Genomic DNA, 43,740 nt, shown 5'->3' on the forward strand with positions numbered 1-43,740 from the left:
ATGGAAGCAAATCTATCCCTGTCAAAACGGTTGAATATTATTTTGCAAAAATGGAGGAGACCATATATGGGGGGTGTACTAAATATCCTAACAATCAGCTATTTGAGATTAGATAATCCAATGCGCCTTCGACCGCTGCAATCTGAGCATGAATACAGTTTTCATCATTAACTTTTGGGCTATCAGGATACACTTCTGTGGTTGATGAGTATTTAGTGCCGCTAAAACCCGCACATAATCCAAGCTTGCGGGTTGCATAATTAATTACGCCGTGTTGCTCAACCTTATCTCCAATCATTTCACCTTTATCATCAGCAGGTGCAATATGGGTGACTTTTTCTACGTTCTGAATGATCGCTTTTTGAAATTCAGGAACAGGGTTTTGTGTATCGCCAACCAAATAAAAGCCATCAGGTATATCCCAATGATCGAGTTCAATCGCATCTCTTGCAGCTAGCGCAGGGCGGAAAACGGAGTTATCGGTGTCTGTTGTTTCATGTAAATCTAGGTGTGCTAAAAAGCTAGCATCCAAAGATTTGATATAAGCCATGATGGTGGCTGCTTCCTGTGCAGGACTAGGGGTGCTAAAAGATCTGTTAGGGTCAACGGCTTCAGGGTTCCAGCGATTGATGGTTTCATAGCCCCATGGGCTGATGCAAGGCGCTACGACAAAGTTAAACTTATCTGAGTAATCTAACGCTTTAGTTTCAAGAAAGCGTAATGCACCCTGGACGCCACTGGTTTCATAACCATGTACACCGCCAGTGATGAGTATATTGGGTTTATTTTCATCCCATGATTTGGAATGAATAGCGAATAGGGGGTAACTTAATGGGGCGTTATCAACCGAATAATCTAAGCTACCGTATTGATGAATAGTGAAATGTTTACTGAGCTGATCAACTTTTGTCAGAACTTCGTCTTTGTATGAGCGTTTAATAGTTTGTTGCGAGAGCCACTGTGCCTTTTCTTTATTTCCCCATTTTTTTAACGTACTACTATTGCTGCTCATTGAATTACCTTTGAAATGTTTCTTAATTTCTTATGAATTTTTATGATTCAATTTATGATTTTTCTTATAAATCTATCAAAGGGTTATATTACTCAATGTAAAAAGTGCTGTCTCTATCTATAATGTTTATGAACTTAGTAATTCTTAAGGTTTTTATACTTGTGTTAAATTGGGAAAGAAGTTTTTCTCTTTAAGATAGGGATTAAACTTGAGCGCATGAATAATATTCTGCATTGCTAACGCAGGTTTGTTTTGGCGCAATCTGATCACTGCACGACCGGCTAAGGAACCAAAATGACGAGGTTCAAGTTCTAGCGTTTTAGCGATATCAATTAATGACTTATCGTACTTTTCTTGATGAAAGTAGACAGTAGCACGTTGATTCCAGCCTTCGGCATAATCAGGTTTCTTTTTGATGACTTTGTTGAGCACTTCTATTGCGCCATTAAAATCATAGGAACGACGTTTTTGCATCGCTTCTTGCATTAGCTCATCGATAGCATCATCACCTGACTGCATCCATTGCTTCCAGATCACTTGTTCGAGTTTACGAGCCTGCTGTTCGCTGGAAGCATGCTTTAAATCCATAAATAGTGAATCTAAAATCTTGCTACCCGCATATGTAGGTGAGTAAGCCATAACACTGAGTAGTATGATGAAGAAGGTCTGTTTAATCATTGAATTAGGGCTCATATCAATTCTCTTGGTTTGCAGTGGCTGTAATTCAAGCATAGACCAAAAACAATGATATTCAACTTTGATAGTTCATAAAGTTTATGATTTACGCAATTTTAGTTGGCACCTTATAGAGGTGTAAAACCTAACAAACTTTAAAAGTGATAGCTTACTTCTCTTTTTTCTCATTATTCGGCTCATCTATAAGCAATGGTCTGATAACGACTCTTCGATTAGTTATATGAACAAAATTGCTAGCACCTTTTAATAAAGGCTTGGTTTCACCAAATGCTTGCGTTGTGAAGCGAGACTGATGAATACCTTTCTTATAGAGGTAATTTTTCAGGGTATCAGCACGCTCAAGAGATAGCTTTTTGTTGTATTCAATTTCCGAACGCGAATCTGAATGAGTCTCGACTATAAAATTATAGCGAGTACAGTTTTTCATCACGTCGATAACTTTATCCAAGCTTCCAACCTTTTCGACATTTATTGCGGATTCATCAGAATCAAACAATTCCAAAAACTCCGGCGATAATATTTCACAGGAAGAATCATTCTTGGTTAGCTTGGAGCTGGTGTTAATTTTTGTGGCGCTATTTTTTTGATCAGTTTTTTTACTCGTATCATCTTTAGCTTTCGTGTCTTTTTTCTCATTTGTTTTTTTATTCTCTAGTTTAACTTTATCTGCAGAGTTCTTAGCTTGGCTCTTATCAGGATTTGCACTTTTTGGTAACAATGCTTTGTTTTGTTCTTTCTCGTATTCTTTGTCTGCTTTTACTTTCGTTTCGATAAAGTTTTCAATGGTTTTTAGAACGGTATCCTGATACCACTCCGTTAAATTTGAACAATCCGATGTACTGTGTCCCTCGCCCCAGGTAGATAGTCTAAAACTGGTTTTCGAGTCTCGTAATACCTTTGCGCCTTGTTGGAAAGATGTCCAGGTACTTGCTAAACAACAAGCACTATTAAACTGGATTGCTGGTTCCCCTTCTTTCGGTTTACTCAGGTGTTTCGGGTAAGAGGCAAACACAGATAATTCAGGTTGACCCTGAATAAGTTTGATATCTTCTTTGTTCAATAAAGTCATGCCAGCGACTTTTAATTTATCTATGACAGTCTGTTTTAAATTTTCAGGCAAGATAATGTCTCTTGTCTTAGCCCCTTTTATAATATCGTCAATATTGACATAGATACCTGTTAGACCGCGTAAAGACATAAAGTTCTTTTTATAATCTTCTTTTTCAACAGCTAAGGGTTCTTTTCCACATTGTTGGTATAAATTATTCTTTCTTGCATCGGCTAAAAGCTTGCTAATCTCTTTGTTTACTTGAGTTTTTGGCTCTGCTGTTTTTGCTTCTGGCTTTGCTATATCTGCAATGGAACTCGTTGACATAGCAGCATTAAAGATCAGTGCCGAAGTGACTGAGAATAATAAATTTACATTTTTTGATAATTTCATGAAGTGCTATTAATTATATTTTTGTCTGATTATATAACATGCAAGATAAGCCTAGGCTTAATTTCTTGATAAATGGTGTTTCTACCTCGCCTTTTTAAACTCACTGAATAAGCGTATTCTTATTATTTCTGAGGTTGAAGTTGATGCTAAATTAAAGACAACTTAAAGTATATTACTTTATAGGAAGGTAAATATCGTAGCGAGTAGATTTTCCAGTGATTTGAAAAGAAGGTTCTAGTGATTCCGTGAGTTTTTCCGCCAATCTTGGGCGCTTAACAACTATGCGTTTTTCAGCCTTGGTGAGTGCAAATTGCAGTACAGATTCACTGTCTTGATCATCACCCACTATATCGTGAAAGAATTGCATTTCCTTTTTTACTTGAGCTGTTTTATTCCGGCTAGGGAACATCGGGTCAAAGTAAATAACGTCTGGATATGATGTTTCATTGAGTGATTCTAAATAATCCATGGCACTTTGATTGACCAAAGAAAGACGACTCAGTATCTCTTCTAATTCGCTGTCAAAAACAAGTGAAGCTCTTTCTAATGCATCTTTTAGCAAGGCATGCACCACAGGATTTCTCTCGAGAATAGTGACATCGGCACCAAGAGAAGCTAAAACAAAAGCATCGCCTCCCATACCAGCTGTCAAATCTAATACCGTAGGATTTTGAATTTTTTGTAAGCCGACCGCTTTCGCAATATCCTGACCTTTTCCGCCTCCGTGCAAACGTCTGTGCTGTGTTTTGCCAGCCGCGAAGTCGATGGAGATTGAAAGTGCTTTATCTGGCTTTTTTTTCGCTACTTCGGGTACTTTTCTGAGTTCTAACTGGTCAGTACTAATATGCAGTAGATAATCTGGCGTAATTTTCTTTGTTAGAATTGGTATCGAAGTCTGTTGAGAGAGTCTGTCCAGTTTGATCTTTGGTACGCCACGATCGGCGGTAATAGCGATAACAGTTTTATTCATAATTTAGTTTGTTGAAGAGTATAAACGTCAATGAATAGTACTGTATTAATAATGCGGAGGAGGGTTTTCGTCTTCTTCTGAAACGAGCAAGTCTTCTTTATTGATAGACTGAATTTGTGTTTTTAGCAGTTCAATATGCTGAATTAAGATATTAATTTGTAACTGCTGTCGATGGACTTCACGATTGAGTGTTTCAATCGTGTTGTCTTGCTCCATCGACAGCATTTCCAAATTTTCTAGACGTTTTTCCATGATGAATTTAGTTAATACCTTTGCAGTATATTAACTTGTCTTTATAGGACGTCCTTTTTGAGCAGCTATTCGTAAACGCAATGCATTCAACTTAATGAAACCACCAGCATCAGCCTGATTGTAAGAACCTTGATCATCTTCGAATGTAGCCATACCTTCGTCAAACAAAGTGTCCTTTGATTTTCTGCCGACACATGAAACACTGCCTTTGTAGAGCTTTAATCTCACTGTGCCATTCACATACTCTTGTGACTCATCAATCATGCTCTGCATCATTTTGCGTTCAGGACTCCACCAGAAGCCATTGTAGATAAGATCAGCATACTTTGGCATTAATGCATCTTTAAGATGAGCAACTTCGCGATCTAGAGTAAGCGATTCGATTGCACGATGTCCTTTCAACATGATTGTGCCGCCCGGTGTTTCATAACAACCGCGTGATTTCATTCCAACATAACGGTTTTCTACGATATCTAAACGACCGACGCCATTGTCACCACCTAATTTATTGAGTGTCTCAAGCATTGTTGCTGGGCTTAATTCCTCACCATTTAATGCAACCGGGTCACCTTTTACATATTCGATTTCAATGTATGTTGGCTCATCAGGCGCTTGCTCAGGTGATACCGACCAACGCCACATATCATCTTCTGCTTCGGTCCAGGGGTTTTCCAGAATATCGCCTTCATATGAAATATGAAGTAGATTCGCATCCATAGAGTAAGGAGATTTCTTACCTTGTTTCTGGTAATCAATTTCGATGCCGTGTTCTTCAGCGTACTTCATTAATGATTCACGTGAGTTTAGATCCCATTCACGCCAAGGTGCGATAATTGCTACGCCTGGCTTAAGTGCATATGCACCAAGCTCGAAACGAATTTGGTCATTACCTTTACCGGTTGCACCGTGAGAGATCGCATCAGCACCTGTCTCATTTGCGATTTCAATTAAACGCTTAGAGATCAAAGGACGTGCAATCGATGTACCTAGAAGGTACTCACCTTCGTAGATAGTATTCGCGCGGAACATCGGGAAGACAAAGTCGCGAACAAATTCTTCGCGTAAATCTTCAATATAAATCTCTTTAACACCTGCTGCTTTAGCTTTCTCGCGAGCTGGCTCTACTTCTTCACCCTGACCGATGTCAGCGGTAAATGTTACGATTTCACAGCCGTAGTTTTCTTCTAACCATTTAATGATGATTGAAGTATCTAATCCACCTGAATAGGCAAGTACGACCTTTTTGATGTTCTGTTTGTTTGTGGCAGTAGTATTTGAAGACATAATTAATCCAATATTGGGCGCTATAAAGACGCGAGATTATACATCTAATACTGGAAATAAAGTAGAATCTACATCATGAAAATTAATGAAAATGTGTCTTTAAAAGACTTAAATACCTTTGGCGTCGAAGCTAAGACAAAATATTATAGTGAAATTTCAAATTTGCTGGATATTGAAGCGCTATTTGAATGGAAATCTAAGAATAACTTACCCGCATTATTATTGGGTGGTGGCAGCAATTTACTCTTTAAAAATGACTTTGACGGGATGATCGCAAAAGTCTGTTTAATGGGTAAAGATATCGCAAAAGAAGACGATGAAGCTGTTTATGTTTCTGCCGCAGCTGGGGAGAACTGGCATGACTTTGTGCGTTGGACGATTGATCAGGGATTCGCTGGATTAGAAAATCTATCATTAATACCAGGCTCTGTCGGTGCAGCACCGATTCAAAATATTGGCGCTTATGGCGTAGAGTTATCAAATACCCTTCATTCACTGCAAGCAGTGAATCTGGAAACTGCTGATATCCTCGAATTCGACAAAGAACTTTGTCAGTTTGGCTATCGTGAAAGCTTCTTTAAATCACAGGCTTTAGACAAGTTATTGATTACATCGGTTACGTTCCGTTTGCCAAAAAAGCCAGAGTGGCATATTAATTACGCAGGCTTACGCGAAGCCTTGGCAGGCGAGGTACTTACTGCAGATGTTATCAGCCAGGCTGTCATCTCAGAAAGGCAACGAAAACTACCTAATCCAAGCCAAATCGGAAATGCAGGAAGCTTCTTTAAAAACCCTGTAATGAAAGTCACAGATTTTGAAACCTTAAAAAGTGACCATGAAGGATTGCCAGGATTTCCTCAAACCCATAATGATGAAGTAAAAACCTCAGCAGGTTGGTTGATTGATCAATGTGGCTGGAAAGGTCATCGTGTCGGTGATGCGGGTGTTTCTGATAAACATGCTTTGGTTTTGGTAAATCATGGTAATGCAACGGGGTCAGAACTTTGGCAAGTAGCAGAAGATATTATCGCTTCTGTTGAAGGTAAGTTTGGGGTTACCTTAGAGCCTGAACCACGGGTAATCAAATAAAAAAGAGACATTAAAAATGTGCCCATATGTAGGGGGGTGACTCAAGATTAATTGAAGAGATATAAAGATATGAATACATACCGAATCTATCAAGTTGACGCTTTCACCAGAACAAAGTTTGAAGGCAACCCTGCCGGTGTAGTCGCCAATGCCGATGGTTTGAGTGATAAACAAATGCAATCAATCGCGCGTGAATTAAATAATTCGGAAACAGCATTTATTTTATCTCCGGATGAAAACAGTGATTTTGAAGAGCATGACATCTGGGTGCGATTCTTTTCCCCGACGACTGAAGTCCCTATCTGTGGGCATGCGACTGTTTCAGCGCATTATGTTTATGCGATGGAAAACAACTTACCTTCGTGTGTGCTAAAACAGAAAGTGGCTATAGGTATTCTGCCTGTAGAAATCATCCAGAATTATTCTGTTGCTGAAAGCCACGATAATTACAGCCACGGTGATTACAGCATTATGATGACACAGGGTAAGGTTGAAATCTCACCCACGGTTAGTCAGAAAATTAATGATGATATTCTTCTCGCTTTGGGCATATCAGAAGCAGATCGTGATCAACGTTGCCCGATACAGGTGTCATCAACAGGCCATTCGAAAGTGATGATCGGCATCAATAGCGAAGATACATTACATGCACTAACACCCAATATGTCGGCGTTAGCTTCCATCAGTGAGTCAGTGAATTCAAATGGTTTTTTTGTGTTTGCGCTGAATGATGCTGCTATGAATGATAAAACAGATGATTCTATTATTAGTCATGGGCGAATGTTTGCTCCTGCAATAGGTATCAATGAAGATCCGGTAACGGGTAATGCAAATGGCCCTTTAGGTGCTTATCTGGTCAAACACAAAATACTGGAAGTCGATCAGAATGGAAAAGATCAAGTCAGTTTCAGAGCCATTCAGGGTGAAGCGATGGGAAGACCGGGTATTGTCAATGTCATTGTAGATTCTGAAAATGGTTTACCTGTAACAGTACGCATCGGTGGTGATGCGGTAATTGCGTTTAAGACAGAGATATCTGTTTAACTTGTAATATTAACGAGTAATAAAAAAAGTGCCTTAAAGTAGGGGGGTGACTTTCAATCTATTAGTCATCCTGATTAGAGACTATATTGCCTTTCTCTATACGTACAATTTGATCCATCGCATCAAGTCCAGAAAGATGATGCGTGATTAAGATCAAGGTGCGTTGTTTGTTGTTTTCAATGATTGATTGCAGCATGTTTTTTTCGGTAATACTATCAAGCCCTTCACCTGGCTCATCCAAAATCAGAATAGGTGCAGCTTTTAATAAGGTACGGGCAATACTGATGCGTCGCATTTGACCGCCAGAAAGTTTATGGCCTGCTTCACCAATCCAGGTGTCATAGCCTTCAGGCAGTTCCATAATAAAATCATGAATCTGGGCCACTTTACAGACAGCCTCTAATTCACTGTCCGTAGCTTTGCGGTTTGCTAATAACAAATTGCGTTTAATGGTGCTGTTAAACAGTGTGCTGTGTTGCGATGCAACGGCAAATTGTGAGCGCAGTTCTTCACCATCAAGTTGCTCGATAGGAACACCGCCAAAACTGATTTCGCCAGAGCTTACTGGCCAAAACTTCATTAGTGCATTGATTAAACTACTCTTGCCCGAACCACTTGGCCCGACGATCGCAATATTTGTACCTGTAGGGATGTTTACGCTTATGTTTTGTAAGGCATCAGTTTCCTGTGATGGGTAACGTAAGCTCATATTGTTAAACACTAAATCTGCAGAGTCAGGTAGTGGGTGTGGAATTTCTGGTTCGATAATGGCAGGTTTACTGTCCACAATATCAAATAATCGACGCGCAGCTGCGAGTGTTGTGGGTAAGGTTTGAAACGCCAAAGACAAGGGCATGATCGCTTCAAAGCTTGCCATGGTGAACAGGGCGAGCATTGGTAAACTCGCAGGCCCGATGGCTTCACTGTTAACCATTGGGATAGCGATAATCAACATTAACAGCACGCATAGATTTGCCAATAACCCAGACATAGCCTGTGAGCCACCATTGAGTGTGGCCAGCGATTTTTGATCTTTTAACAGACCTTCACTGAGTTGTTCAACATAATCAGAATGTCGCTTGGCTGCGTCATTAATCAATAACTCACTCATGCCCTGAGTGCTATCCATGACTGCTGAGCGTAATTCTGAGGTGATTTTTGATTGTCTGCTAGAGGCTGAATATCCCCAGCGATTTATCAGCAAAGGTAATAAAACACCCGCGGCAACTAAAAAGAATAGTTCGATAAATGCCAGTGTCTGACTATATTGCCAGAGAAATATAACGATAATAATACTGCTGATAAAAGCTACCGTTACCGGTGCGATGATACGTAGATAGAAGTTGTCTAAAGTGTCTATATCAGCACGAATTCTACTGAGTAAATCACCACTGCGATAATTTTGTATAACCGCTGGCGCAAGAGGTTCTAAGTGATCATAAAACCAACTGCGTAAACTGGCGATTAATCGAAACGTTGCTTCGTGGGTAACAAGACGCTCTGCATAACGACTGCTGGTGCGAATAATGGCAAAAGCGCGTATTAACGCGGCGGGTGTAAAATAATTAATCGCCGCGCCTGTTATTCCTGCGATTGCCATACTCGCGATGAACCAGCCAGATAAGGCCATAAGCCCGATATTAGCCAGAATAGTGAGCAGGGATAACACCACCCCAAGCAACATCCAGCCCCACCAGGGTTTGATCAGGGTAAACAACCTGCGCATGACTTGAAAATCACTAAGCATGGTGTTGATCTCCCTGTTCGAAAAGATCGACCATTTTTTGATATAAGGGGTTTTCTGCCATTAAAGTTTGATGGTTAGCGATTGCAACGACGCGGCCTTTTTCGAGTAATACCACGCGATCAGCTTGTTGTACAGTATTCAGTCTATGGGCGATACTGATGACGCAACGGTCTTTTGAGAGCAGTTGCAGACTTTGTTGAATCAGTGCCTCACTTTCCTGATCCAAATAAGCTGTGGGTTCATCGAGCAATAGTAGTGGCGCATCTTTTAAGAATGCTCGCGCCAAAGCGATTCTCTGGATTTGTCCGCCCGATAATCCTGCACCGCGTTCTCCTATGTGAGTGTCATAGCTGTCAGGCAGTGACTCGATATATTCATTAATCAACGCTGATTTTGCGGCATTTTTCATTGCTGAATCATTGGCGGATGGGTTTGCCAAACATATATTTTCTCTGATGGTTCCCTGGAATAAATGAGCGCGTTGTGGCATCCAGGCAATATTGTGTCTCCATTCATTGAGATGGTCCTGTCTCAACGGCTTTTGATTGATAACAATCTCACCTTGTTGCGGACTGATAAAACCAAGCAATAAGTTCATTAGCGTGCTTTTACCCGCGCCACTTGAACCAACAATGGCAATATTTTCATTGGCTTTAATGCTTAGTGAAAGATGCTCAAGTGCAGGGCGGCCAGGTTCGTACTCAAAACTGACGTCCTTAAATTCAATTTTTATGGAATTAGTTATTCCAAGGGTTTTGTTCTCAACAATACTGCTATGAGACAATTCACTAGATGAACTAGAAGCTAAATCATTATTAACCGGAACATCTTTAAGCAGAGTACTCTTAACCAAAGCACTCTTAATCAAAGTACTCTTAACCAAAGCACTCTTAATCAAAGTACTCTTAATCAAAGTATCTTCACTTTTAACGTCATCAGGATGCAATATTTCAATCATTTTTTCAGCGGCACCAATAGCTTCCATACGCGCGTGATAATGGGTTCCCATATTGCGCAATGGTTGATAAAACTCAGGGGCTAGCAGTAACGCAAAAAAACCATAGAAAAAATCTAATTCGCCATACATCAAGCGAAAACCAATCAGTACTGCGACCATCGCAATACTCACGGTTGATAAGAATTCTAGTAATAACGATGATAAGAAAGCCACACGCAAAACCGACATGGTGCTTTTGCGGTAATCATCTGAAATTCTGGCGATGAGTTGGGATTCTCGACGACTGGCATTGAACAATTTGAGTGTCGTGAGGCCTTGAATCATATCCAGAAAATGAGCACTCATTCGTGCCAGTTTGCGCCATTGTTTTTTATTCAGGCGTTCTGTTCCTTTGCCAATCATGATCATGAAAAACGGAATCAGAGGGGCCGTTACCAGCATAATGACACCCGAAATCCAGTCGATGGGGAAGATGAAAACCAGAATGGAAAGTGGGATAAGTGCCACCAATGACATGGTTGGCAGATACCTTGCGTAGTAATTTTCCAGTGCATCGACACCATCGACAACGGTGTTGATGAGTTCGCCACTTCGTTCGTTATTCAAAGATAAGGGACCGACTTCGAACAAGCGATCGTGTAGTTTTTTTCTTAGGTCGCGTTTAACGCGAAGAGCCGCTTCTACCGCTGTGTACTCCGAAGCCCAATTGAGCCCGGCACGAAACAGATAGACAAAAAATAAAGCAACAAAGTAGCTACTTAGATTAGCTACTGTTGCCTTTTCAAAGATGACATTGTTGATAATGTTTGCCAGACACCAGGCCTGAGCGATCAGCAGTAGGCCTGATAATAATCCCAGACCTACTGAAAAGCGTAAGTATGCGCCCGTTGTTTTCTTTTGAGCTTTAAGAAATTCTGGACTAGCAGAATCTTTAGCGTCAGACATAGCCACATATCTTACTTAGTTTTTTAGACATCTTATTAGTTAACGTTTACTCATCTTCATCAAGGCCATTTAACTCAAGCCACATGACGTTAATGATGCCAAAAGCACAAGCCAGTAAAACACCAAGAATCCAGGCAAAATACCACATAATTTTCTCCTATTTGTACTTTAATTAATAAAGGCTGTGCTGTTTTGCACGAATGTCTTCAACACTGTATTTACCCCAAAGTTTCACATAACACCAAACGGTGTAAATTAAAATAATGGGTACGAATAATAATGTCGCAATTAACATGATTGATAAGGTCAACTCACTAGAAGCCGCATCCCAAATAGTTAAGCTATGATTTGGGTTAACGCTTGATGGAAGAATGAAAGGAAATAGTGAAAATGCACCCGTCAAGATTATTCCAAACATACTTAACGTAGTCATGGCAAAAGCCACTCCCGCTTTACGCGCTCGGACAAATATAAATGCTCCAAAGGCTGCCGCAAAACCAACAATTGGTGCGAAGATGGTAAATGGATAGTCTTTATAATTGGTTAACCATGCGCCTTCAAAAATCTCAACAGTCTTACCTAAAGGATTTGCCGGTGCAGCAGTATTAATTTTGCTAGTTATGGCGTAGCCATCAATACTTGTCCACAACCATAAACCTTCTATGGCAAATATCGCAATCACAGCAATCGCTGCAAATTGTGTGTAAGTGCGGGTACGTTTATAGACTTCGTCACCACAACGCATCATGAGATAAGCACCACCATGCATAACAAACATTGAGATGGCTAATAAACCAGAAAGCACAGCAAATGGATGTAATAGACGGAAAAAGTTACCGTCATAGAATGAGCGTAAATAATCGTCATAGTGAAAAGGCACGCCTAAAAACAGATTACCAAATGCCACGCCCAAAATTAATGGTGGAACGATACCCGAAATGAATAATCCCCAATCCCAGGTACTACGCCATTTTTTATTTTCCAGTTTAGAGCGGTAATCAAATCCTACCGGTCTAAAGAACAAAGAAAATAGCATCAACATTAACGCCAGATAAAAACCGGAAAAGGTGGTTGCGTAAACAATCGGCCATGCTGCAAAAATTGCGCCTGCAGCTAAAATTAACCATACCTGATTTCCATCCCAATGCGGGGCAACCGCATTGATGGCAACACGGCGTTCTTCATCGGTTTTACCCACAAACGGTAATAACATACCGACGCCCATATCAAATCCTTCTGTCATCGCAAACCCTAGCCATAGTATTCCTACTAATAACCACCAGACCATTTTAAGCGTTGTGTAATCTATAAATTCCATAATAGTTCTCCTTATAGCAACTCGGCTTCTGGGGTTGATGAATGAGGGTGATACATTTTTCCACCTTCTTTTTCGTGGTAGTAACGACCCGTATGTAAGCTACTTGGACCTAGGCGGGCAAACTTTTGCATAAGATAAACTTCGATCACCAAAAGTATGGTGTAGAAAATAACGAAGCCAATTAAGCTGTAAAAAATATCATTGTAAGTCAGAGAAGAAACAGCCATAGAAGTAGGTAAAATCTCACCCACAGCCCATGGTTGGCGACCATACTCAGCGACAAACCAGCCAGTCTCGATGGCTACCCATGGCAGCGGTAAACTGAGGAAGGAAATCCATAAGAACCAACGTTTTTTGAATACTGTGCGTCTTGCCGTAAATAAGAAAGCCAGAGCAAATACAAAAAGCATGGTGAAACCAGCTGCAACCATAATTCTGAAAGCCCAGAAAATTGGAGCAACATGTGGGATGGTGTCTTTGGCAGCCGCCTTGACTTGCTCTTCTGTAGCATCCACCACATTAGGTGCAAACTGCTTTAAGTGCAGGGCATAACCAAGCTCACTTTTAGTTTCATTAAAGCTTTGTTTCTCAACTTCGGATGCTTCACCTTTGCGCACTTTTTCGAAAAGAGCATAGGTCAGCTTACTATTACGAATACGTTGTTCATTTTCGGCAATAATATCTTTTAAGCCTTTCACTTCTTCATCAAGTGAGCGCGTTGCGATAATGCCTAAAGCATAAGGAATTTTCACCGCATTGTGCGTTTCCTGTGCGTCCTGATCAGGAAATCCGAATAAGGTAAACGCAGCAGGTGCAGGTTCTGTTTCCCACTCTGCTTCAATGGCAGCGAGTTTTGCTTTTTGTAACTCGCCAGTCTCATAACCACTTTCATCACCAAGTAAAATAACGGATAAAATAGAAGCTAAACCAAAGCCAGCCGCAATGGCAAAAGAACGTTTGGCAAAACCTATGTCGCGTCCCTTCAATAAGTACCAGGCACTGATACTCAAGACAAACATAGAACCAGCCACATAACCTGCTGAAACCGTATGAATAAACTTCACCTGCGCCACAGGGTTGAATAAAACCTCAGAAAAGCTGGTCATTTCCATGCGCATGGTTTCGATATTGAATTCTGCACCAATCGGGTTTTGCATCCAGCCATTGGCGATTAAAATCCAAAGCGCTGAAAAGTTAGTTCCGAGAGCCATTAACCAGGTTACGGTGAGATGCGATACTTTGCTTAAACGATCCCAGCCAAAGAAGAATATGCCGACAAAGGTTGATTCCAGAAAGAATGCCATCAATCCTTCAATCGCCAGCGGGGCACCAAATATGTCACCCACATAATGTGAATAGTACGACCAGTTGGTACCAAACTGGAACTCCATGGTCAAACCCGTGGCAACACCCAAGGCAAAGTTAATGCCGAATAATTTACCCCAGAACATAACCATGTCCTTGTAAATCTGTTTACCCGTCATAACGTAAACTGACTCCATAATGGCCAGTATGAACGTCATTCCTAAGGTTAATGGTACAAATATAAAATGATATAAAGCGACAGTGGCAAACTGCAAGCGCGATATATCGACGACTTCTTCTGGAATCATGATAGCGATGCTCTCTTGTAGGTTGTATTAGTAAATTAGTAAGTTCTTATTTATATTCGGTAACGCTTAGTGTGTCTTTGATAATTAACAAAGTGCCAGATTTTTTTTATTAAAAACATTGCAAATATCAAGTGGCAGACTATTTCTGTATTTTTTTAGGCACATTCGGGTGTATTGGAGGCAAAGCTAAAACAAAGCTGGGGGCATGTATATTGGAACAAAACTTAAATTTCTTTAATAGCGGAATGCTATATAAGTTCAATAATAACGACGATGAAAAGGTTGATAAAAAGACCTATAAAAAAGTGCCTAAAAGTAGGGGGGTGACTTAGTTATTAATTAAATCTCAAATTTCCCTGTTTTTATCCCATTGGTGGTTTACGCTTTAGTGAATCCATGAATAAGATAAATAATTGAGAAAAAATGAAATCAGAAAATCAAACAACTCTGGGAATTCTAGGAACAGGTCACTTAGCCACTTACACGGTTACAGGACTCAGACATTCAGGCGATCAGCGACGCATAATTCTCAGCCCAAGAAATGCAGAGAGAGCTAAATATCTTGCTGATAATAAGAATTGTGAAGTCGCTGAGAATAATCAAACGGTTATCGATCAATCAGATTTGATTCTGTTAGCCGTAAGACCTTGGCAATTGACAGCGTTACTGGAAGGTCTGGTATTCCCTAAAGATAAGATCGTGGTTTCTGCAGTTGCGGGGCTAACCATTGAGCAGGTCAGGAATAAGGCAGATTTGCCCGAGAAACTGGCTTTGATCTTGCCCGGTGTTGCCGCTGAAAATGCACTAGGTTTTGTCCCCATTTATCCTGAGATACCTGAAGTAAAGGCTTTAGCTGATTCACTGGGTAAAACAATTGCTTTCAAACAAGAATCTCAATTTGAAGAAGCATCAGCAATGGCTTGCTTGAATGGTTGGATGTATCGCTTTTTTGATGAGCAATTTAACTGGTTAACCAATAACGGTGTCGATGCCGAGGATGCTCGTAATATGGTTTTGCATAATACTATCGGAGCGGCGAATTATGCCTTGGGTAGACCGCAAGAGGGTTTAGATGAATTGGCAGCTGAAATAGCCAAAGATGGTACGTATACCAAATTAGGCTTAGATAAACTTGAAGCGGGTGGAGCTTTTCAACAATGGAGTGACGCGCTAGATATGATCAAAGCCAAGCTAGATGCCAGTGACGAATAGAGGTTTGTTATAATACTTTACTCACCCCCCTACTTATAGGGGGGTTTTAGTGTCAGTTATCTTTCATAAATCCTAATACTGAATTTCTACATCGTTTAATGGATAGGAACAGCAAGCCAGAATATATCCATCATCGACTTCCTTATCACTGATTCCACCGTTATGCACCATGTGCACATCACCTGATTTCTTTTTCACTTTACAGGTTCCGCAGACACCAAATTGACAGGCGCTTGGGATATTCAAACCCGCTTCTAATGATGTTTCTAATAAGGTGATTTTCTGATTGGATGGCAACGATTTCCCAGAATTTAAGAAAGATACCGTGGTCGTTACAGACTCATCCAGAAAGACGTCATCATGCTCAACTTTTTCTGCTTCCAATACCGGCATATCGAAGCTTTCTTCGTGATAATGACTCATGTCAAAATCGGCGGCGATTAAAATATCACGCACCGTTTGCATAAATATTGCAGGACCACAGCAATAGATTTCTCGTTCGAAAAAGTCGGGTGTGGTTAATTCAAGAATTAATTGGTTAATACGACCGGTGTATCCCGTCCACGGAAGGAAGGGTTCGCGCTCTTCCACAATCCATGCAATCTGAAAGTCCGGGATTCGTGTGGATAGTCTTTCTACCTGTTCTTTGGCGATGATATTCGATGGGCTGCGTGCGCAGTGGATAAAACTAATGTCTAACTCACCACCGCGATCGAATAAGTATTTCGTCATCGACAACATCGGCGTGATACCGCTACCACCAGAAATAAAGCAGTATTTATCCGCATCGTGATTATATAGATGAAATTCGCCAGCGGGGCCAAAGGCGCGTAACTCCATGCCTAGTTTGAGGTTTTCAAACATCCATTTACTGCCAATACTATTCGGATTTAATTTAACCGTTATGGATAAAGACAGCGGTCTGGAAGGGCTGGATGAAATGGTATAGGTGCGGTAAATCTTTTCGCCGGGCATAGGCAATTCGAGTGTAATAAATTGTCCCGGGGCGAAACTAAACCAGTTATTGGCGTGAGTACGAAAAGAGAAGGTGATGACATCATGCGTTTCAGGCACGATATTAATCAGTTTTAACATCGAACTCTGCGATTCCCACGGTTGGCTTTGGTCTAAATACAGGTAGGGAATTTTATTCTGATCAAAACTCGGCTTTTCAATACCTTCTTCATCTTCTTCGGGCTTTTTCGAAAACTTTTTCAGATTGGCTTTTTGTAACAGGTCAATCGCTGAACTATCGTGGTGTGACGTTTTATTATCATATACAGTCGGCTTTTGAGAGGTGATTGGCGCAGCTGCTTGTAGATCTACAGCATTTTCGAGTTCAATTGCAGGAGTCAATTCACCAGGGATTATTGGAGCCAAGCCTTCGATATAGATCACATTGTTTTCTATGGAAGATGCTTTTCGTTGACTGATTTCTTGATACCAGTTGATAAACTGTATTACGCCATCTTCATGTAAAACGGAATAGGGGCCAGGCATATAGTTGGGTGATCGAATTCCTTTCTGGTTTTCTTCAACCAATACTAAATCTTGCTGGTTAGTCGCTTTCCATACGGTGGTTAGTGTCTCTAGATCATAATCTTTGCCTTCAACGGCGTCTTTATGAACCAACCATCTCGTGGTTACCTTGGTTCTGTTGGTGCTTAATGGGGTGACACAAAAAGTAATTGAATGGTCAGATAAGAAGTGGTTCCAGGTATTTGGATAATGGAAAAATAAAAGCGTGCCAAGTGCTTTGTCTGTGGTATCGACCATTAATTTTTTAGAGGCAACTTTACCATCCAAGGTGAAAGATTCTGCTTCATGATGCAATGGCATTCTAGTAATACGGTATTGGCCATCGTCGCTAAGGTGAAATTTAGCGGGAATATTCAATGCAGCACATTTATCCCAGTGGTCTTGTACTATTCTAGAGGTTGGGTCTAACTCATCAGGTATTCCAGTGATTGATGGGTCGTCAGAATAGGTGCGACAAAGTTCCGGGTGACTGCCTGCGCAGTGGTAACATTCACGATTATTTTCTAAGACTAATTTCCAGTTTCCTTCCTCAATAATACTGCTTTCGTGGACTATTTTTGCATCTTCTAAGTGATGTGATTTCAAGTAGGGAGAAACGGTGCGTTTGAATTTCTCAAAATCAGGTGCATTATCGCTAAGACAAAGATAAATGATACCTTCAATGGTTTCGCAATTAACGCTATGTAGTTTATGCTCTTTTGGGTTGAAATCTTCGCCCATATCTTTGGCATATTTCAACTTGCCTGAAAGATCATAGGTCCATTGATGGTAAGGACAGACTAACTGGGATTTCTGGCCTTTATCTTCTTTGCAAAGACGAGAGCCGCGATGTCTACAGGTGTTATGAAAGGCTTTAACGCTATTGTCTTCTGCGCGTAAAACGATGATATCGTAATCACCAATTTCATAACGAAAGAAGTCTCCCACATCCTGTATTTGGCAATCGTGCCCGATAAAAAGCCATTCGCTATAAAAAACGTTTTCTAAATCAGCCTGAAAAATATTCTCATCATTATAAAACGCTTGAGGCAAACTCCAATTGGGTTTGCAGCTTGTGAGGTGCTTTAAAAGCTCATTCTGAGAGTTATTGATTTTCATTTTTATTAGCCTGTACCATCGAAAAATGCCATTCACAGAAAACGCATATTTTTAAACGCTAATTTAAACTATTTGCTTTAGAACTAGACATAAAACAAATTCAAAATAAAGCTTAAAACTAGCGTGTAAAACCAAACTTAAGAATGGGTATTTCTCGGATATTAAACAGACAATTTTTTTTAAGCAATCAGTCAATTGCTTCGAGGCAAAATCTACTGTGAAGAGGTCGCTTTTGAATAAAAGCGAGTAAAAAAGTGAGCAAAAAAGTGAGTATAAAAGAGCTGAAAGAGGAGTAAAAATCCCTTAAAAAAATAACAGTATAAAACGTCATTGCATAATAAAAAATTTGAGAAAAGTATAAGAATGGTTAATTTTACAGCAATTTAAATCATCAAAAAGCCTTATAGACGGTCAACCTTAATAATAAAATTAAATATCATTGAACTATTGTATAATAACTAATCACGTATATGATGATTGAACCAACGTATTAGTTCTATGTCTTATTTATAACTTAAAATTATATTTAGAGGGATGGCTATAGGAAGTTCAAAAAATAGACTGCGATTAGTTGCAGAACAATTTAAGACTTAAGCAATGAAGGAGCATAATCATGTTAGGTATTTGTGATATAGAAGGTATGAGCGGTTGTACCGAAGAGGTAATTGATGCGATAGCTATCCACGAACGTGTCTCGGATACGGTTGCGTGTCAAATCGCTTTTGATTTTATTAATAGTCATGGTGGTGTTCCCAGACTTCGCAGAATCATCAAAAAAGATATTGAAATGGCAGAAAATCTTGGGGATTTAGAACAAGTAAAAAAACTGAAGGGTGTGTTAGAGCGTTTCCTAATGACTCAGCGTAAATATTACCAGGGCACAGTAGCAAGTCTTAAGCACTGAATAAAAGATCCTGAACACTAGACATTCAGTATAAGACACGATTATTAATAGCCTATCTGGCAGTTTTGCTAGGTAGTATTATTTATGGTTGTGGATGACTCTTATAAACACTCGTGTAACAAATCCATGAAACAAGCTAATTGCAATAAACTCTTGTCAAAAGCAGTCTGATTCAGGAATTGTCAGTAATTAAATTCAATAAGCTTCAGTTAAATAGCCAACGCATTTTTTTTACATAAAAACGTTACTTGAATCCATCACTTAGTGTTCACTCATACGATCTCATTATCGTATTCTTAACTGCCTTACTTTTCGTTAATCAAATACTTGTAAAACCTTGTGCGTTTTATGTCTGCGCTTACATCAAACTATCCCTAGAAATCATTGAACCATCGCTTAAGTCATTTGTCTTATTTAGATCCTAAGATGATTAATTTTAGGAAAAAAAACGTGGTTAAGACCATGGAAAAAAATATCAAAAATTTAAATAGTTGCTGAACAATAATGAATCTATTGACCCGTTGAAGTTGGGCTGGGTTAAGTGAAAAGATTCGCGAAAATAACCAATAAGAGGAGCGGTATCATGATAGGTATTTGTGACATTAAGGGTATGAGTGGCTGTACTGAAGAAGAAATTGATGCGATTGCTATGCATGAGCATGTTCCGGATGCAGTCGCGTCTGAGATAGCGTTTTATTTAATGAACTGTGAAAGCGGAATCCCCGAAATTCGCAGAATCATCATTGAAGATATTGAAATGGCCGAAAATAATGGGCATTTTGAACAGGCAAAAAAGCTAAAGCGTGTGTTAAAGCACTTTGTGGTATCACATCGTGATTATTATCAGGGAAGAGTCGTAAATACTCAGCACTGATAACTGATCAATAAATACTAGAATGATGATTAACAGGCTATCTGGCAGATTTTCTGTTGGATAGCTTTAATCAGTAGTTTTGTTAGAAAAGTTGCTAAAAACGAAATTCAATAGGCGCCATTTGAAAGCCACCACTATTCATATTATCAAACACACCATTCGTTTCCATTACGTATAACAATGCCAAAGCAGCCGCGATCGCAGTAATTACTGCAAGGCCAATCTTAATGAAACTGTAAGGGCGTTCACCCTGTATGGTTCCATTACGGCCGTTGATAACGTAGCGATAGGTTTTACCACGGTATTCAAACGCAGCTGACCAGACAGGCAACAGCACGTGTTTGAAGGTAGTATCCTGGTGATGTGTATTTACCGCTGAAATTCGCTGGTGATCACCGCCAATATCATAACGAATCGACTGATTGATTTTATGCTCCATGATATTTTCGGCTTGAAGGAAACCCTGATCGACAGTGACCTGATAAATCTCGCTACGAAAACCACTGATATATTCTTCAGAATAGGGAACCAGATTATCCAGATCCCAAGGTTGCAGGTGATCGATAATGGTTCTGGGTAATGTTTTAGACGCACCAATTAATACATCATCAAAATGTAAATCTACTTGCCCACCAACAGGTTTCCAACGGATTCTAGGAACTGTTCTTACGCGTTGTACACGTCGACCATCGACAACTGTTGAATAAACCTGACGATCATAATACGTGGTGCCGCGCTGTCCGCGATACTGATTGAATGTTTGGCTGTCGTAAGTCCAGTAAGGTAAATAAATACCGACTAATTTTTCTTCGCGTTTGCTGTGGCTTTTTAACGAAGAGGGCGCGAACCAGTGACTGCCTATCCATTTATCAAATATTGCGATCGCTTGTTTCTTCTCAAACTTAAAAGGCAGTAACGACTTAGGTTCGATAAAACGCGCATAGCGGGTATCTGTGATGACCGGAGTGGCACAATAAGGGCATTCGCCGGCATGCTCATTTTTTTTAAAACTAAATTCTGCACCGCAAGATGGGCACTGGATAACGGGAATTTCATTCGCATTTTTAGGGTCAGCGTGTTGCAGACGATCTAGTTCTTTTAATGCTTGTTTGAAGTCGACTTCTTTTATGGGTTCGGCTTTGGTGTGGACGGGGTAATGATGGCCACAAGAACGACACACCAAGTCTTGAGAAGTAGGTGAATAGATTAAATCTGAACCACAGTTCTTACAACTAAAATGGGCTTGCGTAATCACATGCTCATTTTCTTTGGCTGTTTCATCTGTGCTGTTAAGAGGTTTAAATTTAACCTCTTTGTCGAATAAACTACTCACTACTGTTGTGTCTCATTTTTCTATCATGCTAGATGAAGTTTAAGACACCCCCCTACTTATGGGGTGTTTTTCATGGAACTGTAAAAAAGTGCCTTAAAGTAGGGGGGTGACTTTGTAGTTAGGAATGTTGTTTAAATAATCGTGACTTATAAAGGTTTAACCTAAATTAGTTACGATTTTGGCAATTCAGGTGGCTCAGCCTGATCTTCGTCAAACAAACCATCCAGGGCTGCTATAGATTCGATAGACTTCCACTTTTCCATGCCATCAATCCACGCCAACGTGCCCGGCGAAATTTGTTTATTCATCGCAAGCTGTTGTAGTTCGGTTAAATCAAACGGTCCAGCGGCTTTTCTATCAATCGCTACGTGCCAGTTTGTATCTGGCAATGGCGGTGGAGCAGGGGCAGGATGTGCTTGTGTAGTATGTGTTGGCATAGGAGCAGCTGGCTGGGTATTCATATCGTTTGCCATTTTATTCGCCATGGCAAAACCTAGTCCCATTTCAATGGCACTACCAGCACCACCACCCGTTGAACCATTTTGCATCGATTCTGCTGCACCAAACTGGATGTATTTATCCAGATTACCGATCATGCCCATGCTGGTACGTTTATCAAGTGCTTCTTCAACCGCTGGTGGCAAGGATATATTCTCAACCAGAACCTTAGTCAGTTCGAGTCCGTAATCTTTGAATTCAGGTGCAATACGTTGTGTGAGTAATTCACCTAACTGCCCCTGATTACCTGCAAGATCAAGTACCGGAATATCAGAACTGCCCAGGATATCTGTGTAGCGCGTGACGATTAAGTTGCGCAGCTGACTGCTGATCTCATCGACGGTAAAATGACCGTCAGTGCCGACGATCTCAGTGATGAATTTTGCGGGGTCATCAATACGGATATTGTAAGTTCCAAAGGTACGTAAACGCACCATATTGAACTCTTTATCACGCATCATAATCGGGTTTTTAGTACCCCATTTAAGATCGACAAACTGACGTGTATTAAAGAAATAAACTTCTGCTTTAAAAGGACTTTCAAAACCGTGATACCAGTGCTGAAGTGTCGACAGGATTGGTAAGTTCTTGGTTTCAAGTTCATACAAACCGGGGCCAAGTACATCTGCTATCTGGCCTTCACTAACAAAAACCGCGATTTGTGATTCGCGAACGGTCAGTTTAGCGCCAAATTTGATTTCGTTGCCGTAACGCTGAAAACGATAAACCATCGTATCAACACTCGAGTCCGTCCATTCGATAATATCAACGAATTCGCCAAATAACTTATCCCAGATTCCCATGTTTACTTCCTCTGATATTAATTTTCAATTACATTTGTAATGAATAATAAGCCGATGATTAAACCACTTTAACCATCGGTAATTGATTGTAATTAACCTTTGCTAATCGCTTTTGCTGCTTCACCCGCTACTTCATTCACTGGGTTGTCAGCACGAGATTTAGCCGCTACCAATGCAGCGCGTAATTCGCCTTCCATATGCACTAATTCTTTAGCCGCATCTGCACGTTTCACTTTACCTTCTTCGGCAATTTTTAAACTGTCGTTAATGGTTTCGATGAGCTGTGTATTGGCTTTACGAACTGATTCGATATCGAATACGCCACGCTCCATCTGCTGACGAACTTCTGCATTCGCTGTACGTAGGTTATCGGCATTGCTTTCGAGTAAATCGTTAGTAAGGTCAGTGGCTTGTTTCACCGTATCAGCTGTATCACTCATACGGAAAATCGTCACAGCCTGTGCTAACTGGTTTTTCCAAAGAGGCACAGTATTAATCAATGTTGAGTTAACTTTGTTGATGAGGGTCTTATCGTTTTCCTGAACTAAACGAATGCTCGGTAAGCTCTGCATCGCTACCTGACGCGTTAAACGTAAGTCATGAAGTCTACGCTCAAGATCATCACGAGCGCTTCTTAGATCTCTAACCGCTTGCGCAGCGAGCATATTCTCAGCGTCTTCTTCTGCAATTTTTGTTATTTCAGGGATTTGATTTTCATCGATCATGCGAAGTTTTTCATCACCCGCTGAGATATAAAGCTCAAGCTTGTGGAAATATTCAAGGTTAGCATCGTAAAGTTTATCTAAAGAAATGATGTCGGTAAGTAGCTGTGTTTTCTGCTCTTCCATCTTGTCTGTAATATTATTGATTTGCTTACGCACATCTTCGTATTTGCTCAAGAATACAGATACAGGTTTTGCTTTACCGAATAAACGTGCAAAGAAACCTAATTTTTTGTTTGGGTTAAGTGCATCAATATCAAAACCACGAATCGTAGCAATCATGTCATTTAACGGTGCGCCAGCTTTGCCTAAATCTTTATTACGCACACCTTCTAGCATGTTCTCAGAGATCGTACTCATCTCTTCCTGCGCTTTACTACCGAAGAATAGAATGGAGCTTCTATCTTCTACATTAATCTCTGAAATTAACTGATCGATGTCTTTTTTCTCATCACTGTCAGCTTTACTGTAAGCAATGATCTCTTTTGAGATTTCTTTGTATTCTGCGATTTCAGTACCTGGCAGAATTGCTACGTCAGTTGTTGTAGCTGTTTTTGTGGTAGTTTCGGACATGAAAAGGTTCCTTTATAAACGTTTAAATAAGTTAGTCAGTTAAGGTCGGCTACATAAGTTATATAGTTATTATATGGCCGTTATATAGCTCTATTTAGCTTTAAATTGGCTTTTATGTAGCTAGGTAGCACTTTCGCCAATTTAGGTTTGACTAAATATGTTTTAACTGGGTCTTTAATACTTCTATTTTTACATCAAGATCGAGTTGATCATTTTCTAATAGTTTTTTGTGTTGTTCATCAAAAGTAGATTCGATCGAATCCAGTACTTCTTGAAAGTTCTTATCTAACTCTGTTGTTGATGCATCTTTGCCGTGTGTTTTAGCATAGCTCTCAGTTACTCGAGCTGTACCGTCGAGATACACTTTTAAAAACTTACGCGCGCGATATAAATCTTTAGGATCATCTTCAATGAGTTTAAGAATACCACGAGCTTTTTCGATAATGCGTCTTAAATGCTGATCAAATTTGATGTTTTTAATGTCTTTACGTGAGTTTTCAATAATCGCAATTTTTGCTTCGGCTGCTTCTAGTGCTTCGAAGACTTCATCGGGGTCTACGCCTAATGAAATATTACCCGTTTTGTCCTGACGCGGATCAACACCATAAGCGAGGTAGAAACCGATAAGTGCCACAAAACCAATTAAAATGCTGGCCAGCAAGGTATAACCAGAAAGCATAAATGCGGTTATACCGGTTGTTATGCCTAGTAGGGCAGCAGCGAATGATTTATAGGGCATGCCGGGTGCTTTCGCTAATCTCTTTTGCTTAAAGCGACTTTCAAGTTTGAATCCATGGCGTGCGATAACGGCGGTAATCATAAATGCTGCAAATAATGCACCAGCGACTATGCTGGAAAAGACATTGCCTTTAAGTAGGTGAATAATCGCACCTATCAAAACCGGCAAAGGCATCAAAAATAACAAGGTGCCTTTAATGCCTGTTTTTACCGTATTTAGAATCTGGTTTTCAGGATCGTAGCGTGTGGCTTTGGTCATAAGGTCTAATGTCTTTGAATGAAAGAGTATTGAATAATGCTTAGCTCAGATGAAACAGCACTTGAAGAGATACCAGTCCAACAGTGGCTGACAGTAAGATAAAGCCGATAATTTTTTGAATTAGATAAGGCATCGCTATCCGTTAGTAGATTGTGTAATAAACAGGTTATTTACAGATTATATAGTGTCTGTAAATGGATTTATCAAGAGTATGGCATTAACAAACAGAATTTTACGTTACTTTTAGTTAATAAAAGATGAATATTAGTAATTAAACATTGTGCAAAAGATAATAAATTGAAATATATCCATTTATGAATCTATTTTCATTTTTTACCTATTTTATAATTCTATTCACTGAAACTATAAAATTAAGATAGCGGTATGGCACTAACATTTAAAGAATTAATAGAAAATGCGCTAAATTCTCATGTGGAAGAAATATTTCCCTGGGATGTAGAAGAATTCATAAAGAAAAATCCCGATACATTGTTGCTCGATATCCGAGAGGATGATGAGTTCGATGGTTGTTATATAGAAAATTCAATACATGTGCCCCGAGGCGTTCTAGAACAAGCCTGTGATTGGGATTATGCTGAAACAGTACCGGAATTAGTAAAGGCGAGAAAAAAACCAGTTATCGTTGTTTGTCGTTCTGGAAACCGCAGTGTATTGGCAGCATTGACCATGACTATAATGGGCTATGAGAATGTTGTGTCGCTAAAAACGGGAATCAAAGGCTGGAATGATTCAGATCTGCCATTAATTAACAAAGAAAAACAAGCAGTAGACCCTGACTGGGCTGATGACTTTACCAATCCGCCTTTAAGAGATGATCAGTTATCTGTAAATAACGAAGATGTTTGATCTAGTGCTGAGAATGCTCTAAAAAAGCCCTTAAAGTAGGGGGGTGACTATTTTGTTATTAACAAGATATTTTGTTAGTAACGAGATAAGGAACCTTAAGATATTTAACAAGTAGATTGGGCTTCTGAATATACCCAATCTACTGTTCTTAGAATTAACTAAATATCCTTATATATTAATTAGACGTATTAATAAACTAATTAGAAAAAACCTAATGGATCTTCGCTATAACTCACTAATAAGTTTTTAGTTTGCTGGTAATGATTCAGCATCATGCCGTGATTTTCACGTCCGATACCTGACTTCTTGTAACCGCCAAATGCCGCATGCGCTGGGTATAGGTGATAACAATTGGTCCAAACTCGTCCTGCCTGAATGGCTCGTCCCATTCGGTAAGACTTATTCATGTCACGCGTCCACAAGCCAGCACCGAGTCCATACTCAGAAGCATTGGCTAAGGCAATCGCATCCGCTTCATCTTTAAAGGTGGTCACACTGATTACAGGTCCAAAAATTTCTTCCTGGAAAACGCGCATATCATTGGTGCCTTTTAATACGGTTGGCTGGATGTAATAACCTTTGTTTAGATTATCATCGGTTAATGCTACACAACCACCTGTTAGTACTTCTGCACCTTCAGCTTTGCCGATTTCAATATAATTCAGGATGATATCGAATTGTTCTTTAGAAACCTGTGCGCCAACCTGAGAATCCGTATCCAGAGGATTACCTTGTTTGATGGTTTTCGATTTAGCTATTAGTCGTTCGATAAAATCATCCGCAATATTTTCCTGCACTAGAATACGTGAAGGACAGGTACACACTTCACCCTGATTAAAGAAGGCTAATGCTGCGCCTTCTAAACATTTTTCCAGATAAGCGTCTTCATGATTCATGATGTCATCAAAGAAAATATTCGGTGATTTTCCGCCAAGTTCGACGGTAGAAGGGATTAATGAATCAGCAGCACATTTCAGAATATGCTGACCTACTGCGGTAGAGCCGGTGAATGCGATTTTTGCGATGCGTTCTGATGTCGCCAATGCTTGTCCGGCTTCCTGACCAAAACCCTGGACCACATTTAACACGCCTGCGGGTAATAAATCACCGATAATTTCCATCAATAAGCTAATCGATAATGGCGTTTGTTCCGCGGGTTTAAGTACGATGCAATTACCTGCCGCCAGTGCTGGAGGGATTTTCCATGCAGCCATTAATAATGGAAAATTCCAAGGTATTATCTGACCAACAACTCCTAAAGGCTCATGATAATGATAAGCAACGGTGGTTTCATCTAACTCACTGATGCCGCCTTCTTGCGCACGAATACAGCCTGCGAAATAACGGAAATGATCCGCAGCTAATGGCACATCAGCCGCCATAGTTTCACGAATGCCTTTGCCATTGTCATAGGTTTCAGCAATCGCTAGTAGTTCAAGGTTTTCTTCAATGCGATCCGCTATTTTTAGCAGAATATTAGAACGCTCAGTTACTGATGTTTTGCCCCATGCCGCTTTTGCAGAATGTGCCGCATCTAACGCAAGCTCGATATCTTCTGCTGAAGATTGGGCTACTTCACAAAACACTTTTCCATTGACTGGTGAAATATTTTCAAAGTATTGCCCTTTTTGGGGAGCTACCCATTCGCCTCCGATATAGTTTTCGTATCGTGACTTGAATTGAATCTCTGATTCAGGGGTATTTGGATCTGGATATATCATGGTTGTCCTCATTGTTTAATTAAAAGTATTTTTAAATTTTTATTATTATTTTTACTGTTTCGTTATTTTCGCTAATCATTGCTCTGCCAGACCTTTGTTAAAACTGCGAAAGAGCTGAGCTAGATTTGCTGGTATGTAAATTAGGGGATAATCCGATTGCAGACTTATATGAAAATCCTAAATGATTCAGTGTGAGTCCTGTGATTGATATTGTGGTGACACTTGACTCTGTTTTTTCGCAAAACCAGCTATACTCTTTTCCATCCAGTGAGTTAAGAGGAGATCACGATGGAGATGAAGCAACTTAAACGGTTAAGGACCCCGCGAACCTTAATCGAAAATAGAATAAGCTTTGCTGGCCCCAGTTCAGAAGTCAGTATTTACGATACTTATGAGTCTGCAAAACGGGTGCGTCTGGATGCGGGAGAGTTATTGGTGTGCGGGATGATGACAGGCCGCAAGATCATGCATTCGCCCAATGAAAGTAAAGGTCAGGAGTTTCTACCGCATGAGACTTTTATCATGGCGCCAGGAGAGGTCGTAACTATCGATTTTCCTGATGCCAGAAGAGATAAGCCAACTACCTGTTTAACCGTTGAGATATCAAAAGATAAAGTAAGCCGCGTGAGTCAAAGACTGAGCGATTCAATCCCCATGCTGGAGTCAGCCAATGACTGGCAGTTCGGTTGTCCGGTTTTGCATACGCATCATTCCTCGGAAACTCAGAGACTGCTCAGCAGGCTGACTAAATTATTCACTGAAAATCATCCGGATAGAGACACATTGATCGATTTGAATATTTCCGAGTTAATCATTCGGATGTTACGCCATAAAACCCGGGATTTTCTACTCACGTATTGCAGTAAAGACCCAGAAGCAAATAGTTTGATCGCTGCGCTGGACTGGATTAACAGCACCTTGTCAAAACCGCTCGATATAGATCATCTGTGCAAGCATGCCGGCATGAGTCGCAGTCGACTCTATGTTGAATTCAAGGAAAAGTTGGGTTGTTCACCGGTAGAACTGCAGCAGCAATTACGCTTAAAACACGCAGCTGAAAGAATTAGAAATGGAGAATCGATAACCGCCATTAGTTATGATTTGGGTTTTAATAACCCGAGCCATTTCTGTTACCGCTTTAAAAACTTTTTTGGGTGTACAGCAACAGAATATAAGCAGCGTGGAATTGTTGAAGAAGCAGTGGATGAAAATGTATTTTAGTTATTAATAACCGAGGTCTAAAAAGCTGTAACAAAAGGTGTCTATGCAGTATACGACGGATGATTTTACTGTCTCCAATCCTCCATGCCGTATTTTTTTAAAATGACAGCGAGTTTTCCATTTGATCTAAGTTCTTTCATAGCGTTGCTTAAAATCTCAGCATAATATTTTGATTTTGCGATTTTGGGTGAAAACGCGATATATACTTTTTCCGAATAAGCTACTCCGGCATCAGTAAATTCATCAAGTGATTGCGTAGAATGGAGGTAATAATTAAATACATATTTGTCTTCGATAAGTGCATCAATCCTACCTAATGATAACTTTTGAATATTTCTATCTAGGGCATTGTTTCCAGAATTTGTCTGAACTTTTCCGCCGCCTTTATTTGGTTTGATATAGTCATCAAGGAGTTTTCCATAGGAGTATTTGCTGATAACTCCAAGACTGATTTCTTTCAGAGAATCCAAGCCCTTGTATCTCCAGGGATTGTCTTTTTTTACGTAAAATGTATGGGTAGCGTTGCCTAATGCCGTGGTTGGGAAGATAAACTCAGGTGTTTCGTTTCTGCCTGTACCAATAATGCCATCGTACTTTCCATCACGGATATTTGCTATAGCTCGCGCCCAGGGAAGGGTAATATATTTAACGGTATGACCTTGTTTGGCGAAGGCATTTTCAGCTATTTCAACCATGAATCCAGGATTGTCAGAAAGTGGATTACAGTTATATGGGCACCACTCATCCGCGACTAAAACTATCTCATCTGCGATGAGTGAAGTAGTGAGAAAGGTCAGAATTAAAAATAAAAATACTTTTTGTTTCAATTTACAATTCTCTAATAATTAATTTTAAAAGAGATGCATGCTTCAAGCTTATTATTGTTTTATGTTATAAAAACGGCTTAAAAGTAGGGGGGTGACTTCTCTTTAATTTTTGGGTGGCTTTGTTAGCCCGTAGCTATTGGCCGTTTTTCATCTCTAATCCATTCACTCCAGGAACCAACATAAAGCTTCGAACCAGTAATTCCAGCAATTTCCAAGGCAAGCATATTATGGCAAGCCGTTACGCCAGAACCACACATATTGACGAGTTCATCACTCTCATCCTGTAATAAATCATCGAACTGCTGTTTTAATTCTGCAGCTGGCAAAAATAGACCACCGTCATCCAGATTCAATTGAAAGGCTCTATTAATCGCGCCGGGTACTCGGCCAGCTACCGTGTCTAAAGGCTCTACTTCACCTCTATAACGTTCAGGTGTGCGGGCATCAATGAGTGTGAATGATTTATCTTCAATGTTCTGTTGAATCTGTGAGGTGCTGATAATCTCATCAGGGTCGAGTTGAAAGTTAAATTGCTCAGCTTCTGGTTTGGGAGTAGCTTCTGGGATTTCTGTGGTTAGTTTTCGGCCTTCTTTAATCCATTGATTGATGCCACCGTCCAGCACAGCAACCTGATCAAAGCCAAATGCGCGTAATTGCCACCAGAGTCTACCCGAATAAGCATTACTGGCATCGTCGTAGGCAATGACTTGTGTGTTTTTTCCAATTCCCCATGCGTGTAGTTTTTTTATTAGCTCAGCAAAGTCAGGAAGAGGGTGACGGCCGCTCTCTGGAGTAATTTCAGATGAAAGATCTTTCTCTAAATGGCAATGAAATGAGTTAGGGATATGATTTTCTTGATAGTTCTTCAAACCCAGACTGCGGTCAGCAAGTGACGTACGACAGTCTAGAATTACCCAGTCAGGATTATCTAAATTCTCTTCAAGGGTTTGGGTAGAAACAATGTTTGTGTATTTCATATTCAACACTTTATACCTATAAAATAAATAACTACTCAGTAAGTTTATATTTTACTTTGACCGAGGCTGACTGCTACTAAAAACCGCACGGAGAATGTGAGCATATAATTATATGTGATCATTCGAGTACGATAATAACGAAGAGGTTAAGTAGTTAAAGTCGTAAAAGATGAATTTAATGTGCAGTTATTCTAAGTCATTAATGGATGGCATCTATTGTACCAAAGGGCAAATTCTTTACTGTGCTGCATGGCGCGTTTTACGACACCTAATTCGTGACAGGAATTTAATACACCAAATACACTGCAATCGACATAATCAGGTTTCCCACCACCAAAAAAATCATTACCTTTTAGACCGTTTTTTGACCAGTGATCAATAGCATCCAGAAATTCTCTTTCTGCATCCACGATATTGTATTTGTCCTTCATTTTGCGTGCTACTTTAGGCATCGCCATAGCACCGGCGAAGCGTACAACTTTGCCTTTTAACCAGCCAAATTGTCCCGGTTTTATAATTCGTTGGAAATTTTGTAATGAGGTTTTAAAATTTGGGTGAATCAAGGGTGGTAGGTAATGCACTAATGTATTATCAATCCAGTCAGTCCACTCTTTTGCATCATCAGTAACAGCAAACTTGCCGTATTTGTTATTGATATGTTCGATAATAGTGGCTGATTCTACAATCACCTCATCACCATCTTTAAGTACAGGTACTTTTTTGTGGTCGGTAAAACTCAATTCTTTCATGCCAAACGGAGATACTTCTACAACCTCGAAAGGTTCTTTGATAAAAGTGAGTAAGGCGCGGACTTTGCTACAAAAAGGACAAGACTGAAATTGGTAAAGCGTGATCATGAATAATGTAAACCCAGAGTAATTAAATGAACCTTTCCTTCTTGAAATCTCCTTAATGATGTAGCTTAGATGCTTTATTTATAAGCATTTTAAAGAGAAAAAAAGTAAACAAGCTGGAATCGATGTTATTAAAAGATAGTAACCTGTTTTTAAATCAAGTTGTAATTTTCATCGAATTTTTATTATCGTAATTTTTATCACATTTTGAATCAAATCATAACTAAAATTGTTACTTTAAATGACATTCGTTATGGTTTCTTCATTAATTATATTCATCAAGGAAAGAAATAACTATGATCAAATTATTAACCAGAGTGCCACTAATGATTTTGTTAGCATTTATGATAACGGCTTGTGGTGGTGGCAGTACTATTGTAAATATTATAGATGATATCAACGATGATGAAGATACTAGTTCGGTAGTTTCGGTAGTTAATGCAATCATTGATGCAAACGATGACATTATTGATACATTACCGCGATGGACCATCGGTGACATGAAGTTTGCAGCCAGTAGTTCAAAGAAGAACAGCCTTGCTAACTATGATGTGTTAACCACAACGAGTCTTGGTTTGAATGAAGATGGTGACGTAGTAAGTTCTATCGTAGCACTGTCTTATAAAGATAATGGCCCTGGTGTTTACACATTGGTTTCTTCACTAGATCAACTGCTAACACGACAGACAGATAATCCTTTAGGCAACTTTATCCTGATTACAGCATCGATAATAAATATAGCTAATGATTCAACGACGTATAACTCAGATGATGGTGGTTTTGCCAATGTAACCTTAGATGGTGGTGACTTAGTATTTAATATTCCTTCACCAGTCAGTCTAATCCGAGGTAATGGTGATGCGTTTCCAGATTTGCCTTTCAATATCTTATTTACCTTGTTTGATATATTTGAAGACTTACCCACTCCTTCTTTGCCAAAGCCAGCAGAATAAAAAATGGTAAAAATAAAAAGACTAAACAAAAACGGCCCACTTAAATAGTGGGCCGTTTTTATTTGTATACGTTGTGTTTTTTTAAGCTTGTCTTTGTCTAACTACTTCATACAGACATACACCCGTAGCTACCGAAACATTCAAGCTAGATACTTGCCCAGCCATTGGGATTGAAATCAATGTATCGCAATGCTCTTCGGTTAAACGTCGTAAGCCTTTGCCTTCAGCACCCATAACAATCGCGCTTGGTGTTTTGAAATCGTAGGTATAAAGATCGCCGCTTGATTTATCGCTAGTGCCAATAAACCAGATGCCTTCTTTTTTAAGCTTTTCCATAGTACGAACCAGGTTCGTCACTTGAATGAAAGGAACAGTCTCAGCGGCCCCAGACGCTACTTTACGTGCAGCCGGAGTTAAGCCTACTGCATTATCTTTAGGTGCAATAACGGCATGTACGCCAGCTCCTTCAGCAGTTCTTAAACATGCGCCAAGATTATGCGGATCTGTTACACCATCAAGCACTAAAAGTAGGGGGGTGTCATCAATCTTATCTAATAGGTCGAATAGATCATCTTCCTGAAAACTCTTCGGTGCATTGTATTCTGCAACGACACCTTGATGCTGATGAGTCTTAGCGAGCTTATCTAAACTTGCAGGGTCAGAACGATGCGCAATTAAGCCACGTTTCTGTGCATGGTTGATTAATTCTTTAACGCGTTGATTGCGTTTGTTCTCTGCAATCCACACCTGAGTAATATTATCTGCATCATTTTTTAGTGCAGATTCAACCGCGTGAATGCCAGTGATCAATGTCTTCATGCTTTATTTGAAACTTCCTAATTGTTGTAAGTTCTGGCTACCAATTGAGCCTTCTTTGTAACAGGAAAACCAATCAGCAGCATTTGGAATATTCCCCATTTGTTGCTCTGCTTCCTGCGCGGCTTCACGAGTTTCCCAATAGACGATATCGGTATAACCTTCACCAATCGAGTCTTTGTGGATATCCCATTGGATAAAACCTGGTTGTTTGCTCATCCAGCTTTCGATAATCTCGCCTGCTATTTCTAGCAGGTAAGCTTCATCAACGTCATCGTCTAATTCATAAGTGATAATGTCTTTAAACATAATAGTAACCTTACTGTTTGCCTTTACGCTTAGACTCTAACTTTGCCTTCTTTTTAGTTTTCTTTACATTCTTTGGCGTCGTTTTCTTTTTCTTCTTGCCTGTATTCTTATCGTTATTTGTCGTGTCTTTGTTCGATTTTTTCGAATAAGAACTTCCAGGCTTTTTCTTACGAGGTTTTCTTGAACCTTGATCATGACTATCGTTCGAGTCACCAGAATCAGGAAGCACAAAATCAATCTTCCGATCATCTAAATCAACACGAGCAACCACAATTTCTATCGAGTCACCCAGACGGAAAGTCTTACCAGAGTTTTCACCCTTCATCGTATGTCGAGCGGCATCGAAGTGATAATAATCACTCTTAAGTGCTGATACATGCACCAAGCCTTCCACAAATACATCATCAAGTTCAACGAATAAACCAAAGCTGGTTACCGTTGAAATAATGCCTTTGAAAGTTTCGCCAATCTTATCCTGCATATACTCAGCTTTAAGCCATGACATAACATCACGACTCGCATCATCAGCGCGTTGCTCGCATTGCGAACAGTGTTCGCCGAGCTTTTTCATTGCGGCGTAATCGTAACGATAACCTTTCGCTGTCTTATTTTCTAAGATATGCAAAATGGCACGATGTACTAGCAAATCTGGGTAGCGTCGAATCGGAGAAGTAAAGTGAGCGTAGTCATTTCTGGCAAGACCAAAGTGACGCGTATTATCTGGGTGTTCCTTATCTTCTGGTGCGTATTGCGCGCGACTCATAGAACGCAACATTACGGTTTGAATCAAACGTGCATCAGGTCGATCTGAAACACTGGATAACAATGCTGCATAATCTCTCGGTTGTGGGTCATCACCACCCCCCAACTTTAAGCCCAATCCATTAAGGAATTCGTGAACTTTCGCCAGCTTTTCAGTTTCTGGTCCTGAATGAACACGATGCAATGCAGGTATCTTATTTTTCTTTAAGAAACGTGCAGCACACATATTTGCTGTAACCATGCACTCTTCGATAATCTTGTGAGCATCGTTACGTGTGGTTGGAATGATATTTTCTATTTTGCGATTCTCACCGAAAATAATCTGTGTTTCGGTGGTTTCAAAATCAATCGAACCACGATCATCACGCGCTTTGCGTAATACTTTATAGAGTTTGTAGAGATCGTCTAGGTGATCAATGATAGGCGCGTGTTCCTGACGTAAATCACTATCGTGATCAACGACCATTGCCGCCATTTTAGTATAGGTTAAACGTGCCGCTGAATTCATAACCGCGTTATAAAAACGATAATCAGTCACTTCACCTGCGCCATCTATAGTGGCTTCACACACCATACACAGGCGATCAACTTTGGGATTAAGCGAACACAAGCCGTTAGAGATTTTCTCTGGCAGCATCGGTATCACTTCCGCAGGGAAGTAAACCGAAGTAGCGCGTTCAATCGCTTCCTTGTCTAACTCAGTACCAGGACGTACATAATGAGAAACATCTGCAATCGCAACAGTTAATACCCAGTTGCCTTGCTTGTTTTGTTCACAGTAAACCGCGTCATCAAAGTCACGCGAATCTTCACCATCAATCGTAACTAATGGCATTTTGCGTAAATCAACACGGCCTTTTTTATCTTCTTCTAACACCTCATCGCTAAGCTTATTTGTTTCAGTTTTTACACCCTCAGGCCAAACATGCGGTAAATCGTGTGTTCGCAATGCTATATCGATTTCCATACCCGGTGCCATGTGGTCACCCAATGTTTCAGTGATTTTTCCGATGGCTTGATGTCTAGAGGTTGGATGTTCAACAATACGCGCAACCACAATCTGGCCGCTTTTAGCATCGCCACTATTTTCCGGTGGTATCAGGATATCTTGCGCGATACGTGAATTATCGGGTGTTACAAAACCCAATCCACTTTCGACAAAATAACGACCGACAACAGACTCGGTATTGTTTTCTAACACTTCAATGACAGCACCTTCGCGACGACCTTTACGGTCGATGCCCGTAACACTGGCAAGTACCTTATCGCCATGCATAACCTTGCGCATCTGCTTGCCGTGCAAGTACAGATCATCAGAGCCATCTTCAGGGATTAAAAAGCCAAAACCATCAGGGTGTCCTTGAACACGACCTGTAATTAAGTCAGCTTTTGTTGTGGGTACATATTTTTTACCACGATTAAATAAAATCTGACCGTCGCGCTCCATAGCACGTAAACGGAATTTCATTGCATCAAGGTCTGGTTTTTCGGTAACTCCGAGACTTTCGGCTAATTCGTTGAATCCCACTGGGTGGCCAGTTTTGTCCATGACGTCGAGCATTAACTCACGGCTTGGGATAGGGCGATCGTATTTTTTCGCCTCGCGTTCTTTGTGCGGATCTTTATAATTTTTCATGAGGCGCATTCTACGCCTTTTTAATGATAATTTATCTAATTAAAGTCAAAAAAATATAAGGTTTAATATATTCAATAATATCAGATTGGGATTAGTTCAGAATAGCTTGAGACTTAATGTAATCCCTGACTTAAACCTAAGTTATCATTCACGAGTTTATCTTTTATGAGCTTAGTTTATGAGCTTATAGTTGACTAGGTGGACAGTATCTTGTGCTGCTGCATAAATTTGAGAGTTTGAAATATCATTCTCACAATATCCTAGAATGTCCAATACGGTGTTACTGCAAATGATATCAGCATATATAGAAAGCGGAAATTTCATGTTTTGAATAAAAGAGAAGCGTTTAACTCGTGTTTCTTTTAATTCTAAAACTGCTTCAAAACCTCTTTTCTGACCGAGAGCTGCAGCCATAATCTCACCATCTTCCAAAATAATTTGGCATGATTGATTTTTATCTGTGCTAATAAATACAGTACCTGTGCTACCTGAACGACAAAACTTGAAAAGGCAGGTTTCTAAATGATGTGAATCGATAATGTGATGCGTTTGCATGTGTATTTTCAGTCTCCAAAAACGTCAATTCTCAGTATAAAAAGAGTAACGTTAAATAATTGAATCAACACGGATAATTATAATTTTTATATTGCTTATCGCATTGATACTGACTGTAAGTGGTTTGAGATTAAACCTAGTTCGAAGTACCAGACTAACGGTACTAAAATAGTTAATTTAAACTGAACTGAGTTTTAAGCTGAAGCAATTGACGTTGAACAGAGCCAAGTTATTGCTCTGATTATCGATTGGTATACGCTCTAGCGAAGCGCTTGCCTAATTCCAGCTGGCCTTGTGTATCGTAATGAACATGATCGTAGATTTTACCCAGACCATTAGTCGATACCAGTTTCACACCGGGTAAAGTTCTTTGCGTATTTACCTGAGCTTGTTGCACGGTATCGAGCATAAAGAAAGCAGGGTCTTCTGGATTGACCTCTCCCATAATGAACACACTACGAGGAGAATCTAATTGTCTTCTAACACCCGTAATAAACCGCTTTAGATTTGATTCATAGTTGTAAGCATTAGATTCTGAGCGCGCATCTCTTTCGCCTTGCATCCATATCACCGCATCAACTTTTGTATTCGCTAAATTGCTTAAATTATTGGTTTGCGTACCGACTTTAACAAAACCGCGTTGGCGTAATAAACCTGCAAATAAACCAGAACCTGGCAACCATTGATTGATTGAGCTGCCCGTAGCAACATGTTTAATGATGATGTGCTTATCATTAGGGAAAGCGCGAGAAATAGCATGCGCAAAACTCACTTCAGGTCCGAAGTGTGAAAACTTTGCCAGTTGGCGTTTACGACCTTGGTAATAAAATTCTACATTACTTGGCTGGCGTTTTAAAAAAACAGGTAATTGGTGAGTTTTACCTTTGCCCATCATATTCGATTGACCGGCTAAAATATAAACTCGCTCTTTGGCGAATAGGCTACTAGAAAATAATACGGTACAAGAAAATACCAGTGCGCAAGAGACACCATAAGTAAATGACTTACTTCGAAATTTTAGAAATGACATAATCAGTTTTTTCAGTTATTTATCGGTTTAGAAAAACAATATGCCATCTGTTTCGACATGTATGGAATTCCATCTAAGTTATTTAGAGGTTCCTTGCCCAAGACTACTGATCTTTGACACAAAAACAAGGTAATATTGCTTTTCATGAGAACCCTAAATCCCTATGAAATTCCCTTATCCTCGATAAATCTGATAGAAGCCAGTGCGGGCACGGGTAAATCATGGACGGTAACGTTACTATTCTTGCGTTTGATTCTGGAAAAGAATCTCACTGTCGATCAGATCCTGGTTGTTACTTTCACTGAAGCGGCAACCAAAGAATTACGCGATGATGTTCGCCAGCGATTAGTTAGTGCATTAGAAGCATTCAGAGCAATAAACGTTCATGGTCTTAACGATGACCTGCGAAAAGAATACAGTGAAGTCATAGAACTCATTGAACGCGAAAGCGATTATGACGAAGCTATCCGCCGTTTAAACCGCGCCAAGCTCAGCCTTGATGAAGCAGCAATATTTACCATTCACGGATTCTGCCAACGCACCTTAAGTGAGAATGCTTTCGAGGCAGGTTTGCCCTTTGAAAGCGAATTGATGGATGATGATCGTGAGTTAATGCAAAATCTCACCGATGACTTCTGGCGTCGTTACACAGAAAATGCGCCTAAATCGTTAATCTTCAAATTGCATCAAAAAAGCGTCACTCCAGATTCATTACTACAAGACATCAGAAACGCAGTCGGGAAACCGTATCTTGAATTATGTGGTCCAGAATATGGAGCAAATACATCAGGCTCAACAGATGATAAATGGGCTGTCTTAGAGCAGGGCTTGCAGAACATCATTAAACAATGGGTAACGGATGGCGAAGAAATCACCCGAATTCTATTGGAAGATAAAAACTTAAACGGCAATAAATTCAGAAAACCCACTGTTGCAAAATTATGCAATGAAATGAACCAAATCAAAGCCAAATTCGATCTCAATGCAGACTTCATTGAAAGCGCACAAAAATTCAAACGCTCTTATATTGAGACGGGCACAAAAGCCAAATGTACATCACCAGAACACAGCTTTTTCTCTGCATGGGAATCCTTCTCAGAACTTTGGGAGCAACTCAATAAAGACTCAGATGATTTTCTCAATAACACCCGCATCGAGCTACTTCGCTACTTACAAGAAGAACTCCCGAAAGAGAAAAAGCGTCTCGGTGTTTTATCGTTCGATGACCTGTTATTACAATTGCAACAGGCGTTAAAAACCAACCCACAACTGGCGATAGATTTACGCAAAAAATATCAGGCTGCACTAATCGATGAATTTCAGGATACGGACCCGATTCAGTACGATATCTTTAGTACCATTTATAATGATCCGCACACCCAAGAAAACGCTGTTTTTCTGGTGGGTGATCCGAAACAGGCGATTTATAGTTTCCGTGGTGGCGACATTCACACCTATCTAAAAGCCAAAGCCGATACGGATGAAAGCAATCATCACACGCTTAAAACTAACTGGCGTTCGCATGACAAATTAATCTCTGCGTTTAATACCTTATACGCTCAGTCTGATAATCCCTTTCAGGATGAAGGCATCGAATACGTGCAGGTCAAGTCGGGTAAAGACCTCAATGATATTCAAGCACCAGAGGCGCGAACTCCATTGCAACTGTGGCGCTTCAATCAAACGCCTGGCGAAAAGCCCCAAGGCAAACCCGAAGGCAAACCAGAGCAACAATCTGCCGATGCTATCCGTAAAGAAATCGCCGATGCCGTAGCCGGAGATATTGCAGAATTGCTCAATGCGTCCAATCAGGGTAAAGCCACTATTGAAGGCAAGCCTATTGGTGGTGGAGATATCGCGATTTTAATCCGCTCGCACACGCAGGGCGATATGATCAAAGCCGCGCTTAATCAACGTAAAATCGCTAGTGTGCAAAGCAGCAAGCAAAGTATTTTCGAAACCCACGAAGCGTTAGAAATTCATCGATTGCTCACAGCGATTGCCGATCCGCAACGCGAAGACAATGTGCGCCGTGCCTTAGTCACCGAACTGATGGGGTATAAAGCTCAAGAATTGCTAGATTTAGAGTCAGACAGCAATGCCTGGGAAGAGATTCTATTGTTATTCCAGAACTGGCAATACCAATGGAAGCATCATGGCTTTTTACCGATGATGCGCGCCTTGATGAAGTCGCAAAACACGCATCAGCACCTGCTCAACTTTATGGATGGCGAACGCCGCATAACCAATACTCTGCACCTCGCAGAAATCATCCATCAAGCAGTTCGCAAAAAATCATTAAGTATCGAAGAAGTCCTGTTGTGGCTTAAACAGCGCCAAGAAAACAGCAGCGCCACAGAAAGCGAACTGCGTTTAGAAAGCGATGAAAACCTCGTCAAAATCGTCACCATTCATAAATCAAAAGGTCTGGAATACCCCATCGTCTATTGCCCTTATGTTGGTTTAAGCCCGAAAGCGAATAGCGATAAAATATTCACTTTTCACAAAGACGAACGCAGTTATCTAGAAATTGGTTCATTAGAAAGTGATGAGCATAAAGAACTGAAAAAACAGGAGGAACTGGCAGAAGACACACGCCTACTATACGTGGCGTTAACCCGCGCAAAATATCAGTGCAATATTGTGGTGTTTCCAGAAACCATCAGCGGCAGTCCCGATCGTTCTGCATTGGGTTGGTTACTCACCAATGGTAAAAGCAATCCTTCTGGTTCTGGCAAAGAAGAAAAAGAACAGAAAGCCGAGTTCAAACTGGCGTACGAGCAAAACTTACTGAAACTCGAAACCGTTGGTAACGGCAATATCTCACTTGATGATTTACCCCAGTATCCACAGGATTTGGTGTATCAGCCGATTGAAACGAATCAAACCCTGACAGCCCGTGAATTTACCGCTGAAATTAAATCACAAGCGCAAATCACCAGTTTTAGTGGCTTGACCGCTGGCGCACACGCCGAAACGCCCGATTACGACAGTTTTGTCGAAATCAATAATAAACAAATAGCGCAGCCGGATGACGGCGCTGAAAATATCGTAGAAGCATTCCCCAAAGGCGCAACTGCGGGTACTGCCTTGCACGAAATTTACGAGAATATCGACTTCACCCAGCCACTGGAAGAGCAAACAGAAACCTTCGATAGAATCCTCGAAAAATACAGCTTCGAAGAAAAGCACAAAGAAGCCGCGATGCGTTTGATTGCAGAAAGCATTGAGGCTGAACTGCATCAGAATCAAATGTCAGCAGAAACTGAAACCCTGTCACTTAATAAGCTCAGTAAAGCGCAACGTCTGGATGAGATGGAATTCTATCTGCCGCTCGAACGACTCGATATCGAAAAGCTAAAACAAACCTTATTTCAGCATTTACCGGTAGATGACGAATCCGACACAACACCGAAGTGGCGTCAAATCCGTGAAGCCGTAGACACCTTGTATTTCGATGAAGTCGAAGGCTATCTAAAAGGCTTCATCGACCTGATTTTCGAATACAATGGCAAATACTATCTGGCTGATTACAAATCTAATACGCTTGAAGACTATGCGCCCGAAAAGCTCTTCACGCCAATGGCTGAAGCGCATTACTATCTGCAATACCTCATCTATTGCTTGGCGTTGCATCGCTATTTAGAACAGCGTTTACCCGGCTATCAATGGGAAACTCATTTCGGTGGCGCGTATTACCTGTTTATTCGTGGCATGACAAAAACCGCGCAAGTAGATCAGGACTCACAAAAAAGTGCCCCAAAGTGGGGGGGGGTGTTTTACCATAAACCCAGTCTCGAATTGATCAATGCATTGGATGGATTGTTTATGCGTTTACCTAGCCACAACATACAGTCCGAAACCCAGGGGGCAAGCTAATGTCAGAGAAGCTCTCAATATTTGGCGCTTTGGAAGATCCGAAAAAAGAAATCGATGTTAAAATTCAGATAGGTTTAGAACAGGCAAAAGCAGGACTGGGTTTTTCTATGGATCAACAGTTGATAGAAAAGTTGAAACAAGAACTTCAAGGCATAATTGAAGCTAGGCAGAAGAAAGAATAATGCAAACACCTTCAGATCAAATCGATTTATTTTCTACTGCCTCTACTGATCCCAATCAGTCTGAGACTATATTATCTGGCTCTAGTTTATCTGATTCTCATGAATCTCATTCCCCAGTCACAGAAGAATACGAAGCACTCGACAAGCAACTTGCTGAACTCATGCAAGAGCTAAACAGCTCGAAAGATAAAGACAGTGACCTACAAGCAGCGCAAAACGAAGTCATCAAACGCTGTACTTTAGAGATCAGCAAACACACCCGTGAAGGTCAAATTGCAATTCCGGTATCAGAACAAGATCAAGCCGTATTACTGCAAACCAATGTCGGCGGCGAAGCAGGGGATTACAAACCACTGATAATCGATCAGGGTTATTTGTACCTTCGACGATACTGGCAATACCAAAATCAACTGGCGAAGCAAATACGCGCGCGTATGACGGTTGATGAAGATATTGATTCCAATACCAAGTCGGAAAATCAGGATAGCTGGGCACAACAACGGCTGGATGAATTGTTTTCTGATGATAAAGGTAGTGCAAACAAAGAAAGTGCAAACGAAAAAGAGTCAGAAGAAATCAATTGGCAACGCCGCGCCGTAGAACTGGCATTAAAACATCAATTCCTAATCGTCTCAGGTGGCCCGGGCACGGGTAAAACAACCACGATAACGCGTTTATTGGCTTTATTGATTGAACAGCATTTGTCACCATCAGATGAAATAACTGCCCCAAAGGTGGGGGGTGGCTTAACAAATAGTTTCAAGGTTTTATTAGCCGCGCCAACCGGTAAAGCGGCGATTCGTATGCTCGATTCGATTCGCGATGCGCAAGCAGGTCTGGGTTTGACAGAAGATGCAGCGGCACTCATGCCCAGCGAAGCCAGTACCATTCACAAACTACTTGGCTACCAGCACGGCAGTGTTAATTTCAAACACAATCGTAATAACCCACTGAATGCCGATGTGGTATTGGTGGATGAAGCCTCGATGATCGATATCGCGCTCATGTCTAAACTTGTCGAAGCCGTTCCCGCTCATGCGAAACTGATTCTAATCGGCGATAAAGATCAACTCTCATCCGTAGAAACAGGCTCGGTATTTGCCGATATGTGTAGCGGATTAGAAGAGGATAAAAGCGAGCACTTGGTGACGTTAAAGAAAAACTGGCGCTTCTCCAAAGACAGCGACATTGGACAAAGCGCGATAGCCGCCAATCAAGGTGATAGCAGGAAATTACTCAGCTTACTCAAAGATAGTAATAGTGTGAATTGTAAACTTATCGCACCAGATACATTAAGAGATGCTGAACTCATCAAACCGTGGCGAACGTATATCGACGTTATCAATAATCCAGACGCTAGCTACGATGAAATCTTTCAGGCATTCAATCAATACCGAGTGTTATGTGCTTTACGCCGCGGACCAAATGGCAGCGTGAATATGAGCAGTCGCATCGAAACCTCACTGGCAAAACAAAACCAGATACACTTCCGCAAAAAGTTCTCGAACAATAACCAAAGCTGGTATCACGGCCGTCCCATTATGATTACCCAAAACAGTTATGGCAAAGGGCTGTTTAATGGCGATACCGGAATCGCTCTGATTCGAGATGGGGAAGTGAAAGTGTATTTTCCTTCAGCTGACGATGGGCTTTCTACAGCTGATGGCTCCTCTTCTACAGCTGATGTCTCTCATGCATACAAAAGTTTCTCCCCAGTGCGACTCCCCGCACACGAAACCACATGGGCGATGACCATCCACAAAAGCCAGGGCTCAGAATTCAATCAAGTGGTTTTAATCTTGCCGCACGAAGAAATGCCACTGCTAACAAGACAATTAATATATACCGGAATCACGCGTGCGAAAGAGCAAGTAAGTATTGTCGCGAGTGAAGGTGTATTGGTGACTGGGGTTAAGGCTGAGGTGGTTAAGGCGACTCGAATAGAGCAGATGTTAAAAAGTGCCTAGCCGAGGCGTAGCTGACAAATTCATCAGGAATGAATTATTGAACAGTTGAGTGCAAAGAAACTGCCTCGAAGAGGTGAAGTACAGGGAAGTACTTCATAGACAACGTTGGAGTGTAGCGACGACGGCCCGAAGGGTGAGGTTTTCATTTATTAGAATATAAAAACCTCATATAAGGTGGGGGGGGGCAGGGCAAACGCATTATAATCATAAGTTAAACAGCGTTTTGAACCGAAAGTTATCATTCCAAGCGGCTTTAAGCCTC

General features: G+C 40.5%; 36 protein-coding genes. 11 read left to right on the top strand and 25 right to left on the bottom strand.

Translation table 11 applies throughout. The features are described from left to right. Nucleotides 1-94: 94 nt before the first annotated feature. From Q1A31_RS18000 to Q1A31_RS18025, 6 genes are all read right to left on the bottom strand, one after another. Entirely contained in the window at nucleotides 95-1,012 is a 918-nt protein-coding gene (locus Q1A31_RS18000; RefSeq protein ID WP_299880101.1) for a M14 family metallocarboxypeptidase, read from the bottom strand. A 153-nt stretch (nucleotides 1,013-1,165) separates the two neighbouring features. Further along, nucleotides 1,166-1,705, bottom strand: coding sequence for a hypothetical protein (locus Q1A31_RS18005; protein WP_299880105.1), 540 nt, complete (start codon nucleotides 1,703-1,705; stop codon nucleotides 1,166-1,168). Between the two features lie 151 nt (nucleotides 1,706-1,856). After that, on the bottom strand, nucleotides 1,857-3,149 hold the full coding sequence (locus tag Q1A31_RS18010; RefSeq protein ID WP_299880108.1) for an OmpA family protein: 1,293 nt from the start codon (nucleotides 3,147-3,149) through the stop codon (nucleotides 1,857-1,859). 172 nt (nucleotides 3,150-3,321) lie between these two features. Next, the gene (locus Q1A31_RS18015; protein ID WP_299880111.1) at nucleotides 3,322-4,119 is read right to left on the bottom strand and encodes a class I SAM-dependent methyltransferase; all 798 of its coding nucleotides are present in this window, start codon (nucleotides 4,117-4,119) and stop codon (nucleotides 3,322-3,324) included. Nucleotides 4,120-4,164: 45 nt separating this feature from the next. Beyond that, nucleotides 4,165-4,371: a SlyX family protein gene (locus Q1A31_RS18020; RefSeq protein WP_299880161.1), complete on the bottom strand. Its 207-nt coding sequence runs from the start codon at nucleotides 4,369-4,371 to the stop codon at nucleotides 4,165-4,167. A gap of 30 nt (nucleotides 4,372-4,401) precedes the next feature. Further along, the gene (locus Q1A31_RS18025; RefSeq protein ID WP_299880164.1) at nucleotides 4,402-5,655 is read right to left on the bottom strand and encodes an argininosuccinate synthase; all 1,254 of its coding nucleotides are present in this window, start codon (nucleotides 5,653-5,655) and stop codon (nucleotides 4,402-4,404) included. Nucleotides 5,656-5,730: 75 nt separating this feature from the next. Here Q1A31_RS18025 and murB point away from each other — a divergent pair, with 75 nt between their 5' ends. Both murB and Q1A31_RS18035 read left to right on the top strand, forming a co-directional pair. Continuing rightward, entirely contained in the window at nucleotides 5,731-6,744 is a 1,014-nt protein-coding gene (murB, locus tag Q1A31_RS18030; protein ID WP_299880167.1) for a UDP-N-acetylmuramate dehydrogenase, read from the top strand. A 69-nt stretch (nucleotides 6,745-6,813) separates the two neighbouring features. Continuing rightward, nucleotides 6,814-7,788, top strand: coding sequence for a PhzF family isomerase (locus Q1A31_RS18035; protein ID WP_299880170.1), 975 nt, complete (start codon nucleotides 6,814-6,816; stop codon nucleotides 7,786-7,788). A 61-nt stretch (nucleotides 7,789-7,849) separates the two neighbouring features. On the opposite strand, the gene cydC is transcribed toward Q1A31_RS18035, so the two are convergent. From cydC to Q1A31_RS18060, 5 genes are read right to left on the bottom strand one after another with little or no spacing between them, the layout of a single operon-like run. Beyond that, nucleotides 7,850-9,535: a thiol reductant ABC exporter subunit CydC gene (gene cydC, locus Q1A31_RS18040; RefSeq protein WP_299880173.1), complete on the bottom strand. Its 1,686-nt coding sequence runs from the start codon at nucleotides 9,533-9,535 to the stop codon at nucleotides 7,850-7,852. Then, nucleotides 9,528-11,438, bottom strand: a complete 1,911-nt coding sequence (gene cydD, locus Q1A31_RS18045; protein ID WP_299880176.1) for a thiol reductant ABC exporter subunit CydD — start codon at nucleotides 11,436-11,438, stop codon at nucleotides 9,528-9,530. Before cydD ends, cydC begins: the two co-directional genes overlap by 8 nt. 46 nt (nucleotides 11,439-11,484) lie before the next feature. Beyond that, nucleotides 11,485-11,586: a cytochrome bd-I oxidase subunit CydX gene (cydX, locus tag Q1A31_RS18050; protein ID WP_022954336.1), complete on the bottom strand. Its 102-nt coding sequence runs from the start codon at nucleotides 11,584-11,586 to the stop codon at nucleotides 11,485-11,487. Nucleotides 11,587-11,610: 24 nt separating this feature from the next. Next, nucleotides 11,611-12,756 carry a cytochrome d ubiquinol oxidase subunit II gene (gene cydB, locus Q1A31_RS18055; RefSeq protein ID WP_299880182.1) on the bottom strand — a complete coding sequence of 382 codons (1,146 nt, stop codon included), beginning with the start codon at nucleotides 12,754-12,756 and terminating at the stop codon, nucleotides 11,611-11,613. A gap of 11 nt (nucleotides 12,757-12,767) precedes the next feature. Further along, nucleotides 12,768-14,369 (bottom strand): cytochrome ubiquinol oxidase subunit I, encoded by a 1,602-nt coding sequence (locus tag Q1A31_RS18060; RefSeq protein WP_299880185.1) that lies wholly within the window; start codon nucleotides 14,367-14,369, stop codon nucleotides 12,768-12,770. Nucleotides 14,370-14,792: 423 nt separating this feature from the next. On the opposite strand from Q1A31_RS18060, the gene Q1A31_RS18065 reads away from it, so the two are divergent. Beyond that, nucleotides 14,793-15,581, top strand: a complete 789-nt coding sequence (locus Q1A31_RS18065; RefSeq protein ID WP_299880188.1) for an NAD(P)-binding domain-containing protein — start codon at nucleotides 14,793-14,795, stop codon at nucleotides 15,579-15,581. A gap of 72 nt (nucleotides 15,582-15,653) precedes the next feature. Here Q1A31_RS18065 and Q1A31_RS18070 read toward each other — a convergent pair whose 3' ends face one another. Continuing rightward, nucleotides 15,654-18,218: an SRPBCC family protein gene (locus Q1A31_RS18070; RefSeq protein WP_299880191.1), complete on the bottom strand. Its 2,565-nt coding sequence runs from the start codon at nucleotides 18,216-18,218 to the stop codon at nucleotides 15,654-15,656. 613 nt (nucleotides 18,219-18,831) lie between these two features. On the opposite strand from Q1A31_RS18070, the gene Q1A31_RS18075 reads away from it, so the two are divergent. Beyond that, the gene (locus Q1A31_RS18075; protein ID WP_299880194.1) at nucleotides 18,832-19,122 is read left to right on the top strand and encodes a hypothetical protein; all 291 of its coding nucleotides are present in this window, start codon (nucleotides 18,832-18,834) and stop codon (nucleotides 19,120-19,122) included. A 583-nt stretch (nucleotides 19,123-19,705) separates the two neighbouring features. Further along, on the top strand, nucleotides 19,706-19,996 hold the full coding sequence (locus tag Q1A31_RS18080; RefSeq protein WP_299880197.1) for a hypothetical protein: 291 nt from the start codon (nucleotides 19,706-19,708) through the stop codon (nucleotides 19,994-19,996). A 94-nt stretch (nucleotides 19,997-20,090) separates the two neighbouring features. On the opposite strand, the gene Q1A31_RS18085 is transcribed toward Q1A31_RS18080, so the two are convergent. The 4 genes from Q1A31_RS18085 to Q1A31_RS18100 all read right to left on the bottom strand — a co-directional run bounded on the left by Q1A31_RS18085 (nucleotide 20,091) and on the right by Q1A31_RS18100 (nucleotide 24,922). Beyond that, a complete protein-coding gene (locus Q1A31_RS18085; protein WP_299880200.1) occupies nucleotides 20,091-21,329 on the bottom strand; it encodes a primosomal protein N' (replication factor Y) - superfamily II helicase in 1,239 nt (412 codons plus the stop codon). Between the two features lie 170 nt (nucleotides 21,330-21,499). Continuing rightward, nucleotides 21,500-22,630 carry an SPFH domain-containing protein gene (locus tag Q1A31_RS18090; protein ID WP_299880203.1) on the bottom strand — a complete coding sequence of 377 codons (1,131 nt, stop codon included), beginning with the start codon at nucleotides 22,628-22,630 and terminating at the stop codon, nucleotides 21,500-21,502. Between the two features lie 92 nt (nucleotides 22,631-22,722). Further along, a complete protein-coding gene (locus Q1A31_RS18095) occupies nucleotides 22,723-23,925 on the bottom strand; it encodes a toxic anion resistance protein (RefSeq protein WP_299880206.1) in 1,203 nt (400 codons plus the stop codon). 151 nt (nucleotides 23,926-24,076) lie between these two features. Next, nucleotides 24,077-24,922 carry a 5-bromo-4-chloroindolyl phosphate hydrolysis family protein gene (locus Q1A31_RS18100; RefSeq protein ID WP_299880209.1) on the bottom strand — a complete coding sequence of 282 codons (846 nt, stop codon included), beginning with the start codon at nucleotides 24,920-24,922 and terminating at the stop codon, nucleotides 24,077-24,079. Nucleotides 24,923-25,306: 384 nt separating this feature from the next. Between Q1A31_RS18100 and Q1A31_RS18105 the strand changes: the two genes are divergently transcribed. Then, a complete protein-coding gene (locus tag Q1A31_RS18105; RefSeq protein ID WP_299880212.1) occupies nucleotides 25,307-25,789 on the top strand; it encodes a rhodanese-like domain-containing protein in 483 nt (160 codons plus the stop codon). A 200-nt stretch (nucleotides 25,790-25,989) separates the two neighbouring features. Here Q1A31_RS18105 and Q1A31_RS18110 read toward each other — a convergent pair whose 3' ends face one another. Continuing rightward, a complete protein-coding gene (locus tag Q1A31_RS18110; protein ID WP_299880215.1) occupies nucleotides 25,990-27,510 on the bottom strand; it encodes an aldehyde dehydrogenase family protein in 1,521 nt (506 codons plus the stop codon). A 288-nt stretch (nucleotides 27,511-27,798) separates the two neighbouring features. Here Q1A31_RS18110 and Q1A31_RS18115 point away from each other — a divergent pair, with 288 nt between their 5' ends. After that, a complete protein-coding gene (locus Q1A31_RS18115; RefSeq protein ID WP_299880217.1) occupies nucleotides 27,799-28,731 on the top strand; it encodes a helix-turn-helix domain-containing protein in 933 nt (310 codons plus the stop codon). 65 nt (nucleotides 28,732-28,796) lie between these two features. Here the strand turns inward: Q1A31_RS18115 and Q1A31_RS18120 are convergent, their stop codons facing one another. The 3 genes from Q1A31_RS18120 to Q1A31_RS18130 form a co-directional block, all read right to left on the bottom strand. Next, entirely contained in the window at nucleotides 28,797-29,558 is a 762-nt protein-coding gene (locus Q1A31_RS18120) for an ABC transporter substrate-binding protein (protein WP_299880220.1), read from the bottom strand. A gap of 122 nt (nucleotides 29,559-29,680) precedes the next feature. Continuing rightward, the gene (locus Q1A31_RS18125) at nucleotides 29,681-30,535 is read right to left on the bottom strand and encodes a sulfurtransferase (protein WP_299880222.1); all 855 of its coding nucleotides are present in this window, start codon (nucleotides 30,533-30,535) and stop codon (nucleotides 29,681-29,683) included. A gap of 191 nt (nucleotides 30,536-30,726) precedes the next feature. Further along, complete coding sequence (locus tag Q1A31_RS18130; protein ID WP_299880224.1) at nucleotides 30,727-31,392, bottom strand: glutathione S-transferase N-terminal domain-containing protein; 666 nt, start codon at nucleotides 31,390-31,392, stop codon at nucleotides 30,727-30,729. A gap of 293 nt (nucleotides 31,393-31,685) precedes the next feature. On the opposite strand from Q1A31_RS18130, the gene Q1A31_RS18135 reads away from it, so the two are divergent. Then, nucleotides 31,686-32,342, top strand: a complete 657-nt coding sequence (locus Q1A31_RS18135; RefSeq protein ID WP_299880228.1) for a hypothetical protein — start codon at nucleotides 31,686-31,688, stop codon at nucleotides 32,340-32,342. A gap of 81 nt (nucleotides 32,343-32,423) precedes the next feature. Here Q1A31_RS18135 and rlmB read toward each other — a convergent pair whose 3' ends face one another. From rlmB to Q1A31_RS18160, 5 genes are all read right to left on the bottom strand, one after another. Continuing rightward, entirely contained in the window at nucleotides 32,424-33,161 is a 738-nt protein-coding gene (gene rlmB / locus Q1A31_RS18140; RefSeq protein WP_299880230.1) for a 23S rRNA (guanosine(2251)-2'-O)-methyltransferase RlmB, read from the bottom strand. A 3-nt stretch (nucleotides 33,162-33,164) separates the two neighbouring features. Then, a complete protein-coding gene (locus tag Q1A31_RS18145; protein WP_299880233.1) occupies nucleotides 33,165-33,467 on the bottom strand; it encodes an antibiotic biosynthesis monooxygenase in 303 nt (100 codons plus the stop codon). Nucleotides 33,468-33,477: 10 nt separating this feature from the next. After that, nucleotides 33,478-35,865, bottom strand: a complete 2,388-nt coding sequence (gene rnr, locus Q1A31_RS18150) for a ribonuclease R (protein WP_299880236.1) — start codon at nucleotides 35,863-35,865, stop codon at nucleotides 33,478-33,480. A gap of 171 nt (nucleotides 35,866-36,036) precedes the next feature. Further along, entirely contained in the window at nucleotides 36,037-36,420 is a 384-nt protein-coding gene (locus Q1A31_RS18155) for a hypothetical protein (RefSeq protein WP_299880238.1), read from the bottom strand. A 241-nt stretch (nucleotides 36,421-36,661) separates the two neighbouring features. Further along, nucleotides 36,662-37,450, bottom strand: a complete 789-nt coding sequence (locus Q1A31_RS18160) for a sialate O-acetylesterase (RefSeq protein WP_299880242.1) — start codon at nucleotides 37,448-37,450, stop codon at nucleotides 36,662-36,664. A gap of 144 nt (nucleotides 37,451-37,594) precedes the next feature. Here Q1A31_RS18160 and recB point away from each other — a divergent pair, with 144 nt between their 5' ends. Genes recB through recD form a run of 3 tightly spaced genes read left to right on the top strand, consistent with a single transcriptional unit; the run spans nucleotide 37,595 to nucleotide 43,478 of the window. After that, entirely contained in the window at nucleotides 37,595-41,329 is a 3,735-nt protein-coding gene (gene recB, locus Q1A31_RS18165; protein ID WP_299880245.1) for an exodeoxyribonuclease V subunit beta, read from the top strand. Continuing rightward, nucleotides 41,329-41,511 carry a hypothetical protein gene (locus Q1A31_RS18170; protein ID WP_299880248.1) on the top strand — a complete coding sequence of 61 codons (183 nt, stop codon included), beginning with the start codon at nucleotides 41,329-41,331 and terminating at the stop codon, nucleotides 41,509-41,511. Before recB ends, Q1A31_RS18170 begins: the two co-directional genes overlap by 1 nt. Continuing rightward, nucleotides 41,511-43,478: an exodeoxyribonuclease V subunit alpha gene (gene recD / locus Q1A31_RS18175; protein WP_299880251.1), complete on the top strand. Its 1,968-nt coding sequence runs from the start codon at nucleotides 41,511-41,513 to the stop codon at nucleotides 43,476-43,478. Before Q1A31_RS18170 ends, recD begins: the two co-directional genes overlap by 1 nt. Nucleotides 43,479-43,740: the final 262 nt, after the last annotated feature.

Origin of the sequence: uncultured Cocleimonas sp., assembly GCF_947495625.1 — a bacterium.
Lineage (GTDB): Bacteria > Pseudomonadota > Gammaproteobacteria > Thiotrichales > Thiotrichaceae > Cocleimonas.

Coding starts and splice junctions, on each gene's coding strand:
- Q1A31_RS18000 (WP_299880101.1), bottom strand. CDS start 1,012: ATGAGCAGCAATAGTAGTACGTTAAAAAAATGGGGAAATAAAGAAAAG.
- Q1A31_RS18005 (WP_299880105.1), bottom strand. CDS start 1,705: ATGAGCCCTAATTCAATGATTAAACAGACCTTCTTCATCATACTACTC.
- Q1A31_RS18010 (WP_299880108.1), bottom strand. CDS start 3,149: ATGAAATTATCAAAAAATGTAAATTTATTATTCTCAGTCACTTCGGCA.
- Q1A31_RS18015 (WP_299880111.1), bottom strand. CDS start 4,119: ATGAATAAAACTGTTATCGCTATTACCGCCGATCGTGGCGTACCAAAG.
- Q1A31_RS18020 (WP_299880161.1), bottom strand. CDS start 4,371: ATGGAAAAACGTCTAGAAAATTTGGAAATGCTGTCGATGGAGCAAGAC.
- Q1A31_RS18025 (WP_299880164.1), bottom strand. CDS start 5,655: ATGTCTTCAAATACTACTGCCACAAACAAACAGAACATCAAAAAGGTC.
- murB (WP_299880167.1), top strand. CDS start 5,731: ATGAAAATTAATGAAAATGTGTCTTTAAAAGACTTAAATACCTTTGGC.
- Q1A31_RS18035 (WP_299880170.1), top strand. CDS start 6,814: ATGAATACATACCGAATCTATCAAGTTGACGCTTTCACCAGAACAAAG.
- cydC (WP_299880173.1), bottom strand. CDS start 9,535: ATGCTTAGTGATTTTCAAGTCATGCGCAGGTTGTTTACCCTGATCAAA.
- cydD (WP_299880176.1), bottom strand. CDS start 11,438: ATGTCTGACGCTAAAGATTCTGCTAGTCCAGAATTTCTTAAAGCTCAA.
- cydX (WP_022954336.1), bottom strand. CDS start 11,586: ATGTGGTATTTTGCCTGGATTCTTGGTGTTTTACTGGCTTGTGCTTTT.
- cydB (WP_299880182.1), bottom strand. CDS start 12,756: ATGGAATTTATAGATTACACAACGCTTAAAATGGTCTGGTGGTTATTA.
- Q1A31_RS18060 (WP_299880185.1), bottom strand. CDS start 14,369: ATGATTCCAGAAGAAGTCGTCGATATATCGCGCTTGCAGTTTGCCACT.
- Q1A31_RS18065 (WP_299880188.1), top strand. CDS start 14,793: ATGAAATCAGAAAATCAAACAACTCTGGGAATTCTAGGAACAGGTCAC.
- Q1A31_RS18070 (WP_299880191.1), bottom strand. CDS start 18,218: ATGAAAATCAATAACTCTCAGAATGAGCTTTTAAAGCACCTCACAAGC.
- Q1A31_RS18075 (WP_299880194.1), top strand. CDS start 18,832: ATGTTAGGTATTTGTGATATAGAAGGTATGAGCGGTTGTACCGAAGAG.
- Q1A31_RS18080 (WP_299880197.1), top strand. CDS start 19,706: ATGATAGGTATTTGTGACATTAAGGGTATGAGTGGCTGTACTGAAGAA.
- Q1A31_RS18090 (WP_299880203.1), bottom strand. CDS start 22,630: ATGGGAATCTGGGATAAGTTATTTGGCGAATTCGTTGATATTATCGAA.
- Q1A31_RS18095 (WP_299880206.1), bottom strand. CDS start 23,925: ATGTCCGAAACTACCACAAAAACAGCTACAACAACTGACGTAGCAATT.
- Q1A31_RS18100 (WP_299880209.1), bottom strand. CDS start 24,922: ATGACCAAAGCCACACGCTACGATCCTGAAAACCAGATTCTAAATACG.
- Q1A31_RS18105 (WP_299880212.1), top strand. CDS start 25,307: ATGGCACTAACATTTAAAGAATTAATAGAAAATGCGCTAAATTCTCAT.
- Q1A31_RS18110 (WP_299880215.1), bottom strand. CDS start 27,510: ATGATATATCCAGATCCAAATACCCCTGAATCAGAGATTCAATTCAAG.
- Q1A31_RS18115 (WP_299880217.1), top strand. CDS start 27,799: ATGGAGATGAAGCAACTTAAACGGTTAAGGACCCCGCGAACCTTAATC.
- Q1A31_RS18125 (WP_299880222.1), bottom strand. CDS start 30,535: ATGAAATACACAAACATTGTTTCTACCCAAACCCTTGAAGAGAATTTA.
- Q1A31_RS18130 (WP_299880224.1), bottom strand. CDS start 31,392: ATGATCACGCTTTACCAATTTCAGTCTTGTCCTTTTTGTAGCAAAGTC.
- Q1A31_RS18135 (WP_299880228.1), top strand. CDS start 31,686: ATGATCAAATTATTAACCAGAGTGCCACTAATGATTTTGTTAGCATTT.
- rlmB (WP_299880230.1), bottom strand. CDS start 33,161: ATGAAGACATTGATCACTGGCATTCACGCGGTTGAATCTGCACTAAAA.
- Q1A31_RS18145 (WP_299880233.1), bottom strand. CDS start 33,467: ATGTTTAAAGACATTATCACTTATGAATTAGACGATGACGTTGATGAA.
- rnr (WP_299880236.1), bottom strand. CDS start 35,865: ATGAAAAATTATAAAGATCCGCACAAAGAACGCGAGGCGAAAAAATAC.
- Q1A31_RS18155 (WP_299880238.1), bottom strand. CDS start 36,420: ATGCAAACGCATCACATTATCGATTCACATCATTTAGAAACCTGCCTT.
- Q1A31_RS18160 (WP_299880242.1), bottom strand. CDS start 37,450: ATGTCATTTCTAAAATTTCGAAGTAAGTCATTTACTTATGGTGTCTCT.
- recB (WP_299880245.1), top strand. CDS start 37,595: ATGAGAACCCTAAATCCCTATGAAATTCCCTTATCCTCGATAAATCTG.
- Q1A31_RS18170 (WP_299880248.1), top strand. CDS start 41,329: ATGTCAGAGAAGCTCTCAATATTTGGCGCTTTGGAAGATCCGAAAAAA.
- recD (WP_299880251.1), top strand. CDS start 41,511: ATGCAAACACCTTCAGATCAAATCGATTTATTTTCTACTGCCTCTACT.